50 protein-coding genes, 2 tRNA genes and 2 pseudogenes (2 of these 54 running past the window's edge) are annotated in these 57,671 nt (G+C 60.6%); 39 read left to right on the top strand and 15 right to left on the bottom strand.

Annotated elements, in window-relative coordinates; all coding sequences use genetic code 11:
* The 4 genes from HD598_RS05620 to HD598_RS05605 form a co-directional block, all read left to right on the top strand.
* On the top strand, positions 1–1,389 hold the 3' portion of the coding sequence (locus HD598_RS05620; RefSeq protein ID WP_183664403.1) for an ABC-F family ATP-binding cassette domain-containing protein. It extends 267 nt beyond the left edge of the window; 1,389 of the gene's 1,656 nt are visible here — the last part of the coding sequence; its start codon lies beyond the left edge, outside the window; the stop codon is at positions 1,387–1,389.
* Positions 1,386–2,654, top strand: coding sequence for an MFS transporter (locus HD598_RS05615; RefSeq protein WP_183664401.1), 1,269 nt, complete (start codon positions 1,386–1,388; stop codon positions 2,652–2,654). Before HD598_RS05620 ends, HD598_RS05615 begins: the two co-directional genes overlap by 4 nt.
* Before the next feature lie 500 nt (positions 2,655–3,154).
* Positions 3,155–4,489, top strand: a complete 1,335-nt coding sequence (locus tag HD598_RS05610) for an MFS transporter (RefSeq protein WP_183666637.1) — start codon at positions 3,155–3,157, stop codon at positions 4,487–4,489.
* A gap of 286 nt (positions 4,490–4,775) precedes the next feature.
* Entirely contained in the window at positions 4,776–5,660 is an 885-nt protein-coding gene (locus HD598_RS05605; RefSeq protein WP_183664399.1) for an AraC family transcriptional regulator, read from the top strand.
* Between the two features lie 90 nt (positions 5,661–5,750).
* On the opposite strand, the gene HD598_RS05600 is transcribed toward HD598_RS05605, so the two are convergent.
* From HD598_RS05600 to HD598_RS13300, 3 genes are all read right to left on the bottom strand, one after another.
* Positions 5,751–6,599 (bottom strand): hypothetical protein, encoded by an 849-nt coding sequence (locus HD598_RS05600; RefSeq protein WP_183664397.1) that lies wholly within the window; start codon positions 6,597–6,599, stop codon positions 5,751–5,753.
* Between the two features lie 103 nt (positions 6,600–6,702).
* Positions 6,703–7,512, bottom strand: coding sequence for a hypothetical protein (locus tag HD598_RS05595; protein WP_183664395.1), 810 nt, complete (start codon positions 7,510–7,512; stop codon positions 6,703–6,705).
* Position 7,513: 1 nt separating this feature from the next.
* On the bottom strand, positions 7,514–8,431 hold the full coding sequence (locus HD598_RS13300) for a hypothetical protein (RefSeq protein ID WP_206348526.1): 918 nt from the start codon (positions 8,429–8,431) through the stop codon (positions 7,514–7,516).
* Between the two features lie 403 nt (positions 8,432–8,834).
* On the opposite strand from HD598_RS13300, the gene HD598_RS05585 reads away from it, so the two are divergent.
* The 18 genes and pseudogenes from HD598_RS05585 (at position 8,835) to HD598_RS05500 (ending at position 25,523) form a co-directional block, all read left to right on the top strand.
* A complete protein-coding gene (locus HD598_RS05585) occupies positions 8,835–9,911 on the top strand; it encodes a DNA-methyltransferase (RefSeq protein ID WP_241095361.1) in 1,077 nt (358 codons plus the stop codon).
* A gap of 342 nt (positions 9,912–10,253) precedes the next feature.
* Positions 10,254–10,307 carry a chloramphenicol resistance leader peptide gene (locus tag HD598_RS13850; RefSeq protein WP_011113070.1) on the top strand — a complete coding sequence of 18 codons (54 nt, stop codon included), beginning with the start codon at positions 10,254–10,256 and terminating at the stop codon, positions 10,305–10,307.
* 21 nt (positions 10,308–10,328) lie between these two features.
* Positions 10,329–11,504, top strand: coding sequence for a chloramphenicol efflux MFS transporter Cmx (cmx, locus tag HD598_RS05575; RefSeq protein ID WP_183664392.1), 1,176 nt, complete (start codon positions 10,329–10,331; stop codon positions 11,502–11,504).
* Positions 11,504–12,495: pseudogene (locus HD598_RS05570) on the top strand (IS481 family transposase). The gene cmx and the pseudogene HD598_RS05570 overlap by 1 nt, the downstream one beginning before the upstream one ends.
* 125 nt (positions 12,496–12,620) lie before the next feature.
* Entirely contained in the window at positions 12,621–13,115 is a 495-nt protein-coding gene (locus tag HD598_RS05565) for a hypothetical protein (RefSeq protein WP_183664390.1), read from the top strand.
* 214 nt (positions 13,116–13,329) lie between these two features.
* On the top strand, positions 13,330–14,703 hold the full coding sequence (locus tag HD598_RS05560; protein WP_183664388.1) for a hypothetical protein: 1,374 nt from the start codon (positions 13,330–13,332) through the stop codon (positions 14,701–14,703).
* A 270-nt stretch (positions 14,704–14,973) separates the two neighbouring features.
* Positions 14,974–15,864, top strand: a complete 891-nt coding sequence (locus HD598_RS05555) for a bifunctional DNA primase/polymerase (protein WP_183664386.1) — start codon at positions 14,974–14,976, stop codon at positions 15,862–15,864.
* A 44-nt stretch (positions 15,865–15,908) separates the two neighbouring features.
* Positions 15,909–16,664 carry a DUF2637 domain-containing protein gene (locus HD598_RS05550; RefSeq protein WP_311538968.1) on the top strand — a complete coding sequence of 252 codons (756 nt, stop codon included), beginning with the start codon at positions 15,909–15,911 and terminating at the stop codon, positions 16,662–16,664.
* Positions 16,657–17,061, top strand: a complete 405-nt coding sequence (locus tag HD598_RS05545; protein WP_183664382.1) for a hypothetical protein — start codon at positions 16,657–16,659, stop codon at positions 17,059–17,061. The genes HD598_RS05550 and HD598_RS05545 overlap by 8 nt, the downstream gene beginning before the upstream one ends.
* A gap of 280 nt (positions 17,062–17,341) precedes the next feature.
* Positions 17,342–18,181: a hypothetical protein gene (locus HD598_RS05540; protein ID WP_183664380.1), complete on the top strand. Its 840-nt coding sequence runs from the start codon at positions 17,342–17,344 to the stop codon at positions 18,179–18,181.
* Positions 18,178–19,287, top strand: a complete 1,110-nt coding sequence (locus HD598_RS05535; protein ID WP_183664378.1) for a ParB N-terminal domain-containing protein — start codon at positions 18,178–18,180, stop codon at positions 19,285–19,287. The genes HD598_RS05540 and HD598_RS05535 overlap by 4 nt, the downstream gene beginning before the upstream one ends.
* Positions 19,274–19,753, top strand: a complete 480-nt coding sequence (locus HD598_RS05530; protein ID WP_183664376.1) for a hypothetical protein — start codon at positions 19,274–19,276, stop codon at positions 19,751–19,753. Before HD598_RS05535 ends, HD598_RS05530 begins: the two co-directional genes overlap by 14 nt.
* A 69-nt stretch (positions 19,754–19,822) precedes the next feature.
* Positions 19,823–20,506 carry a type I phosphoribosyltransferase gene (locus HD598_RS05525; protein WP_183664374.1) on the top strand — a complete coding sequence of 228 codons (684 nt, stop codon included), beginning with the start codon at positions 19,823–19,825 and terminating at the stop codon, positions 20,504–20,506.
* 12 nt (positions 20,507–20,518) lie between these two features.
* Positions 20,519–21,685, top strand: a complete 1,167-nt coding sequence (locus HD598_RS05520; protein WP_183664372.1) for a M23 family metallopeptidase — start codon at positions 20,519–20,521, stop codon at positions 21,683–21,685.
* A 67-nt stretch (positions 21,686–21,752) separates the two neighbouring features.
* Positions 21,753–22,058, top strand: coding sequence for a DUF6112 family protein (locus HD598_RS05515; RefSeq protein WP_183664370.1), 306 nt, complete (start codon positions 21,753–21,755; stop codon positions 22,056–22,058).
* 75 nt (positions 22,059–22,133) lie between these two features.
* Positions 22,134–22,457 carry a DUF6112 family protein gene (locus HD598_RS05510; RefSeq protein ID WP_183664368.1) on the top strand — a complete coding sequence of 108 codons (324 nt, stop codon included), beginning with the start codon at positions 22,134–22,136 and terminating at the stop codon, positions 22,455–22,457.
* Between the two features lie 33 nt (positions 22,458–22,490).
* Entirely contained in the window at positions 22,491–23,897 is a 1,407-nt protein-coding gene (locus HD598_RS05505; RefSeq protein ID WP_183664366.1) for a conjugal transfer protein TrbL, read from the top strand.
* 168 nt (positions 23,898–24,065) lie between these two features.
* Entirely contained in the window at positions 24,066–25,523 is a 1,458-nt protein-coding gene (locus HD598_RS05500) for a PrgI family protein (protein WP_183666631.1), read from the top strand.
* Positions 25,524–25,649: 126 nt separating this feature from the next.
* Here HD598_RS05500 and HD598_RS05495 read toward each other — a convergent pair whose 3' ends face one another.
* Positions 25,650–26,981, bottom strand: coding sequence for a hypothetical protein (locus HD598_RS05495; protein WP_183664364.1), 1,332 nt, complete (start codon positions 26,979–26,981; stop codon positions 25,650–25,652).
* A 212-nt stretch (positions 26,982–27,193) separates the two neighbouring features.
* On the opposite strand from HD598_RS05495, the gene HD598_RS05490 reads away from it, so the two are divergent.
* The 7 genes and pseudogenes from HD598_RS05490 to HD598_RS13730 form a co-directional block, all read left to right on the top strand.
* Positions 27,194–28,720, top strand: coding sequence for an ATP-binding protein (locus HD598_RS05490; RefSeq protein WP_183664362.1), 1,527 nt, complete (start codon positions 27,194–27,196; stop codon positions 28,718–28,720).
* A gap of 61 nt (positions 28,721–28,781) precedes the next feature.
* Positions 28,782–29,246 (top strand): hypothetical protein, encoded by a 465-nt coding sequence (locus tag HD598_RS05485; RefSeq protein ID WP_183664360.1) that lies wholly within the window; start codon positions 28,782–28,784, stop codon positions 29,244–29,246.
* Between the two features lie 154 nt (positions 29,247–29,400).
* Positions 29,401–29,865 (top strand): hypothetical protein, encoded by a 465-nt coding sequence (locus HD598_RS05480; protein ID WP_183664358.1) that lies wholly within the window; start codon positions 29,401–29,403, stop codon positions 29,863–29,865.
* A gap of 72 nt (positions 29,866–29,937) precedes the next feature.
* Complete coding sequence (locus HD598_RS05475) at positions 29,938–31,704, top strand: type IV secretory system conjugative DNA transfer family protein (RefSeq protein ID WP_183664356.1); 1,767 nt, start codon at positions 29,938–29,940, stop codon at positions 31,702–31,704.
* A gap of 73 nt (positions 31,705–31,777) precedes the next feature.
* The gene (locus tag HD598_RS05470; protein WP_183664354.1) at positions 31,778–32,269 is read left to right on the top strand and encodes a single-stranded DNA-binding protein; all 492 of its coding nucleotides are present in this window, start codon (positions 31,778–31,780) and stop codon (positions 32,267–32,269) included.
* Positions 32,270–32,379: 110 nt separating this feature from the next.
* Positions 32,380–33,030 (top strand): hypothetical protein, encoded by a 651-nt coding sequence (locus HD598_RS05465; RefSeq protein WP_206348530.1) that lies wholly within the window; start codon positions 32,380–32,382, stop codon positions 33,028–33,030.
* A gap of 415 nt (positions 33,031–33,445) precedes the next feature.
* A pseudogene (locus HD598_RS13730) lies at positions 33,446–34,525 on the top strand (recombinase family protein); the annotation flags it as partial.
* A 144-nt stretch (positions 34,526–34,669) separates the two neighbouring features.
* Here the strand turns inward: HD598_RS13730 and HD598_RS13725 are convergent.
* Positions 34,670–34,867 (bottom strand): hypothetical protein, encoded by a 198-nt coding sequence (locus HD598_RS13725; RefSeq protein ID WP_271394420.1) that lies wholly within the window; start codon positions 34,865–34,867, stop codon positions 34,670–34,672.
* Positions 34,868–35,146: 279 nt separating this feature from the next.
* Positions 35,147–35,220 (bottom strand) — tRNA-Arg (locus HD598_RS05455).
* 312 nt (positions 35,221–35,532) lie between these two features.
* Here HD598_RS05455 and HD598_RS05450 point away from each other — a divergent pair.
* The 5 genes from HD598_RS05450 (at position 35,533) to HD598_RS05430 (ending at position 42,849) form a co-directional block, all read left to right on the top strand.
* Positions 35,533–37,374, top strand: a complete 1,842-nt coding sequence (locus tag HD598_RS05450) for a phosphoenolpyruvate carboxykinase (GTP) (RefSeq protein ID WP_071894172.1) — start codon at positions 35,533–35,535, stop codon at positions 37,372–37,374.
* A gap of 147 nt (positions 37,375–37,521) precedes the next feature.
* On the top strand, positions 37,522–38,067 hold the full coding sequence (locus HD598_RS05445; RefSeq protein WP_183664352.1) for a PadR family transcriptional regulator: 546 nt from the start codon (positions 37,522–37,524) through the stop codon (positions 38,065–38,067).
* A gap of 659 nt (positions 38,068–38,726) precedes the next feature.
* Positions 38,727–39,803 (top strand): quaternary amine ABC transporter ATP-binding protein, encoded by a 1,077-nt coding sequence (locus HD598_RS05440; protein WP_183664350.1) that lies wholly within the window; start codon positions 38,727–38,729, stop codon positions 39,801–39,803.
* Positions 39,800–41,857: an ABC transporter permease gene (locus tag HD598_RS05435; protein WP_221244599.1), complete on the top strand. Its 2,058-nt coding sequence runs from the start codon at positions 39,800–39,802 to the stop codon at positions 41,855–41,857. The genes HD598_RS05440 and HD598_RS05435 overlap by 4 nt, the downstream gene beginning before the upstream one ends.
* Before the next feature lie 32 nt (positions 41,858–41,889).
* A complete protein-coding gene (locus HD598_RS05430) occupies positions 41,890–42,849 on the top strand; it encodes an ABC transporter substrate-binding protein (protein WP_183664348.1) in 960 nt (319 codons plus the stop codon).
* A gap of 745 nt (positions 42,850–43,594) precedes the next feature.
* Here HD598_RS05430 and HD598_RS05425 read toward each other — a convergent pair.
* From HD598_RS05425 to HD598_RS05410, 4 genes are all read right to left on the bottom strand, one after another.
* Complete coding sequence (locus HD598_RS05425; protein ID WP_183664347.1) at positions 43,595–44,779, bottom strand: globin domain-containing protein; 1,185 nt, start codon at positions 44,777–44,779, stop codon at positions 43,595–43,597.
* 161 nt (positions 44,780–44,940) lie between these two features.
* Positions 44,941–45,396: an RrF2 family transcriptional regulator gene (locus HD598_RS05420; RefSeq protein WP_183664345.1), complete on the bottom strand. Its 456-nt coding sequence runs from the start codon at positions 45,394–45,396 to the stop codon at positions 44,941–44,943.
* A gap of 80 nt (positions 45,397–45,476) precedes the next feature.
* Entirely contained in the window at positions 45,477–46,013 is a 537-nt protein-coding gene (locus tag HD598_RS05415) for a hypothetical protein (protein WP_183664343.1), read from the bottom strand.
* A gap of 54 nt (positions 46,014–46,067) precedes the next feature.
* Positions 46,068–47,486, bottom strand: a complete 1,419-nt coding sequence (locus HD598_RS05410; protein WP_311538966.1) for a phosphomannomutase/phosphoglucomutase — start codon at positions 47,484–47,486, stop codon at positions 46,068–46,070.
* 64 nt (positions 47,487–47,550) lie between these two features.
* Here HD598_RS05410 and HD598_RS05405 point away from each other — a divergent pair, with 64 nt between their 5' ends.
* Positions 47,551–48,078 carry a hypothetical protein gene (locus HD598_RS05405; RefSeq protein WP_183664339.1) on the top strand — a complete coding sequence of 176 codons (528 nt, stop codon included), beginning with the start codon at positions 47,551–47,553 and terminating at the stop codon, positions 48,076–48,078.
* 121 nt (positions 48,079–48,199) lie between these two features.
* Here HD598_RS05405 and HD598_RS05400 read toward each other — a convergent pair whose 3' ends face one another.
* Complete coding sequence (locus tag HD598_RS05400; protein ID WP_183664337.1) at positions 48,200–48,502, bottom strand: hypothetical protein; 303 nt, start codon at positions 48,500–48,502, stop codon at positions 48,200–48,202.
* 153 nt (positions 48,503–48,655) lie between these two features.
* On the opposite strand from HD598_RS05400, the gene HD598_RS05395 reads away from it, so the two are divergent.
* Positions 48,656–49,804 (top strand): DUF1611 domain-containing protein, encoded by a 1,149-nt coding sequence (locus HD598_RS05395; protein ID WP_183664335.1) that lies wholly within the window; start codon positions 48,656–48,658, stop codon positions 49,802–49,804.
* A gap of 10 nt (positions 49,805–49,814) precedes the next feature.
* Positions 49,815–51,506 carry an ABC transporter transmembrane domain-containing protein gene (locus HD598_RS05390; protein WP_183664333.1) on the top strand — a complete coding sequence of 564 codons (1,692 nt, stop codon included), beginning with the start codon at positions 49,815–49,817 and terminating at the stop codon, positions 51,504–51,506.
* On the opposite strand, the gene HD598_RS05385 is transcribed toward HD598_RS05390, so the two are convergent.
* Positions 51,503–51,916 (bottom strand): SRPBCC family protein, encoded by a 414-nt coding sequence (locus HD598_RS05385; protein ID WP_183664331.1) that lies wholly within the window; start codon positions 51,914–51,916, stop codon positions 51,503–51,505. The two genes, HD598_RS05390 and HD598_RS05385, sit on opposite strands and share 4 nt — an antisense overlap.
* Before the next feature lie 169 nt (positions 51,917–52,085).
* Here HD598_RS05385 and HD598_RS05380 point away from each other — a divergent pair, with 169 nt between their 5' ends.
* The gene (locus HD598_RS05380) at positions 52,086–52,610 is read left to right on the top strand and encodes a DUF1697 domain-containing protein (protein WP_183664329.1); all 525 of its coding nucleotides are present in this window, start codon (positions 52,086–52,088) and stop codon (positions 52,608–52,610) included.
* Positions 52,611–52,718: 108 nt separating this feature from the next.
* On the opposite strand, the gene HD598_RS05375 is transcribed toward HD598_RS05380, so the two are convergent.
* Both HD598_RS05375 and HD598_RS05370 read right to left on the bottom strand, forming a co-directional pair.
* Positions 52,719–52,807 (bottom strand) — tRNA-Ser (locus HD598_RS05375).
* 114 nt (positions 52,808–52,921) lie between these two features.
* Positions 52,922–55,096 carry a prolyl oligopeptidase family serine peptidase gene (locus HD598_RS05370; protein WP_183664327.1) on the bottom strand — a complete coding sequence of 725 codons (2,175 nt, stop codon included), beginning with the start codon at positions 55,094–55,096 and terminating at the stop codon, positions 52,922–52,924.
* Between the two features lie 25 nt (positions 55,097–55,121).
* On the opposite strand from HD598_RS05370, the gene HD598_RS05365 reads away from it, so the two are divergent.
* On the top strand, positions 55,122–57,107 hold the full coding sequence (locus HD598_RS05365) for an FAD/NAD(P)-binding protein (RefSeq protein WP_183664325.1): 1,986 nt from the start codon (positions 55,122–55,124) through the stop codon (positions 57,105–57,107).
* Positions 57,108–57,339: 232 nt separating this feature from the next.
* On the opposite strand, the gene HD598_RS05360 is transcribed toward HD598_RS05365, so the two are convergent.
* On the bottom strand, positions 57,340–57,671 hold the 3' portion of the coding sequence (locus HD598_RS05360) for an ExeM/NucH family extracellular endonuclease (RefSeq protein WP_311538964.1). Its footprint extends 2,209 nt past the window's final position; only the last 332 of its 2,541 coding nucleotides appear in the window; the start codon falls outside the window, past its right edge; the stop codon is at positions 57,340–57,342.

Genomic DNA, 57,671 nt, shown 5'->3' with positions numbered 1-57,671 from the left:
AGTCGGACGGTGGGGCAAGCCGTTGCGGAGGCGATGGCAGTGCCTCGCGCTGCCGTCTTGGCGCTTGATGCCGCCGCTAGTGCTCTTGCCGATGACAGAGAAGGAGCTGCAGAGGAATATGCGGCTGCGTTGGAGTTTGCCGGAGCGATCCAGGCTTGGGACGCCGAACGCCGCGTGCAGATCGCCCTCGAAGCGCTCGACGCAGAAACAGACATGACCAGACTGCTTGCTGACCTCTCTGTGGGGCAACGGTATCGGGTGAGGTTGGCGTGTCTCCTTGGCAGTGAGGACGACTTCCTGTTGCTCGACGAGCCCACCAACCATCTCGACCGAAGTGGACTGGAATTCTTGACCGCGCAGCTCCGAGCACGCAGTGGTGGCGTGATTATCGTCAGCCACGATCGAGCCTTGCTGTCTGACATCGCTGAGACCATCATCGATCTCGACCCAGCACCCGATAATCGTCCACGCATCTACGGCAGCGGGTATGCCGGCTATCAGGAGGGGCGTCTGAGCGAAAGAGAACGTTGGGAACAGGATTACGAGCGTCAGCAGGCGGAGCATACACGGCTGCAAGAAAGTCTCAGCGCCGCGCAAAACAGACTCATCTCTGGGTGGCGACCTGAGAAGGGAACCAACAAGCACGGCCGAGCCACGCGAGCAGGTGGACACGTTCAGAACGTGCATCGTCGACGGGAAGCGCTCGAAGCACACCCGGTGACAGTGCCTGAGCCACCGCAGCTGTTCCGATTCCCCGACCTTCCAACTCGAACCGGAGCTGCTCTCCTTAGCGTCGATAACGTTAGTGTGGCCGGTCGGTTGGCAACGTCGGTGTCGTTTACGCTGTCGCACCGTGGCCGACTCGTTGTCACTGGCCCGAACGGGGCAGGAAAATCGACGCTGCTTCGTGTGGTCAGCGGCGAGCTTGTGCAGGACACGGGAACCATTCAGAGGCCGGGCAGCACCCGCATAGGGTTTCTGCATCAAGAATCCGCACTACCTTTGGACCGGCGGGCGAGCGAAGTCTATGCCGCGCATATCGGTGCACTCGTCTCTGCAGGAGTGCTGTTGCAATCGGAAGTGGTCAGCCTCTCGCAGCTTGGCCTCTTGCGGCCCCGCGAAACCGGCAAGCGTGTGGGCGAACTGTCGATGGGTCAACAGCGCCGTCTCGACCTCGCGCTCGTGCTCTCGAAACGCCCTCATCTGCTGCTCCTGGACGAACCCACCAACCACCTCTCCTTCACTCTTGTCGACGAACTCACCATTGCGCTCGGGGCAACTCAAGCCGCTGTTGTGTTGTCAAGTCATGACCGGCAACTCCTACGCGATGTCGCCAGCTGGCCACAACTTCAGCTGACCGCCAGGGCCGAAGGCGACGTGCTGGCATGATCGCAAAGAATCCTATTCGTATACGCGCCCTTCGCCCGTTGGCTTCCCGGGACTATCGTCTGTTGTTCGGCGCAGTTGGAATTCAGGTCTTCGGCACCGGTATGTGGACGATCGTTATGGTTTTTCAAGTGCTTGCACTTGACGACAGTCCGCTTGCGCTCTCGGCAGTGGCAACAGGGATGAGTCTTGGTCTGTTTGCCTTCGCGATCTTGGGGGGCGTGGTCGCCGACAGGTTCTCCAAGCGGCACATCATTATCATCGTGCAGGGGTGCACCGCCGCTGTGATGACGGCGGCGGCAGTTTTGTCGTTCAGCGGGGCTATCGAGTTGTGGCATGTCGGCGCTGCATCTTTTGCGATGGGTGCTGGGAGCGCATTCTTCTATCCGGCCTACAGTGCATATTTGCCCCAGGTGCTTCCGCCAGAAGAACTACTTGCCGCGAATGGGCTCGAAGGTGCTCTTCGTCCGTCGATGGGGCAGGGTCTCGGGCCTGCACTGGGAGGAATGGTCGTCGGTCTGTTCTTCCCTGCCGTCGGGGCAGCCGTTGTCGCGGCATCGTATGTGGTCGCTTTCGTCATCACTTTGTTCCTGAGTCGACGTCAGGAAGTGACCAAGCCCGTGCTACCGGTGGAACGTCCCAGCGTCTGGGGAGACCTCCGGGCGGGAGTGAAGTATGTGATGGACACGCGCTGGCTCCTCTGGACGCTGATCTTCGGGTGCTCGCTCGCACTCATCATTCAAGGCCCCATCGAAGTACTCCTACCTTTCCTCACCCGTGCGCGGTTCGAGGACGCCGAAGCCACTTTCGGTTTCCTTCTAGCCGCATACGGCATCGGCGGGGCGATCGGCTCGTTGGTGGTCTCGTCTCTGAGACTCCCTCGTCGCTATCTAACATTCATGATCGTATGTTGGGGCGGTGGCACACTTCCGCTCGTGGTGATCGGCATTGCCGATAATTTGATTCTGATGCTGACAGCGTTGTTCATTGTGGGAGCGCTTACTGGAGCGGGCGTAGTCATCTGGGGAACGCTATTACAACGATTGGTGCCGCTCGACATGATCGGCCGAGTCGCCAGTCTCGACTTCTTCGTGTCAATCGCGTTCATGCCCATCTCGATCGCCATCGCAGGGCCACTTTCACTGCTAGTACCTATCCCGGTGATCTTCGTGATCGCGGGGACCATCCCACCATCCTTGGCTCTAATCGCGATGCTGGCTGGACGCATGCGTGAAAGCGAGAAGAAGTACCTCCTGGACGTTCCTTAGACGACATGATTTCAAAGTCGGCGCAGGCCGTCTTTTTCGAACCACCATCGACTCGAAACAAGACGGCCTGCACTGCCATCACATTGAACGCACGAATTTTATGAGGTTGTTCTTCGTGCACGCAGAATCGAATGTGCTGATGAGTGGGGCCGGTGGTGTGCAACACGTGGACGTTGTAGACTCCGCTACTTTCAGCTCCAACGCTTGCGCGGCTACGCAGCACCGAGATTTGCTGTGACAGAAGGTCAGACAGCCGGTATGGTGGCTGGTATGTCAAGTCCTTCAGGTGCGACTGCTGTCGCAGTAACGAAGACGCTCCGCTAGCGGCGGAGCGTTCCTTCTTTTAACGTTTCCGACGCTTCGTGATCTACCCGGAGCGGCGTTTTGTGCTGCCCGGGGTTCATTCTCGAACAACGGAGCCTTTAGTGTCTTTTCATACTTTTTCTTCGCGCCGAAGTGACTCATCGGTGCGCGCTTGGCTGACCTTGGTCTGCCTTGCGATGCTGCAGTTTTTTATCGCTATCGATGTGACTGTTGTTAATGTCGCATTGCCCTCGATCGGAGCGGAGTTCGGCGCTAGCGAGCGTCAGCTCACCTGGGTCGTGGTCGCGTACACAATCGCTGGTGGTGGCCTTCTGATGCTCGGCGGTCGTCTTGGTGACATGTTTGGGCGGCGGCGCATCCTCCTTGCTGGGACTGCAATTTTCGGTGCAGCCTCACTGCTCGCGGGAACAGCATGGTCATTTCCTATCCTTGTTGCGGCGAGACTTCTTCAAGGCGTTGGCGAAGCGCTCGCTCTGCCCGCGGCAATGGCCATTATTGTCATGCTGTTCCCCGAGGGGACTCCGCGTTCACGCGCGCTGGGCGTATGGGCTGCTGTCGCCAGCTGTGGCTTGGTGCTCGGGTTCGTACTTTCCGGAATCATCACAGAGTTCTTGGGATGGCGATCGATCTTCTTGGTAGCTATTCCATTTGTCGCCATTGTTCTCGTCGCTACAAGTTTCCTCGTTCCGCCCGGACGCTCACTTGAACGCGTTCCGCTCGACCTGCGCGGTGCGGTCTTGCTCACGGTTACACCCCTCCTTTTTGTTTTCGGCATCGTCGAAGCGGGGTCAAGCCGCTATCCGATGATCTGGATCCTCGCGATTCTGGCGTCGTTCATATGCGGCACACTTTTCGTCGTGTTCGAACGAAAAGCCGCGAACCCTATGGTTCCGATTAGCTTCTTCCGACACCGTGCGAGAACACTGGCAAACGCGTCAACTGCGCTGTTGAGCGCTGCATTGTCGACATCATTCTTGCTCTTCACGTTCTACCTTCAGGATCGTCTGGGCCTGAGCCCGCTCGCCACAGGGCTCATGCTCGTCCCATTGGCTGTGTCACTGGTAGTTGCGGTGACATACGTGCCGCGCTTGCTTGGCCGTTGGGGTGCTCGCGTGTGCATCCTTGCTGGCCTTGTATTCACAGCACTGGCCATGGCATCAATTGCCCTAGTCGTCCATTTGCACGCACCGGCACCCGCAATGATCCCTGCCATGATCCTGATCGCAGCAGGCATGGGCTTCGGTCTCGTCGGGCTTCAATATGTCTCTGTTACTGGTGTCACTGAACAGGATGCAGGCATCGCTTCCGGAGTGCAAAGAGCTGCTGACCAGCTAGGCGGTTCAACCGGGATAGCAATCTATCTCGGGATCGGGTTTGCGCCAGCATTTTCTGGGAATACTCCGTACTTTGTCGCCAGCATCTTGGCGATCATCGGACTCGTTGCCGCGGGCCTCCTAGCCTCCCGAATCCGGATAGCTGTATCAAGCGACGCAGAAGTGACCGCGTCATGACACAGATCATCCACGCAAAATGGAGAATCGTGCGGATACTTCCGAACTTCGACTGACCACCTAGCTATGTCGAACATGACGACTGAGAAGTTCTGCTTTGAACCACTCGTGGCTCAAAGCAGAACGCTTCATTGTGCCGTGCCGCGTCCGAGTATCGGGCACGCTGCTTCTCCATGCTCAGGCGCGATGTGCGGTGCTGCCTACTGGAAGGTCCATCAGCCGACCAATCAGCTGAAGGTCGTCTTCACCGAAGCGAGGGTCAATGACAATCGTTTCTGAGGGGATCATGCCCGATCCGGGCATGATCCCACTGGCGGTGCGTGAACAGACTGCGTATGTCGATTCGGGGCCAGTGGTGGTGGACTCCGTGAAGGTTGTGTTCACGATCTCGGGATGGGCGCGAGTGTCCTCACCCTTGGGAGAGGTGCTATTAGAATCGGGGAGCATTCTTACGATTCCGGCAGGTATCGAATGTCGAGGATTCCCTGACGGACATGCACGAACGGTGACGTTCTATTTCCATCCTGAGTATCTGGTCGATCAAATGCGATGGCTATCGGCTACGCATCCCCTTGTGCACAATCTGCACCGCGCGCTTAAATGCGAACCACAACTCCAGCAGTTGCAACTGGCCGCCTCAGCGATGCGTGACCTTGCCCCAACGCTTGGACGCTTGGCGCGCCTGGGTAATAGTGACGGCGGGGATTTCGCACTGCTGTCGATGGCAACGAGTGTGTTCCATGCGGTGGGGCATCTGAACGGTATCCCATCGGATTTCAGCGAGGTGTCGATGGCTACGGGGGTAACCCCGCGTCGGGAGGTGACGCTGGCTATCGCACTGATGCGTGCCGATCTGGGGCGTCCATGGCGGATTGACGTGTTGGCCCGCGAGGTCGCGTTGTCAGGCTCGCAACTGGCCCGACTATTTCGTGCCCAGGTTGGGATATCACCGGCGGCATATCTTCGTCAGCTGAGAACAGACCAAATGGCCGAGCTTCTTGCCACCACGAGACTCGGTGTGGGAGAGATCGCTTCAGCCGTCGGGTGGAGCGACCCTGCTGTTGCATCGCGAGCCTTCAAGCAAAGATACGGGGTGGCCCCTCGCGCCTATGCGCGCTTCAAGCACAACGAAAGTCACGAACTATATTCGATACCCGCGCGGCTCCCTTGAACTACGCGCAACCTTGAGCCTCAGTCAAGAAACGTCTGCGTCACCGTGGCAGACCCGCAACTCCCGACGCCCTCCGTGGTCGGCCAACAGTCAAGTGCGGTCGTGGGATACGCGCCGGAGATCGTACAGCCGAAATGCTTCGCTCAGCGTCATGGCTGCCGCTGCCAAGGCCGGGCCAACGTCGCTATCAAGATCGCCGCGGAGCCGCACGACCGAACCGCCCCCAGCATCGCGTACCGTCTCGTTACGGTCGACTCGCATAATGCCGAAGTGGTACTGCGCGTGAGCCGCCGCGCTGCCTGATCGCCAGACGGATTGCGTGGCACCGATGAGGAGATCATCGTCGACGCCGTGCATATGCTCAGCCACCCAGTCGATCGCCTTGGTCTGATTGAACCTGATCTTTGTGACATCTTCCGTCATGCTGAGTGACTTCGCCACCGACTGCAGGCTGGCCTGCCGCTCACGCAGCTGGTCCAAGAGGTCGGCGCGAGCTTCCTGGGGTTTACCGTCCGGGATCTTCATATCGCGAAAAGATGTCACCTGAACGCGAAGATCATCGGCACGGAGCTTGAGCGCACGCTCGCGACGCTCTTGCCGCGCTGACGGTGCGAGCATCCACACCGCGTTCACGGCCGCGACAAACGCAGTTCGCGCGACGGTCATATAGGCGGTCGGATACATCGTGCTCGTTGCCCGCATGGCGTCGATTGCGAAATCTAGGTGCTCGGAAGAGATGCACATCGAGTACCAGATGGGGTTCTCGACACTTAGCCCCTCCATGGAGTCGGCCGCGAGCGAGCTTCCATGCTCAGGCGACGTCGGGTTCTCGGCGCGTTTCCGCCAGGCGTCGACGGCCAACGAGATTCGATCTAGCCGACGTAGCCACTCGTTGTCCTCGGCAAGTTGAGGGTTTGTCCTGGACCGCCGCTTCGTCATGGTCGTAACCTATCCGTCTCGCGTTCCCAGGGCTTCGCGAACCGACATTTTAGCGCGCGGGTCATTGACGAATGGAGTGAATGTGCCATTGTAAGAGTCGTTTCTATCTGATGGATGCGGACTGTTCGATCCGCTCGGCTGCGTCACTGCACACTCGGTTAACTGTCTGAGCGAACTGGAGCATCGTTGCATGGAGCAAAGGTGTCGGTGTGCCAGGGATCGGTGTGGTCGCGAGGTGTCGCAACATCATGAAAGAGAAGTGGCTCAGGTCGCTCAGAAACTTCCAAGTAGCAAACTCCACGCTGTTATCGCCGTAGTGGACCTTTACCGGCGCGCTGGTAGTCAGCTTCCTCGTCGACTCGGAAACGTCGAGCCCCAACTCGCCCGCGAGGCGTTCGAAGTGTGTCCGTGTTGCTGTCCTCTCAGCAGTGATGTGCGCCGAAAGTGCCTCACCCATCTCCACAGGCACAGCGCCGACGGTAGGTGCAGCAGTAGCCAGAAGCAGGTGGTTCTCTGTGAAATAGAGCGAGTCGGTGAATAGCGCACGGAACGCTCGGGTGAGGCGTTCCTTGCGATCCTCGGGAGCCTGAAGCCAAGCGATCGTCGTCGCATCCTCGATGGCAGCGCGCATCAGCGGGTACAGCACCGTCGCGTCCAGGTGGAAACGCCCTGGTTCAGTCTTGAAGATATCCCGATGTAGTGCACGCAGCATCCGTGCAGCGTTCCTCGCTCGCTCCTGGACATACCTCGATACGGCGAGCGAGTCCTCGCCGACGGTTGCGCTGGCATTATCTCGGTGTAGTCGTGAACCGTCAGGGAACCCTGCATCCGCAAGCTTCTCGAAGCACTCGGCACGTTCCGTCCAACGGTCGCACGCCTGCCAGAGCTTTGCGACAGTCTCCTCTGGGTCCATTTCAACCTGCATTGTCCACTCCCGGGCTACGTCGCGTCTGATCCGTGGTGAGCCGAGGTCCCGGACCTGCGCCCCGTTTTCCGGGAATCGCGGGAGTGAGGAACCCTTCGCGGCGTGCAGAGGCGATCCAGTCTCTGACGGTCGCCTCTGGACGATCGAAGCGTGCTGCGAGACGTTTGAGGAGACCGACTCCAGCAGGTGCTTCTTCGAGATATGCGTGTGCAATCTCGGTGAGGGTGCTGTCCGGAAGTGGCGGGCGTCCTCGTTTGGTCTGCTTGGCGGCACGCGCGCCTGACTCGAGGGCGTTGACTTCTTCGGAAGTAAGTTCGTCGGGTCCACGATCCCGTCCCATGAGAACCTGGAGGCCATCGGTGCGCCATGCCTCGTGGGCCAGGGATTGCTGCGCCATTGCGACGATTCTTCCAAGTGGGATCCGTCGCAAGACATCGCTGGTGATGAGCTGCTCAGGTTCGCTGCGTTCTTTCTGCTGGTCGTTGCCATCCTCGCCGACGAAGTCGCCCCAGTCATCAAAGTATCCCCAAGAGGTTCGGAAGAGTTCTAGCTCAGCAATCTCCAGCCCCCGGCCGCGATTGATCAGAATGCCATAAACAGTGACGGGTAAGTCTCGACTGTTGTAGATGAAGTCAGAGACGTATCCTTTGCCGCGCGCACGTTCCTTGATGTAAAGCTCGAGGCGCTCGGTTTGCCAAGTCGATTCGTCATCGGGATCGAGTGCATCATTTCGATCCCAACCGGGGTCGAACATTGCGCCTTTGTAGAGGTCATTTAGCTGGCGCATGCGACTGCGGTCGTAAGACAGGTCTCGGACCTGCGGATGGTCGGAGCGGATGCGCAATTCGTCTTCGGGAACGTTGGGATCCACGTAGTCGTCGGATGTGAACTCAGGTTTCGGTGCCATGTCAATCAGCATATGACAGCAGGTTCGCATACAAGATGGTAAAATCTACCGACTTGTGCCGCAGGGATACTCGGCAGGTTTCCGGCCCAACATTTTAAGCTGTCAGCATTGGGAGGATGTGGCCGGACCACCTCCGCCAATTTCGCCAGGTAGCGAATGGTGGTGGCCGGGTCGGCGATTTCACGTTGATTGCCGATCGTGTGTGGGAGATCTGAGGCACTGGGAATCAGCGAAACTCGATCGGCTCGTCGGATGGCACGAAGCGGTGAAATCGGCGCTCTCGGCTCGAGGCGACACGTGGCTTGTGTCGCCTCGTCGTTCTGCGGTTGGCCCCGTACCTGCTGGGTGAGCCTGTCATGCCGACACAGCGGCGGACATGCCCCGAACAGCAGGGAGCTCCACCATGCCCGACCCCACGCCGCCACCGGCTATGCCCGCCGGGCACTTACCCGCACCCAGCTACGCCGACGACCAGGTCACGCTCTACGAGGGCGATACCGTCCAGCTCCTCCCGCTCCTCACGGCGGCGAGTATCGATGCCCTGGTCACCGACCCGCCCTACGGGCTCAGCTTCAACGGGCACTCCTGGGACGACGCCAGTGGGTTCCGCGACTCCCTCTCTCACCTCGATACCAGCGCAATGACTGGGCCAGAGATATTCGAGGCCTGGTGCACCGCTTGGGCGCACGGCGCATTGCACGCGCTGAAGCCGGGCGCACACATTGCAGTGTTCGGTGGTGCACGCACATGGCACAGGATGGTGCGCGGCATCGAGGACGCCGGGTTTGAGATCCGGGATCAGATTGCCTGGCTGCACACCACTGGGATGCCGAAGTCGATGGACCTTTCGCACGCACTCGACAAACACCACGGTGCGCACCGTCCCGACCGTACGGTGCAGACCACCGAGCATGATGGTGTGCTCGGTGCGACGCGCACGGTGCTCTCGAAGGGCACACCCGTGACGGAAGACGCACAGCTCTGGGAGGGGTGGGGCACGGCGTTGCGTCCGGCGTTCGAGCCGATCATCATCGCCCGCAAGCCACCCGAGCAGAACACAGTCCGGAACGTGCTCGCGCATGGTGTCGGCGGGATCAACATTGACGGAGCCCGGTTTGCCGATGACCGGTGGCCGACGAATGTCGCTTTCGATGCGTCCCAGGCGGACTCTTTAGATGTGTTGACGGGGACGTGGCAGGGCGAGTCGCTGTCACGGAAATTCCCCATCTTCCGTTTTGAACACAAGCCTTCACAGGCCGAACGTCCCCGCGCGTTCGGGGTGTCGCATTCGACAGTGAAACCGCTCGGACTCATGCGCTGGCTGATCACCCTGCTCACCCCGCCGGGCGGCACCGTGTTGGAACCGTTCGCCGGATCCGGGACCACCATCGAGGCCGCAGTCAGCGCTGGGTTTCGAGTGGTGGCGGTGGAGAAGGATCCGGCATACTTGCCGTTGATTCAATCTCGGTTGGGCCGCTGAACATCAATTCGGCCACATCGGTCCTCGCCAGATCACTGGAGGGCGGCAAACCCGATTCTTGCAGCTAGCTACGCGGAGACGGACGGATTGCTCACGAGACGACCGCGGTCATGGCGGACTCTCCGGCATTCTCGTCAGTCCGGTGATGTCCAGGGACGTTGTTCTGCCCCCGCGCGCAATGACCCCGTGCCTATTCAAGAAGTATCTGTCCAGACCGCTCGCCATTGAAGGCGTGTAGAGTTTGGGGTATGTCGAGTCCCGAATCAGACAGGTCAGGGGTTGTCGGTCACGCCGCCAGCCCCTTGAACCACTAGTTACAACGCCCACGATCTCTGTGGGCGTATGTCTGGCGTACCCGGGGCGCTGGCCGTGGTGACAAGAAGAACCATCTCTTGATCTCACACCTCGGAGTACTCGATGCCTTTTGCTTTATACATGCTTGCCCTGGCGGTCTTCGTCATGGGCACTTCAGAATTTATGCTCGCGGGGTTACTCCCTGCGATCGCGACCGAACTTGACGTCTCGGTCGGCACTGCAGGCCTGCTGACCTCTGCATTCGCGGTCGGTATGGTCATCGGCGCACCAGTGATGGCGGCGTTCGCTCGCCGTTGGCCACCGCGGCTCACATTGATCGTCTGCCTTATCGTTTTCGCGGGAAGCCACGTCATCGGAGCGATGACACCCGTGTTCTCTCTCCTGCTCATCACCAGGGTGCTCAGCGCTCTCGCAAACGCAGGATTCCTCGCCGTAGCACTGAGCACGGCCACAACCCTCGTACCAGCGAATCAGAAGGGGCGTGCACTGTCGATCCTGCTCTCCGGCACGACGATCGCAACCGTAGTGGGCGTCCCCGCCGGGGCACTGCTCGGCACAGCGCTGGGTTGGCGAACGACGTTCTGGGCGATCGCCATCCTCTGTATTCCCGCGGCCGTTGGAGTCATTCGTGGAGTCGCGAACAACGTTGGTCGGAGCGCGACTAGCGCGACCTCACCAAGGCTCCGTGTCGAGCTCAGCCAGTTGGCGACGCCGCGGCTCATCTTGGCCATGGCACTCGGGGCGCTGATCAACGGAGGGACCTTTGCAGCATTCACCTTCCTGGCACCCGTCGTGACCAAGACCGCGGGCTTGACTGATGGGTGGGTGTCCATCGTGCTGGTGATGTTCGGCATCGGATCGTTCCTTGGCGTCACGATCGCAGGACGCCTATCAGATCAACGACCTGGCCTCGTGCTCGCAGTCGGCGGACCGCTATTGCTGACAGGCTGGATCGTGTTGGCAGTGGTCGCGTCCCATCCCGTTGCGCTTATCGTCCTCGTCCTGATTCAGGGCTTTCTGTCGTTCGGTGTTGGCAGCACTCTGATCACGCGCGTGCTGTATGCAGCATCGGGTGCGCCAACGATGGGCGGTTCATACGCCACCGCGGCGCTGAACATCGGAGCTGCCGCGGGGCCGGTGCTTGGTGCGTTCGGGCTCGCGACCGGGCTGGGGTTGATCGCGCCGATTTGGGTCGCCTCGGTGCTGACAGCGATCGCTCTCGTCATCATGCTTCTCACAGGGCGCGCGCTCACGAAGACCGCGGTGGAGGCCAATTGATGAATCATCCAAATGCGCTTCTCACTCCTCGTACCCGTCTCCGGTTAGCCCGTCTGATTATCGAAGACGGCTATCCGGCCACGATCGCCGCAAAGATGTTCATGGTCTCCCGATCACGGCCCGGAAATGGGCCGGTCGCTACCAGGAAGAGGGTGAGTTTGGGATGCAGGATCGCTCCAGCAAGCCGCACCGGATCCCAGGCAGGACGCCCGAGCATGTCAAGAAGAAGATCATCAACCTGTGCTGGCGGCTTCGACTGGGGCCAGCCCAGATCGCTGCGCGACTTGGCCTCTCGACGTCCACTGTTCACGCGGTCCTCGTCCGTTGCCGCGTCGTAAACTGCCTCTCGCATATCGATAGTGTCACTGGCGAGCCCTTGAGGCGATATGAGCATCCTTATCCGGGATTGTAGATTCATGTCGATGTCACGAAGTTCGGCAACATCCCCGACGGCGGTGGACATCGTTACGTAGGTCGGCAGCAAGGCGCACGGGACAAGCTCGCGACTCCGGGATTGCCACGAGGAAAAGACCACAAGCCGCGCACCGGAACGGCGTTCGTTCACACAGTCATCGACGACCACTCCCGCGTCGCATATGCAAAAATCTGCTCGGACGAGCAGGCGAGCACAGCGGTGGGAGTTCTCGAACGCGCCGTGGACTGGTTCGCCGAACGAGGCGTGACCGTCGAGCGAGTCCTATCCGACAACGGGTCGGCCTACAGATCCCACGCATGGAGAGACTTCTGCGCTCGGCTCGGCATCCGACACAAGCGGACAAGCCCCTACCGGCCGCAGACGAACGGGAAGATCGAGAGATTCCACCGCACGCTCGGGGACGGATGGGCCTATGCCAGGTTTTACGGTTCAGAAGCCGAACGACGCCTGGCACTGCCCGGCTGGCTCCACTTCTACAACCACCACCGACACCACTCTGCGATTGCCGGCACACCCTTCGACCGACTCAAAAACGTCCCTGGACATCACAACTAGATCGCCAAGGAACGGATCATCAACAACTCGCCAGCGACAACGGCATGCACTGATTGGTTGCCTACCTGACAGGTATACCGCCCCGTAACAACGGGCGGCGCACCAGCATATGGAAAGGAACAATCATGGCCACCGGCCTCCCTGATGAAGAACCAAACACCCCAGCCTCCCTGGAAGCAAACGTGACGCCACGAAGTGTGCCCGCATATCTGTTCCTCGGGGTGATCCTCTGGTCTGATGACACCGAGGAAGATCCAACGGTGATCGCCGACCGAAACCCGGTGACGTTGGCACGGACCATGGCGGTGATGATCCACGAGATGATCGACGACTCACCCGCCTACGAGGGTGCGACGGAGTTCCTGGAATCGAATCCGCCACCGCAAGATTGGGTCCTACCCGAAGACGTCGACGACTGGTTGGAGGCGTTGCGGGAGGCAACCCCGTATCCGTCGTATTCGTTCCACCAGATCCCGACGACCGGTGGGGCCGATGGCACGAACCGTACCGTTGTGAACCGGTACCTGGACAGTGCGCTCCAGGCGCGTGAGCAGTCACTGAGTGTGGACGCTCCAGATGACCCCCGACGCCAGCATCCCGGCCCTGCGCACAGCCTATGACCCACCGGCACTACGTCGAGATACTCGGTCTCAGTGAGGCCCGCGAACATGACGATTTGACGCATGTTTCATACTCAGAGCCGCATCTTCACCCGATCCGCTGGACAACACCGGTGGGGCCGCCTATCCCGGAAGTACTGCCTGCGGTTGACCCGCGCCTGACGTGCGCATCGCGTGCAGATAGTCGGGCCACTAAATAAAGGAGAAACTTGCCATGTCTGATATCAACGTCACGCCACCGCTGGGATATGTTCCTGATCCGTTGACCCCGCACCGGGTGGTGATCGAGTTCGATGTCCTCGCGCGCAGTCAGGCCGAAGCTGACTACATCGTGAATGAGGTACTTGTTGAAGAACTTGCCGGTGAACCTGAGACGATTCGCACCGATGGGGATCGGGTGTTCGGGGAGGACTTCGGCGGTGACGTGTCGAGCATCACTTCGTGGATCCCCGTCACCGGCACTCCGGCAGCGACACCTCGCCAGGTTGTGATTCCGTCGCCGGGGTGGGAATCATTCGAGGAGAGCGGGATACCGGAGATCGTGGCCGAGATGTTCCCGCCCGAACCCCACACCAGCAATTTCAGCCTCCCCGACGGTGCACCCGACACCGAAGGCTTCGATGAAGCACACGAACAGTGGCGCGACGAATGCCTCTCACTCGCAATCCAAGCCTCACGACTCCCAGACACGCTCACGAAGCTGGAGCGAGCGGAGCGTGTTCGTGATGGGCTCATCGACCTCATCGAACGAGAACAGCTGCCCGTGGAGCCGGTGAAAGAGGATTACCTCGTCACCGTTGCGCCCGCGTACGAGGGCGAATTTGAGGATATGCGGTTTGCGTGGGATCACGGGCAGTGGCGCACCGCGTTCACCGACCTCGCTAGGCATCGAGAACATGCCCTCCAGGGGTTACTTGCTGAGGGCGGACCGCGGACGATGTTCCTGCCGGAAAAGTTCCATCGGGAGTGGCTTCCCGCGGACCTGATCGCGATCCAAACTCTCCGAACGGTCGTGGAACGGGAGACGGCCGGGCAAGGGGTACCGCTGCTGGACCGAACGCAACGGGAACAGTTGGAGGCGATGCTGTTCGCTGCGGACCCAGATGTGCGCATCTCCGACCCCGCAGACCCAGACCGAGGCGAGCTGTATGCCGGGCCTGCATCAGAAGCTCATGACTGGATTCCACCGGGCGTATATGACGCGGAGGGACTCGATGGCGCTGGTGAGTTTCGGGTCGTTGTCGGCAGGATGCCGATCGGTGAGGGGACTACAGCATCAGCGGCATTCCCTCCAGTCGAGCACGACAGCGCCACACTGAACGAGGTCGCACGCATCATCGAACAGCACACCGAACAGCACGATGCAGCGGCGGTACTGCGGCAGGTGAACGCGGCGGTTCTCCGCACCGGTCGCACCGGGGTGACCCCTGCAAATTTCAGTGACGCAACTTCCGAAGTACCGTTGACAAGACTCGAGCGTGGAGTCCTCTTAGGTGACCTCCTCGCTGACCGAGAACAGCACCTCGGCTCCGGCCCGGAGGACCCCGAATCGCCATCCACAGACCGTCATCCGGGGCGGCATTTGTAGCAAATTCATACTCGACCATCGCGGCAGCGTGGTGCGGTGGACTTGACGATTTGACGCATGTTCTATACAAATCCGCGCATCTTTACCCGAAATGCTGGCCAAACGATCGAAGGCTCGGGTAGGCGTTGAGATCTGAACGAATGCTTTGACGCGGAGTAGCTGACCGCTGGGTGACACCTTGCCGTGGGGGGCAGCAGTGGCGCTGCCGCACCTGGATTGGTGACACCACATTCATAAGAGTCTGGAACCGGTGTCACGAGGGAGGCGCACATGAATATCAACGACCCCATCGCCTGGCCGCTGCCCATGCGCCTCCCTGCCAACCTATCCGACGCTGCGGCTGCATACGCGACCGCCGGGGTGGCAGTGTTTCCCTGCGTGCCCGGCGGAAAACGACCCCTCACGAAGCGCGGGTTCCACGATGCCAGCACCGACCCGAGGCAAGTCGCACGCTGGTGGGATCGGGTTCCGACCGCGAATATTGGCATCCCCACCGGCAGCCTGGTTGATGTCCTAGACGTCGATGTGCACGCGGCGGGCACCGGGTTTCCAATCCTGCACAGCCTGCAAAAACGTGGGCTGGTCCATGGATGGGGGCAAGCGGTCCGCTCACCCTCGGGTGGCCTCCACCTCTACTACCCGGCAGACCCGGCGCAAGCATCTCCATCGTGGTCGCGAGGACACACACATGTCGATTTCCGGAGCACGGGCGGATACATCATCGCACCGCCCTCCACGGTCACCACCGACCGTGGCGACCGCGGTTACGAAGTGATCGCTCTCGGCAAGAAACCAAGCCCCGTGGACGCCGAGGCGATCCGAGACTTCCTCACTCCGCAGCCTATTCCGACGTCCCGATCCTCATCTGGCTCTTCGTTGGTGCAGGACAAATCGGTGGAACGGATTGCCGACTGGGTAGCGCTCCTGCCGGAGGGCAACCGAAACGCGGGCTTGTTCTGGGCGGCCTGCCGCCTCGCCGAGGCCGGCATGACCGAACTACGCACCACTACTGTGCTGGGGCCGGCGGCAACACGGGCGGGCCTTGCCTCACGGGAGATTGCGGCGACGATCCGGTCCGCGCACCACAGTGCCCAAGTCCCTTACGACCCTGGCGAAAGCACTGTATCCACGTTGATCGTGAAGGCTCCGGTCGGACGATGACCACACACGCCCTAACGCCTAGCACCCCCACTTGGAGTGACGGTGTGCCGGGCTCGGATACGGCAGGGCCGCCTGCGGGTTCTGGGGTGTCACGGTTTGTGATTGTCCTCGCCGTAACCGGGACAATTCTTCTCGCGCTCGGCGCGTTCTGGCTGTCATTCACCACACTTCAAGACCTTGCTGTGCTCTCCGGGATCCCCTCAGAGCAGGCATGGATCTGGCCGCTCATAGTCGACGGCGTGATCCTGGAAGCCACCGTCAGCGTCGTCGCCTTGCGAAACTCCACACCATCAGCGCGGCGATTCGCCTGGCTGCTCCTCGCTGCCGGGGCAGGAGTGTCGGTCGCAGCCAACATCACCCACGCTGTCGTCTCTGCTGATACCCGTGTCCCGGCACTCATAGCCGCGTTGGTCGCGTCGGTGCCACCGTTGGTGCTGCTGGCGATGACACATCTCACGGTCGAACTAACCCGCAACACCACCCCGGTCGTCGCTTCGATGGACACGAAGCAGCATGCCGTGATCGACGAAGCTAGACCCACAGGCCGCCAATCGGTGACGCCCACTGCGAAGCCTGTTCCTTCGGAGGCGGATCGTACTTCTACGCCTCATGTCCCACACTCCACACCAAACGGCACGGCTCCTGCTTCGCGAGAGGACGCACGGTTGCGGGCTTTGACGCTGAACGCCGACGGGGTGTCGAAGCGACAGATCGCCACCGAGCTCGGTGTGCATCCCACGACCGTGGGCCGCTGGCTGAACACACCTGACCGTCGACAGAACGGAGACACCCATGACTGACCCAATGAACCTCATTACCCCGGCCCCAGATCGACGCCACCCCGATGCCGATCCGACCCCGCAGACCACTGCGGCGACGGCGGCGGAGCGGCGGGCGAGCGAGTTCGCGACCCACGGGGACCCGACGCTCTCCCTCCACGACGTTGATCCGGCGTCGCAACGTCCGGGAGTGCAATGGGTGCGACCCACCGATCTTGCCGCCCGTACGGCGGGGGCCATCGTTGACCGCGGCGCGGACCTGAATACCCGCCTCCATGAGGCTGTCTTAGAAGGCGTCCGTGACGGACGTGCCCAGTTGCAGGAACGACTCGCCAAACGGCAAGACCAGTTGGACCCAGATATCACCCAGACGGCAACGCTCCGGCGTTCGCTCGGGAGAACGGGGGTGAGCCGATGAATGATCCTCGTCCCGGCACCACCCAGGTGCCGCACGACACCCCGACCCGCTAACCAAAACCTATGCCGTCCAGGCCGTTCACACACCCCGGCCGGCACCATCACAGACCCCCGACACCGGGCACGTCTGCTGCTTTCCCCATGCCACCGCGCCAAAAACTGGCCCGGCAGGCATACCCGCAGCGGATGCGATTTGTGGGCTGTGGTCCCTTTCGAGGTTTCGCGGGATGGGAATCGTACCTACACATCACCGACAGAAATTTTCTCTTGAGGGAGTCGCTATGAACCATCACCACTCATCCCAGAACCACCCATCGATCCCGGATTTCACCACCGGGGAAGGGCTCCGTGAGCTGCTCACGGAGTTGAACGAACACAACGCGTGGGCGACGAGCCCGGTCGCTGCAGAACTGATGCTCTACGCCACTCAGAAGTACACGCCGATTGCGAAAGCGTGGCGTCGAGAACCGGCCGATGCCGCATATGAGGCGTTCGTCGCAATGAGGCAGCGAACCACGCTGCGCGCTGATGACCCGTGGGCGGTGGTCACTCGGGCAGTCGCGCTCGGCATCGCCGCCGAAGTACACGCCGACCGCAACATGACCTCCCAGGACAAGGCGCGCAGACCCTCGAAACGCCCCCGCGAAGAGCCAATGCGCGCCGGCCACTACGAGGAGTTCTTCTACGATGTCCACCCGCACGCCCACTCCCTCTACGCCAGAGAACTCGGCGACGAGGATCATTCGGCAGATCGGGTCATCCGCGCCACCTGCGTGTTCCTCGTCCTCACCGACTGGCCCGCACGCCCGGTCGAGCAGGCGGTGGACTACATCGCCCACCGTGTTACGGGGCTGTCCTCGCGAGGATCTGCGGTTGAGATCGTGTCGAAAGAACGGCACATCGCGATCCGCCTCGGGTACACCCCTGAAGAATGGGCGGCGCTCGTCCGTCTGGTCATCGGCACCAAGACCGGGAAGCGGAAGACCGGTCAGTACGGGCTCTTCGCCCGTGTGCTCCTCGGGGATGACGTCGCCGATCTCCTCCGCGACGAAGACCTCGTCGAAACCTCCCGGCGCAGTGCTTGCCTGCCTGACGGGCGGGACGGAGGGCAGTCGTTGTGACTCGGGGACATCTGATTCTGGAACAATCGATCGACCAACTCAAAAGGGGCTCACAGTACCGGCGTGACCTCGATGATGATCTGGACGAGCTGTGTGCGTCGATCCAACGCACCGGGGTGTTGAACCCTCCCGCGGTCACCGAGGAGTACGTGATTATCACCGGGAACCGCAGGGTCGCGGCGATGGAGAAACTCGGGATGCGTGTCACCCCCGTCTGGGTAGTTCCCGGTGTTTCCGACAAGCTCTCCTACGTTCTCGCGATCCGTGACGAGCAGACGCTTCAGAAGACACTCAGGCCGCTTGAGCAGGCGGAGCTCTATGAAGAACTCAAAGCGCTCTATGCCGAAGACGCCGAACGACGAGAGGCCGCCACCCGGTTCGGGGCGGCAAGCCGCGAGCAGCGACTCACCGAGAACCCGGGCTCCAGAGAGGGTGTGGCCGGGGGTGCCGAGTCGGCACCCCCGTGGCGCTCACCCAATGAAGGGAAAGCCCGGGTGCAGGCTGCGCGAGCGGTGACCGGCAGGGACTCACGGACAATGCTGGAACAGATCAACCAGCTCAAACAGATCGCTGCCGACGACGCCGAAGACCCCTATGTGCGCCAACACGCGGCCGAAGCACTGTTGGAGATCAACGAGGACCGGAAGGTCAATGGCCGATACCAGGCAGTGAAGACCAGGCAGAACGTAGCCCGTCTCACCCGTATGGCTGAACATCCGGACACTCCCGAGCAGGCTCGCACCGCTGCCGCGGCGGAGCTCCGCACCCTGCAAGACGTCGCATCTCCTGCAGAAGCGGCGAAAGAATCGGGCCTCGCCCTGGCCCGGGTGACCGAGATCCACAAGGCCGCGACCGATCCTGCACTGGTCGGATGGAAGGACGTGGATCCGCTGCTACGGGAAAAGCACGCGATCCGTAAGCTCGTCGATCTGCTGCGCCGCGAGCACGGCTGGTGGGACCGCTACGACCCGGAGGACTTCGGTAAGCACGCCGATGACGCCCAGTGGGAACTCGTCGAGAGCTACATCATCGAAAGTCACCGTTTTCTCGACTTCGCGCGCGGTGCCCGTGAACTACGGGAGGAGGCTCGTGATGCCGACGTTTGAGGATCCGAAGGTCGACGCCGACGAGCTCGGAGAAGCCGCTCGAGGTCTTGCCTACGCAACCCGGAGCTTCGAGACTCCCGTCGACACTTACGAGGTGCTCGGTTCCTTGCACCATGCTTTGTCAGGGGTGCAGCAGTCGCTGCAGCAATTGGCGGCCTGGCACGAGGGACACGGCCAGTTCGCTGCCACGGACAACGGGGACCGGACGGCTGGGCAGGAACACGCAGTCAATGCATCGGGCTGGTTGACGATCGCGGCAGCCTCCACCGAACAGGTGATTCATCTCGTGATGAAAGCTCAAGCCGAGAACGGGTACATCGCGTGGCAGCCTGACCGCCACATCGTTGCCGCGCCGAACCAACTCGCTGCCCTCGCCGAAGCACTCACGGCGCGGGAAGCAACCCTCACTCCTGAGGAGAACAACCCCAGCGGTGTGACCGGAAACGAGCGCGGCCTCTCGCGCTGAACCGCTCTTCCGGGTGGGGCGCGCACCTACCGGGTGACCCCATTTCGCCTGGCAGGAAGGCCCGCGCCCATGTCATCGCCACACTCTGAGCAGCATCGCAGGAAGCGACTACTCATCATCCTGACCATCACCGGCTTCGTCGTCACGTGTCTCGCCGCCGTCGGGATCTACGGCCTCGTCACCGGCCCTCAACAGGCAAGCACCCCACCTGCGACAAGCCCCGCCGCGCCGTCGGAACCTACTGTCGCTGCAGACGACCAGTTGGGTGCCCGGCTTCCCTCGCTCCCGAAAACGAATGACCCGGAGGCGTACGCGCGGGCAGTTACGGTCGCCCTGTTCGAGTGGGACAAGTTCACCTTGCTCACCCCGGCCGATCACCGGGGTGTGCTGATTGCGGACGCCGATCCCACGGGCACCGAAGCCCCAGGGCTCATCTCGGATCTCGATGACTATTTCCCCTCAGCGTCGACGTGGCGAGACCTCGCGGAGTATCGCACCTCCCAGCAGATTCAGATTGAGCAGGTGTTCGTTCCGGACCTGTGGACGGAAGCAGTCGTAGCGTCTGGTGGGCAAATCGTCGAGGGCACCCACGCCTTAACCGTCGAGGGCATCCGGCATCGCGAAGGTGTCTGGTACGACGAGCCCGTGACTTCCGCGCATCCGGTCGCGTTCACTATTTTCATCTCATGTGAACCGGTGTTCGATCGCTGCCATCTCTTGCGACTGTCCGAACTCGACAACCCCCTCCGGTAAGCGAGCGCTCTGATGAAAAAGTTGCTCGTCTTCGCCCTCATTGGGATGCTCCTCACCCCAATGATTGGACTCCTTGGGGTCGGTGTGTTGGTCAACCCTGCAGTGCTCAATCAGGCGCACTGCATCGCCTCCGGCATCACCCTCGGTCCGATCCCAGACTCCCTGGAAGTGACGATGAAGGACGGGCACACGTTCACGCTGAACAAGCAGCAACTCACCCACGCGGGCACGATCATCACCACCGGATCGAACATTCCCGGGGTAGGGCGGGAAGGAGTTCTGATCGCGCTCATGGCTGCACTGACCGAGTCCACGTTGCGCCAGCTCGCCAACACCGGCACCTACCCCGAATCCGGGGACTTTCCGAATGACGGGAACGGATCCGATCATGACTCGCTCGGACTGTTCCAGATGCGCCCACAATCCGGGTGGGGAACCGTGGCCGAGCTCATGGATCCGAAGTACCAGGCTCGCGCCTTCTACGGCGGACCAGATGGCCCCAACTATCCGAGCCCTCGAGGGCTTCTGGATATTCCAGGGTGGCAGCAGATGGATAAAGGCGAGGCTGCCCAAGCGGTAGAAGTCTCCGCTTACCCGGACCGGTACCAAAACTATGAACCTGTTGCCCGGACCATCCTCGACGCCCTCACCCTCCGCGGAGGCAAAGGCAATGGTGTCCCTGGAGACATCGCGATTCCAGAAACGTCCCGGCTGGTGTTCCCACTACCGACCGGCAGCTACGTGCAGACCTCAACGTTTGGCCCGCGAATCGACCCGATCACAGGCGAAGCCCGCCTGCACTCCGGCACCGACTGGGCTGCCCCCGATGGGACTGCGATCTTCGCCCTCGCAGACGGGATCGTCACTTACGCAGGCATGGTCGAAGGGTTCTCCGGAGAGATCACCATCGAACACACGATCGGCGGTGAAAAAGTCGCGACGAGATACATCCACATGTGGGAGCACGGCATCCACGTCACTGCTGGGCAACGCATCATCGCGGGTCAACACATTGGCGACGTTGGCTCCTCCGGCCACTCCACCGGCCCTCATCTGCACTTCCAAGTCCACCCCGGCGGCGCGAACCATCCTGCGATAGACGCGGAACCATGGCTCGCCGCACGCGGCATCGAAGGCCTGGACGCTCCCGTCGGCGGCGGCCCGGGCTGCACCGCCTGACAGAGGCTCGATTAGCGTGCGCACCTGACCAGTACCCGACTCACTCGTGCCCCGTCAGGAGAACCCCATGCGCATCTCGCCCGTCTTACCTTTGATCCGTTTGGCGGAGAACGTCTACCCGAACATCGACAGTGTGGGCGGACGCGGCACCCTCATCGGCATAGTCGGTGCACTCCTGACCATCACGTTGATCATCGCCGTACTGATGATGGTGATCTCAGGAATCGTCTGGGCGGTGTCTTCTTCCAGTGGCAATTTCCAGGCTGCTGCGAAAGGCAAGGTCGGGGTGTTCGTCGCTCTTGGCGGAGCCGTCCTAGCTGGGGCGGGAGTTGCCTGGATGAACTTCCTGCTGAACCTCGGCGACACACTCTAAGCGCGTTTGCGTCCCGCACCTGTTCTGGTGACCACCGCCTGGTGGCTCACCAGTTCTCGTGAAGGAGCCCCTCCCATGTCTGCTGCCCTCGACACCCTCATCGCTATCACCGCGGTGTTACCTGCGGATATCAACATCACCCCGAACGACTCCGGGCTGCCCGGCATCGCTGCCCTCCGGACCGTGGTCGGGGCGGTAATGACAATCGGACTGATCCTCTCCGTCCTGGCACTGATCATCAGCGCCGTGGTTTGGGGCTTCGGCTCCAACAGCTCCAACCCGCACCTGGCCTCCCGCGGGAAGATCGGCGTACTCATCTCGTGCGCGGCGGCGATCATCACCGGCGCATCTGTGACGCTGATCAACTTCTTTTGGAACGTCGGACAGACCGTCTCCTAACCCACACCCCGAACATACGAAGGGAGGGGTGTTGTGGCTGGTATCTGTGACGTCCCCATCATCAGCAACGTCTGCGACACCGTCGGCGAAAGTGCCGCGACCCTGGTTGCGGCCCCGTTTGATTGGCTGGCCCAAGCCATCGGCCAGGCCGCGTCCTGGCTCTTCCAAGGTGTGTGGTCGTTGTTTGACTCCACCACTCTGGTCGACATCACCGGGGCCGGATACATCGGCGTCTACAACGTAATGTTCGGCATCGCGATCTTCTTGATGTTGATCTTCTTCTGCCTGCAACTGATCACCGGCCTGATCCGTCGAGACGCAGGCTCCCTTGGCCGAGCAGCCCTGGGGCTCGCGAAGTCAGTGCTCGGATCATTCCTGGTGATCACGCTCACCGCAACGCTGCTGGAGGTCGTCGACCAACTCTCCATCGGGATCATCCAAGCCACGGGAACGACCATCGAAGAAATGGGCGGGAAGATCGGAATCCTCGTCGCCGGCCTCACCGCGATCAACCTCACCGCACCCGGAGCGGGGGCGATCATCACCATCTTCCTTTCGTTCCTGGCAATCTGCGCGGCAGCGATCGTCTGGTTCTCCCTACTCATCCGCAAAGCCCTCATCCTGGTTGCGGTCGTGATGGCACCGATCGCATTATCCGGGGCGAGTTGGGATGCGACGAAGGGCTGGTTCGGAAAATGGGCATCCTTCGTGCTCGCCCTGATCTTCTCGAAACTCGTGATCGTCGTGGTCTTCCTAGTGGCAACCAACCAGGTCAACGCCCCGATCGACATGGACTTGTCATCCATCGCGGATCCCATCGCGGGGATCGTGCTGATGTTCATCGCCGCGTTCGCGCCATACATGGTGTACAAATTCATTTCCTTCGTCGGCTTCGACATGTACCACGTGATGTCCGCGGAGCAGGAGTCGAAGCAGGCGATGAACCGGCCGGTTCCGATGCCCGGGAAACCAGACGGTGCTGGACCGCAGAAAGTCCTCGACGGAGGAGGCGACAGCAAAGGCTCGGGCGGTGGTGCCCCGCCGCCGAGCTCAGCCCCTAAGCACTCTGCTGCTGGCTCAGCTGGAGGCGGTACTGCAGGCGCTGGTGCAGGAGGTGGCGCTGCGGCTGGAGGCGGTGGTGTAGCGGCCGGAGGTACAGCTGGTGCCGCCGCCGCTGGTCCGATCGGGATCGCCGCGGTCGCAGGCGCAACAATCGCCAAGGGTGCGGCAGAGGCCGGCCCGAAACTCGGCGGCGCAATCGGACGTACAGCCGACGGACACGCTGACGCAGCGGGAGAAGGGCAAACGCCTCCGCCGCCCCCTGACCGGTCCGTACCACCGGCGGCACCTCCCGTTACACCCTCATCCGCTCCGCCTTCCCAGGCGGCTGCTCGCACCTCATCTGCACCCCCGCCACCGCGGGCGGAGCCGAAGAGTTAGACCCCCAGACGTTCCCGAGAGGAGGTGACACCGCAACCCCTTGGCGGTGCGTGAGCGCAGGCATCCGAGTCAGCCAGCGACCTGACTTAGATCCCGCTCACGCACCGCCGTTCTTTCTTGCTGTTCGTACCTGACCGGCGATACCCATTCCCGCCTCGAGGAGTAATCATGGCCACCGCATCCAGCACCGAGTTCGATCTGTCCCCGGTGAAGTTCTCCCGACTCACCCGCCGGGGCATCATCCTCGGACTCTCACTACCGCAAGTCATCGCCGTCAGCATCGCCGTCCTCGTGTTCGTCGCCTCCCTCTACATCGGAGGCCCCGCCGCACTTTATACGGCACCGATCTGGGGCATCGCCCTCGGGCTAGCCGTGGTTCCATTCGGCGGCCGAAAGATGGTCGAGTGGGTGCCGATCACTCTGCACTGGATATGGCGGACCCGAGCCCACCAGACCAGTTACCGGCGCAAGATCGTGAAGCCCCGCCCCGCAGGAACCCTCGCGCTCCCGGGCGACGCGGCAGCACTGCGGCAGTATCAGGACAAGGAATCTGGTGCAATCATGGTGCACGATCCGCATGCTCAAACATTGACGGCGCTGCTGGAGGTGACCCACCCCTCGTTCATCCTGCTAGACCCGGGAGAGCAAGAGCGCCGTGTCCACGCGTGGGGCCGGGTCCTCTCGACCACCTGCCGTTCTACCCGCATCGCTCGTCTGCAAGTGCTGGAGCGCACGGTCCCCGATTCCGGGTCCGGACTATCGCAGTGGTGGGCGGAGCACGGCAACGATGACGGGTCCTGGGTCGCCCAAACCTACCGGGAGCTGATCGAGAGGGCAGGCCCTGCCGGGGAACGCCACATCTCCACGATCTCGCTCAGCCTGGACATGCGGGCCGCCTCCCGCGCAATTCGCACCGCGGGCGGCAGCCTCAAAGGCGCAGCCGAAGTCCTCAAACAAGAGATGCACACGCTCACGACGGCGCTACGCACCGCGGATCTGAAACCCTCCGAGTGGTACACACCCGGCCAACTCGCCGTGATGCTCCGCAGTGCCTACGACCCGGGAGTCGCCGCCACCCTGGAACGTTCTGGAACGATCGGACACGACCTTGCTACTGCTGGTCCTGTTGCGGTGGAGGAAACGTGGGAGGGGCTGCGCTCGGATAGCGCCCATCATGCGGTGCTGTGGATATCGGAATGGCCGAGGTCTCTTGTCTATCCAGGGTTTCTTGCCCCAGTGCTGCTGTCCTCGGGAATCCGACGTTCGTTCACGCTGCTGTGTGACCCGATCCGCTCTGATCAGGCAGCACGGGATATTCGCAAGAAGAAGACCGAGTACATCTCGGATGCGACGCAACGCCAGCGGGTCGGGCAGATCGAAGACGCCCAACAATCCGCCGAGTACCAGGACGTGCTACAGCAGGAGGCCGACCTCACCTCCGGGCACGGGGTCATCCGCTACACCGGCCTCATCGCCGTCTCCGCCACCAGCAACGACGAACTCGAAGCTGCCGTGTCTGCGATCGAACAGGCCGCCATCCAAGCGTCTTGCGAGACCCGACGCTTGGTCGGCCAACAGGCACAAGCGTTCGTTGCTGCCGCATTGCCTTTATGCCGAGGCATTTGACGGTTGAACGTCATCATCTCGGCCTATAAAGCTCTGGAGCCAGTTGTTGGCGGATCAAGTGGCTGTATTTTCTCTACGTCTAGTTTCAGGTAAGCGGCGAGTTTGGACGAAAATGAGCCGGATGATCTAACGAGTGGTCACTACTGCGGTTCTGCTCGTCACTAGATGCCCGACTGGCGTCCAAGATTCGAAGCCTGAGTCTGTTTGAAAGTGATGCCTAGCACCTGGAAGTAGATCCGGATTCAAGGGGTGTGTGGCAGCCGGGTTGTGGTAAACCTCCATCCCGTCGATCCATGCTTCCTCATACCCCTCATTGACTTCGTTCGAAAAAGTTTCTTCTAATCTGCCGTCACTCGACACGCGAATTCCGCTATGGATAAGAGTCACTCCCGGTCGGCCGAAAGCAACCTTGACTCCCATTCTGTTGAATTTTGCGAGAGTACCGCTGGCGTTAAAAAGCACGGCGCTGATGTTGGGCGCGTCTGGAAGGCTAAAGAACCCTGACGCAATCTTCTTGCCCTTCCAGAGGTGATGCGTGACCGGACGGCTAACGATCTCTACTCCTTGATCATTCTGAACTTCAAGAAACTCGACACCGTATAGATACCGCAGCAGCGACTGCCCGCTGTATGTCATCGAGAACTCGTCATGAAAGTCTTGAATTGCAATCACTAGCGGCGCGTCAGCGACTTCCAGGCTTTCCCAGTAACGCTTTTCCAATTTCGCACTGAGCGGACCAGCGAACCGAATTGGGAGATAGTTCTGGACGTAATCAGCAATTTCCTCGACAGACTCGGGTTTCTGGGAAGTGGCAGGTTTCCCGTTGATGATTGAGGGGTTGATTGTCGTGGCCTCGATGAAGAAGGTACCTCCGAGGCCACGAGCGAGAAAATCTGGTGCAGGGCTCGGCTGTGATACCGCGTATCGTGATTCAACGAGCATTGCGAACAAATATAATTCCCAGATGCGCGCGTCGAATCCGGTCGTTTGGAATTGCTCTATGTAGTTGCCGTCCTGATTCTCATACCAACACATCATCACATTGATCAGTTCACGAGCTGCAGCAAACCCCTCACCAAATGCGAGATGCTGGAATCGCTCATGGAATCGTTGTTCCTTGACAACGGGCGCAAAGAAGTCGACTGGATCAGCTTCATCGCCTTGAACACGCTCTTCTTCTATGTCTGCTTCGACTTGCCTCATCAGACGGCGAAGCTCCGCGAGTGCATCTGCCGATGATGTGTAATAGGCGGTTTGTTTCACCCAGCGAAAGCGGCTAGCGAGGTCCCTGGCGAACAGGATGCCGGAGAACTCTTCATCTGTATCTAGCATCAGGAGAGCAAAAACTGACCTCGACTTGCTCTCAAACCAAGCAACCTCTTGGCCGAAGAGTACGGAAGTAGGTTGGCGGCAGAATCCTGCAAAGGCGTCAAATTTCTCTTGGGATATCTCTCTCATTGGCCTAAAACTGCCCCACTCGTTCCAAAAGCAGAAGTTCCGCGGTGAAATGACCAGCCTCTTCTTGCTGCTGTAGGTACTCATTCTCTCAAAACCCGACCAGCCGTACTAGGACGTTCGTGGCGACGATATTTCAGCCACAGTGCGGGGCTGAGCTTGAGGCAGTCCGCACCTGACGGATGTCACTGCTCGTCTTGAGGAAAGGCATCCACATGGGACCGCGACCGAATCCAAAGAAGCTCTACTCCACCGTCCTCGTCGAGGACGGGAAAGGTAAACGTCGCTCGCGCAAGGCCCGAGAGCGTGCTGCCGTGCAGGTGATCGCCCGCGACCGGTTCGCCCAGCTGGAGGCGGAGAGAGCGAAAGTTGCCGCCGAACGAGCAGCTGCTCGCAGCACCGACTATCTCCCCAGAGGCGGGGAACCGGGACCTGCCGCGTTGCGCTCGTATCGACAGTTTCGGGTGCCACCGCACCAGGACACCTCCGCAACCCTGCAGGGAGCCTATCCGTTCTTGGCTGAGGGCGGACTTGGCTCGCAGGGTGTGTTCGTGGGGCAGGATATGTACTCCGGCGGCAGCTTCGTCTACGACCCCTGGGTGCTCTACCAGCGCGGCATCATCACCGCCCCAAATCTCGTCCTGGCGGGTATCGTCGGCTCCGGGAAATCGTCGCTCGCGAAATCGCTCTACACCCGGTCGATCCCGTTCGGTCGCCGCGTCTATGTCCCTGGTGATCCGAAGGGTGAGCACACCGCGGTCGCCGAAGCTGTCGGTGGGAAAGCGATCATTCTCGGCCACGGACTCCGTAACCGCCTGAACCCGCTTGATGAGGGATACCGGCCTGGTGGGCTCTCCGACCCCGAATGGGCTTCCACCGTTGCTTCACGCCGCCGCGACCTGATCGGGGCCCTCGCCGAGACGGTGCTGGAGCGTGCCTTGTCACCGCTGGAGCACACCGTCATTGACGTTGCCTTGCAAGCCGTCGTCGCGTCAGCGTCGGTGCCGATCCTCCCGATGATCGTCGACCGGATTCTCACCCCTGATCCGGGCGATGACGAGCGCCTGGCTGAGGACGGACGTCTCGTCGGCCATGCGCTGCGCCGCCTCGTGTCTGGTGACCTCGCGGGGCTGTTCGATGGACCTTCGACTGTCACGTTTGACCCGACGCTGCCGATGATCACCCTCGACTTGTCTCGTGTCGTGGAGAACTCGACTCTGATCAGCGTGCTGATGACGTGCTCGAGTGCATGGATGGAGTCTGCGCTCCTGGACCCTAACGGGGGTCAACGGTGGGTGGTCTACGACGAAGCGTGGAGGCTGATGTCCCACCCGGCGCTGCTGAAGCGAATGGATGCGCATTGGCGGCTTGCCCGCCACTACGGCATCGCGAACCTCCTGATTTTCCATAAGCTCACCGACCTTGACAACGTTGGTGACCAGGGATCCGCCATGCGCGCCCTCGCCAACAGCCTCCTTGCCAACGCAGAGTCCCGGATCATCTATCGACAAGAATCTGATCAGATCGGAACCACCGGCAAGACGCTCGGTCTCACCGGTACAGAACAGAAACTGCTCCCCAGCCTCGGCACCGGGCAGGGGCTGTGGCGGATTAAAGAGTCCAGCTATGTGGTTCAGCATCAACTCCATCCGGAAGAGCTCCGGGTCTTCGACACGACGCAACGGATGAGCCAGAATCCGCCTAACCCCACAGCTCCCGGTAGCACTGCGGGCCTGTCATGAGCATGCAGGGCGCACCCATCTCGTCACCGCGAACGGTGTCGCCTGTAGGGGCGGCGGCGCGATGAGCGGCTTGTCCGAGGAGGAACTCGCCCAACACTCGACCGCGTTGGTGGACGGGTTGGAAGAGATCGCGCAGAGATACCCAGAGCACGTCATTCTCGCGTGGGAGGACCCCGTCACCTTCGGGAGCGGCCATTTCTTCCTGTATCCAGAAGCAGGCTCGATGACCCGGTTCGCGGTCGAGGAGCAATACACGGGCACCGATTGGTCCGACGACGATCGGGTGGCAACCTCGTGGACATGGGATTCACAGGCACGAGTTCGGCAAGCTGATGGCAGCTATCCCTGGAGGTCTCTCGCGCATGGCGAAGTCAAGGCCGGCGACTATCAGCAGCTACTGGACCTCGCCAAGGAATGGGCGAAGACTTCTCACGATCATGCAGAACGGGAACAGGCCCTCACCGCTGATCCCATCACGACGACGGCCGTCGACCGGGCGGGCGGGCCGCGCACCTTGTTGTCATGAACCCAAGAAATCACCCTCCAATGTCTTCGCTCGTTTTCGTTCGTGCGGACGTGATCGTATGAGTCTGCGCCGTGCCCGCCGAACCCCACAGAACCCACCCGTCCCACCCGTCCCACCGTCAGACCAGCGCGCAGAGATGGTCGTGGTGCCACCGGTGCTTCCGCAGATCCTCCTCGAGGCCATCAATGCCGACACACTCATCGCCACCGTCAACGGAGATAAGCTCTCGGCCACCCCGATCCGGCGAAGCGATATCACGCAGACCCTCACCGAGCTCATCGCCCGGCTCGGATCACCGACACGGGTGGAGGTGCGGGAGCTGGATGGCAGCGTCCACGCCGATATCCTCACCGCGCCCGCACCGCAGCCTCGGTCACCGTTTGCCCCGCCCGCCGACGTACCCGCAGCGGTGGTGCTACCGAGCTTGTTGGAGTTCGCCGCCGATGGATTCGTACCCGGCGAGGATGTTGCCCTCGCCCTGATTCTCCGCCATTCCTCCGCAGGACCGACGGGCACCGCCCGGGCGCTTTTGGATCGTGGAGAGAAACCAGTCGTGACAGGTGAGGTGATTCTGTTCGGCCGGATCTCCGGCACCACATCGGTGCAGCGCATCGACTGACCCGGCACAGCGCCCCGCACCTGTTCTCCTGACCCCGCACGCCCTGTCTCGGGGTCAGGAAGGTGGCCCGTCATGTCTGGCCCTGTGCAGGCGAAACCCGCCAACGATCTCTTCATCAACCTCGCCCTCGGCACCCTCATTGCCGCTGCCGGCTTCACCGGACTCATAAGAATCGCAGGCAGCGTGGCAGCGTTCCTCAGTGGCCTGCCGGAACCCACCGAAGGGTTCACCTCCGGCGTCAGCGTTCTCGCCACCCCCACCGATCCAGGGAAAGCACTCGGTGCTGACGGCCTCAACCCGATCCTCTACTGGGTCATCGTCGCCCTGTTCCTCGGGATCCTCGGAACGGCGGGCTTCTTCGTCTGGCGGGCAATCCACCAGGCCCACTCAAAAACCGACCCGCACTGGTTGGCCGGCACCGCAACAGCAGCCGAGGTCGCCCGGGTTGCCTCGGCAAAGGCCCTGGTAAAGAAGGCTGCAACGCTGCGGCCGTCACTGACCGGAAAGCCGGTCCCTGCCGATGTTGGATATCTCCTCGGCACCGGCAAAGGCGGGCAGGTGTGGGCGACCGTTGAAGACAGCATCCTGTTGATCGGTCCGCCCCGTTCCGGGAAAGGTTTGCATGTGGTCATCAACGCAATTCTCGACGCGCCCGGTGCTGTCATCACAACCTCCACCCGCCCTGACAATCTCACCGCGACGTTGAAAGCGCGGGCACGGAAGGGAAAGGTTGCCGTCTTCGACCCGCAGCAGCTGGCCCCGGGACTGCCCGCGGGGATGCGCTGGTCACCGGTGAGGGGCTGCCAGGACCCGTTGACGGCGATGATCCGCGCGAAAGGCCTTGCCACGGCCACCGGGTTCGGTGGTGTCCAAGATGCCGGATTCTGGGAAGGAAAGACCACTGCCGCAATCCAAGGACTCCTGCACGCGGCAGCACTGGATGGGCGCGGCGCGAGAACGCTCTACAAGTGGGCACTAAACCCGACTCTCGCCGCCGATGCTGTCCGGATCCTCTCCTCACACCCGGGAGCAGCGGAAGGATGGGCAGACTCATTGGATGCGATGGTGCAAGCCGACCCACGCACCAGGGACTCCATCTGGCAAGGCGTCTCCCTCGCGTTCTCCGCCCTGGCCGATCCTCGCGTCCTTGACGCGGTGAGCCCAGCCCCGGGCGAAGAGTTCGACCCGGAATCATTCCTGTTGGGTAACGGAACTTTGTACCTACTGGCGACGGGGGCCGGTGCTGGGGCGGCATCTGCGCTGGTGGCGGCGTTCATCGAAGACCTCGTCGAGACCGCGAGGAAGATCGCCGCACACTCACCGGGAGCCCGCATGGACCCACCTCTCCTGCTCGCGCTCGACGAGATCGGGAACCTCGCACCGTTACCCAGTCTGCCGACGCTGATGGCGGAAGGCGGCGGCACCGGCATCACCCCGCTGCCGGTGCTGCAGTCGCTGGCCCAAGCGCGGGAAAAGTGGGGCGAGAACCAGGCCAACGCGATCTGGGACGCCTCCATCGTGAAGATCATCCTCGGAGGCGCATCCAACAGCAGAGACCTGCAAGACCTCGCCACCCTCATCGGTGACCGCGACGAAACCACCGACTCCATTACCACCGACGCGTACGGAGCGCACTCGAGCCAGCGATCGATCCGACGCGTGCCGATCCTGCCACCCGATGTGCTGCGCACGCTCCCGTTCGGAACCGGGGTGGTGATGCTCCGCACCGCACGCCCCATCATCACGAACTTGCGGCCTTGGCCGAACCGCGCCGACTCGAAGCAACTCCGCACCGACCGGGCCGAGATCGAGCAGACACTTCAGGGCCGTGCCAGATAGTCCGGATCGGGATCGTACCTGTCGGGTAGTCCCAGCGATTCCGCGGGGGCGATGATCGATAGGAGTGAAGCTGATGACTATTCGCACGAAGGAATCCCTCTCGGGTTTCATCGCATCCGACCCGGAACTGACGTTCACCAGCAAAGGGGATGCGCGTTTGTATATGCGTGTCGGGCAACCGCAGGCCCGCTTCGAAGAAGACGGTACTTTCACAAACCTGGATCCGGCATTCACTGACCTCGTGATGTTCCGTAAATCCGCTGAACTCGCGCATGCGCAGTTCCGTAAAGGCGACAACTTCATCGCCGAGGGTGAAACCCGCACATACACCGGCAACGAAGGGGCCGACCGAGAACAGTTTGTCGCGTCCCGAATCGGACATGACAACAACATCACCCGCTACACGGTTGACCGCACCGGCCCGGAACGCGACGCTGCAAAGCGGGAGGCCCCGGTACAGGAACAAGTGCAACAGGCACTCGCGGAGCGAGAAGCGCAGCTGGACCCTGAACCTGCCACAGCTGCCCGCGACAACACCCCTCCTCGCGAGGCCGTGGCCCGATGACCCGGGTGCGGCGACCAGTACCCCGTACACCTCCATCTGGTCGCCGCACTCGACTTCTTACTTGGCGCACTGTCCCGGTGCGTACGACTTCTTCGCCGATGGAGTTTCTCATGAACCCCGATAACACCTCGCCTCATTTACCCCAGCCAAAGCCTGACTTCGATGGGGTGGACCTGTCTGACTTGCCTCCGGAGATCGAAGCGAAGACCCGGCAGCTCGCGAAACAGGCCTACGTGAACGACCTCGCCGCGACGCTTGCCGCTGTGCCTCGTCCGATTAACTGGCTCACCCTGCCACCTGATGATGTCGAACACGAACTCCTCGCCCTGAATGCCTGGGTTGACTGGCTCCGTCACACCTACGGCCTGCCCGCCCAGGTCGTGCCGCCGATGTGGCACCGTCACCCCGAACTCTTGTGGGAACTCTCGGCACTCAGGCAACACTGGTTGTTCTGTTTCGACCCGCAAGCCAAAGGGAACCAGGCCCTTGCCTGGCATCACGACTTCGCTGTCGCCCGGGAACGCCTCCGCGACTGGGTCACGATATCCGGTACTCGGCTTGACCGCGACCGACCCACCAGGGTCACGCCATGGCCCGGCGGGGAAGCTGAAGATTGGGTCGAACCCGACACGGCTGAACGACCAGTGGCCGATCGTACGGACGATTTCGCTTCCTTCGTCGCCGAGCAGGTTGCGGGTCGGCTGGCAGAGCTGGACGCGGTCATTCGGAAAGTAGTAGAGGATGAGAGGCGCGGGCAATGAGCCGTACGAAGCGGTATGAGCGCCGAACTGGATACGTGCCGTACGCGGAGCGACGCTTTTTCGTCGACGCAGTTCACAGGCCTGAGCCCGACCTTGGGGTCCTCACGGAACTGTTTATCCGTCTTACGCTCGAACGTGTCGCTGAAGCCCGCGAGCAGCGTGAGGGCGCAAAGCCGCCGTCATCTTTCAAATCTCCTCAGCACCTGTAACTCACTGGCACCGCAAGGTACCATCGAACAACTACACGCCCTTCCAACCTGAACGGTCGGGGCGCGCACTAACCACACGCGAACCGCTCCTCACCGAACCGGAACGCAGACGCCAGGCTCATCGCCGGCAGCCACCACACTCGACGCACGCACCTGCTGGCAGGGCATTTCCATTTCTGTTTCTGTCGAGTGAAAGGTGGCCCGCCATGCGCGCTCGCACCCTCCAGGCTCCAGCCCAGAGTCAACAATCTCCTCTCGGAACAGCGACAAGACCGCTCGGAGTTGCCCTCTCCGGCGAAGCCTTCGCCGTCTCCTATCTGCGCGTCTCTACCAAAGAGCAGGCTGAGAAAGGAGGCCAGGACGAAGGTTTCTCAATCCCTGCGCAACGGGACGCGAATCTGCACAAAGCCTCCCAGCTTGGGGCGGTCGTCATTGAAGAGTTCGTTGATGCGGGTGAGTCCGCGAAGAAGGCTGACCGGCCTGCCTTGCAGCGCATGATCCAGTACGTGAAAACCCACCGGGTCGCGTACTGCATAGTGCACAAAGTCGACCGCCTCGCACGAAACCGTGCCGATGACGTCGCCATCCACTTCGCCCTCCAAGAAGCCGGAGTGATGCTGGTCTCAGCGACGGAGAACATCGACGAAACCCCTTCGGGGATGCTGCTCCACGGCATCATGTCCACGATCGCGGAGTTCTACTCGCGAAACCTCGCCACCGAAGTCGTCAAAGGGATGACCCAGAAAGCCATGACCGGTGGCACCCCGTCGAAGGCTCCACTCGGATACCTAAACACGCTCGAACGCGACGAACTCGGCCGTGAGGTCCGCTCCGTCGCACTCGACCCGGAACGTGCTCCGCTCGTGAAGTGGGCCTTCGAAGCATACGCAGCCGGAAACTACTCACTGGCGAAACTGACCGCTGAGCTCTTGGGCAGAGGGCTCATCTCCGTGCCAAGCCCGCGACGACCTTCGAGGTCGATCCCGCTATCTTCAGTGCATCGGATGCTGCAGAATCCCTACTACAAAGGGGACGTCGTCTACCGCGGGGTCCGTTACGACGGTGCCCACGAACGGATCGTCGAGCCTGAAGTCTGGTACCAAGTGCAGTCCGTGCTCGCCTCGCACAACGCGTCCGGTGATCGCACGCAGAAGCACGACCACTACCTCAAAGGCAGCGTGTTCTGCCAGCAGTGCGGGGCGCGACTGATGGTAAACAAGACCAAAGCTCGCAACGGTGATATCTACCCGTACTTCGTCTGCCTCGGTCGTCATCGAAAGCGCACCGACTGCACGCAAGCAGCGATCCTGACGACCGACGTCGAAGCGCTCATCGTTGATTACTACCAGCGTGTGCAGATCACGCCGGCTACTCGGGATGCGCTGCGCGGCATGCTCCACCACGAACTTGACCGCCTCACTAAGTCCTCGTCAACCGAGGTCGCCGACCTCACTCGCAGGCGTGCAAAGAACATCACAGAGCAAGACCGGCTCCTCGAAGCGCACCTGAAAGATGCCTTGAGCTTGGAGCAGTTCGCGAAGTTCCAAGATCGACTCCGTGCTGAGGTCGCCGCGATCGATGACCGTCTTGCAGAGCACCACAACGACTACGCCGAAGCACGGCACCACATCGATGACTGTCTTGACCTTGCGGCCGACATTGGGCGGATTTACGCCGGGTGTGACGACCAGAATCGACGCCTAGCGAACCAGGCGTTCTTTACTCGCATCCGCATTGGCGAGCACAAAGAGATAAAAGGTGAACTGGCGAAGCCATTCAACGTAATCCTCGACCCGGAAGTGCAGCGCGGAGCGGCTGCGTGGAGCGAGCAGGGCGACGGAGCGGAGACCGACGGCCGAACTGCGACACGCACTAACGTGTCGCAGTTTCGAACGTCGAACATTGGGTGCGCCCAAAGGGATTCGAACCCCTGGCCTTCTGTTCCGTAGACAGACGCTCTATCCAGCTGAGCTATGGGCGCATATTCACCGTTTTGACCGGCGAACTCGAATAACTATACACAGGTTTCTGACACTCCACAAATCGGCGGTCTCCCTATGTTCGAGTATTAACTTCCTTGAAATTCCGCGGAAGTTACAGGGTGACGAAACATAGTTAGACCGGTCTACGTGACCTTACTCACATCAGATAAGATGGTTTTCTGCGAATTGGTGCGGATTGCAGGTCCATTCCGTCCGCTTTTACGCCGTAGATCAGCTAAACCTGGCGGAATCGAAGCATTTGCAGCAATAGCATCGATAGCACACGTATTCACCCAATGAAGGGAACGGATATGAGCGAGAGCTCCGATCAACAAGTCCTTGACGCTCAAGGGGCGGCACACACAACCCACGCCAAGCTGGCTGCATGGGTTGACGAGGTTGCCCAGCTGACAAAGCCAGACTCGGTCTATTGGGTCGATGGCAGCCAAGGGGAATGGGATCGGCTCACGCAAGAACTCGTTGACGCTGGAACGTTGACGCGACTTAACCCTGAGTTGTTCCCGAACTCGTTTGCAGCGTTCTCTGACCCTGCAGACGTTGCGCGCGTTGAAGAGCAGACGTTCATTTGCTCTGAGAAGGAACGCGACGCTGGCTTCACCAATAACTGGATGGAGCCTTCCAAGATGAAGGCCAAGCTCACGAGCCTCTTCGATGGCTCGATGCGCGGCCGTACCATGTACGTGATCCCATTCGTGATGGGCCACGTCGATGCTGAGGATCCTAAGTTCGGCGTCGAAATCACTGACTCCGCCTACGTTGTTGCTTCGATGCGCATCATGGCGCGTATCGGCACGGACGTGTTGCGCAAGATGGAAGAGCTGGATGCCTTCTTCGTGCCGGCACTCCACTCCGTTGGTGCACCTCTTGAAGAGGGCCAGGAAGACGTTGCGTGGCCGTGCAACACGGAGAAGTGGATTGTTCACTTCCCTGAAGAGCGCTCCATCTGGTCTTACGGCTCCGGCTACGGCGGAAATGCCCTGCTGGGTAAGAAGTGCTACGCGCTTCGCATTGCTTCTGTGATGGCTCGCGATGAGGGCTGGCTCGCTGAGCACATGCTCATTCTTCGCCTCACCTCTCCTGAAGGAAAGGCCTACCACGTTGCTGGCGCCTTCCCCTCGGCGACGGGCAAGACCAACCTCGCGCTCTTGCAGCCAACCATTCCTGGTTGGAAGGCAGAGACCCTAGGTGATGACATCACCTGGATCCGTTTGGGCCACGAGGGCGAAATGCGCGTCGTGAACCCTGAAGCTGGTCTCTTCGGTGTGGCTCCGGGCACGGGCTGGTCCACCAACCCGAACGCTATGAAGGCTATTTCTAAGGGCAACTCGATCTTCACGAACGTTGCTCTCACGGATGACGGCGGCGTGTGGTGGGAAGGTATGACGGACGAAGTTCCTGAGCACCTCACGGACTGGCGCGGCAATGACTGGACTCCGGAGTCCAAGGAGCCTGCTGCTCACCCGAACTCCCGTTTCTGCACGCCGATCGATCAGATCGACATGCTGGCTAAGGAGTACTACGAGCCAAACGGCGTTGAGCTCAACGCCATCCTCTTCGGTGGCCGCCGCAAGACCACCATTCCGCTCGTGACCCAGTCTCGCGACTGGTCCAACGGTGTCTTCATGGGCGCCACGTTGTCTTCTGAGACCACGGCTGCTGCTGCGGGTCAGGTCGGCGTTGTGCGCCGCGACCCAATGGCAATGCTTCCGTTCATCGGTTACGACGCCGGCGACTACCTCAACCACTGGGATCGCATCTCGCAGAAGGCTAACCCTGAGCGCCTTCCGAAGATCTTCTTGGTGAACTGGTTCCGCCGCACTGCCGATGGCGGCTTCGCATGGCCTGGCTTCGGCGAGAACTCTCGCGTATTGAAGTGGGCTATCGAGCGCATTGAGGGCAAGGCTGAGGCTATTGAGACGCCGATCGGTTTCGTTCCGGCTCCAGGCGCGCTTGACCTCAATGGTCTTGACCTCTCCGAGGACGCACTGCAGGACGCAACCCGTTTCGACGCTTCTGAGTGGGTTGACGAGCTTGCGAGCATCGAGGAGTGGTTCGCGAAGTTCGGCGATTCTTTGCCGGCCTCGCTTCAGTCTGAGCTTGCGGGCTTGAAGGAGCGCTTGGGCGCTAAGTAGTTCGCTTTTTAGTTAGTACGACGACGATGCTCGGCTCCCTGGGGCCGGGCATCGTTGCGTTGGGGTTGGGTAAGGGGATTTCTGCTCTCGGTCCCGGTTTTCGTGTCTTGGGTGCAAATACACCTAGGGGTAGGCAACAATATGGGGGTGGCGCTTCCTCATGTTCTCTTAGGTCTTCTTCAGCTCTCTCCCATGACGGGGTATGACTTGAAGAAGCACCTCGACACGTCTATCTCCCACCTGTGGAGCGCTGATAAAGCTCAGGTGTATCGCACGCTCGCAAGTCTGGTTGATGATGGTTTGGCCAACGTGAAGGTAGTCCGAGGACATAACTTTCCAGATCGGCAAGAGCATCACATTACGGACAAGGGTCGTGAGGTGTTGCGCGAGTGGCTGTTGGGACCGAATGAAAAACAAGCTGTCCGTGAGCCTTTCCTCATCCGCGTCTTTAACGCGGGCCTCTTGGAGCCGGAAGAACTTGAAGTGCTGTTCACCGCGCGCCTTCGCTCGCTAGAGGGCGAAATTGCTGAGTTTAACGCCGAACGCGAGGCACTCGGCGACGCCGCAGCACGAGCAGGAGATCGCCGCTCATTCCTGATGGCGGCCACGCTGGAGGCCTCCATCGTCAAGCTTGAAGCCGAGCTCAAATGGATCAAATCCACTATCAAGCAACTCAAGAACCTTCCCGTCTAGTTCTCAGAACCCACCCATTTTTGTTGCTGAGAACAATGGGCGGTTTTGCCATCCACTTGGGCCGAGGAACAGCTTCACTTGAGCTATATCGGCTGGATATTTGTTATATTTAAGTTAAATGTTACGCGCTCAGGACTCCAGATGGGCCCCTCCGAGCGGATCAATCAGCCTTTGACTAGGCGAAATGAATTGTTTCAACGGTTCGTTTGTGACGCGACTTTTTTCGGAAGCCTCTTGACTGGATTCTGCGTCTCTGTACTATCACCATATGAATGGCGTCACAAAGAGTGCGGGTCGGCTTACTGATTCGCTCGCTTCGAGTCATCCATTCCTAGTGCAGTATGCCTTGCGCGCGGAAGTGGTTGAGTTGCGCCGAGACGTTCCTTGGCATGCGCGGTTCATGGACTCGGTTTCCCTGAAGTAGGGGCAGGGCCGAATTCCTTTTCGTCTCGCGAGAATGGACTTGGCATTCCTTGCCCTTCCTCAGTATCCAACTTATATATAAAGATTTCTGCAGTAAAAATAGTCATTTGAACTAGTTCTCATTACTTTTCTTCTAGTCTTTGGCGGCAAAAGAGCCGTCGAAGACGAAGTTGTTGTACCCAAATCACCTCATCGGGCTAAGTCACTTTTACAAGCCATTTACTTTCGGAGGAATCATGAGCGAAACGGCGGCTCCACCACACGCGGTGGACATAGCGGTTACGGGCAAACCGGCGCTGAGAGTTGAGGGCTTGTGGAAAATCTTTGGCCCGAAAGCTGACAAAATTCTTGGCACCGAGAACCAGAGCCTGAGCCGGCAAGCCTTGCTAGGAAAAACTGGATGCCTAGCTGCCGTTCGCGATATCTCCTTTGACGTTGCCCGTGGCGAGGTCTTCGTCATTATGGGCTTGTCTGGATCCGGAAAGTCGACGCTTGTCCGTCTCTTGACGCGACTGATTGAACCCACCGCGGGCACCGTCCTGATCGACGGTGAAGACATCACGAAGGCCGGAAAAGAGAAGCTGCAAAGCCTCCGCCGAACTCACATGTCGATGGTCTTTCAGCAGTTCGGTCTCCTCCCACACCGAACGGTGACGGATAACGTCGCGTACGGCCTGGAAATCCGCGGCGAAAACAAGGCCAAGGGCCTGGCCCGAGCCCAAGAGATGATCGACCTAGTGGGCCTTTCCGGCTATGAGGCGTCCTTCCCCGACCAGCTGTCCGGCGGTATGCAACAGCGTGTAGGCCTCGCTCGAGCACTCGCTGTAGACCCCCAAGTGCTCTTGTTCGACGAACCTTTCTCCGCGTTGGACCCGCTGATTCGCCGGGACATGCAGGACGAGGTAGTGCGTCTGCACGAGGAAATGGGGAAGACCATGATCTTCATTACCCACGACTTGCAAGAAGCGCTCAAGCTGGGTGACCGAATTCTTATTATGCGCGATGGCGAAATCGTGCAGATCGGAACTCCGGCCGAAGTAGTCGCCAATCCCGCGGACGAGTACGTCCGCGACTTCGTTTCCGAAATACCCAAGTCCCATGTGTTGACCCTGGATTATGTGGTTCGACCACCTCGCGAGAATGAATCGCTCGACGGACCCATCATGCAATCGAACCGCATTGTGAGGGACGCAGCCCGTCAAGTTCTCAGCTCGGAGCATCCAGTGCGGGTGTTCAGAGGTGACCAGTTCTTAGGGCTAGTGGATGACGACGATATTCTCCGCGTCGTCGTAGCTGAAGAGGACGCGAAGTGAGTGTCATAGCCACCGGGCCGGCAGGTTCGAAGACGGTACAAGGCAAAGAGCCGATCACCTCTGAGACCAAAAATGGCGGCGCAGCAACGATTCCGGCTGCCAAGCGGCACAGGAAGTCCCTTCTTCTCGCCGCTGTTGTGGTCCTCTGGGTGCTGGTATGGATTGCTTTCCGAGGCGTCCAAACCCTTGAGCTTGGCGGTGCCGAAAGAACAGATTTCCATGTGTGGCTCAACGGTCTTCGTGACGCCTTTGATGCCTCGCGCGACAGCTCATTCTTCTTCCAATACGTGGTTACTCCCATCACTCAGGGCCTGAATGCGGTCGTTGAATTTCTGCAAAACCTCTTCAGCCAAGCTTCTGGCGGAAGGCCGGTGCCTCAAGTTGGCTGGCTCGGCGTCGTAGCCCTGTTGTCATGGCTAGCGTTTGCGCTGGCCGGCGTTCGTTCCATGCTTCTCGTTGCCGTCTTCACCCTGCTCTGTGGCTTCTTCGGCTACTGGGAAGAGAGCATCGATACGCTCATCATCACCTTCATCTCGGTGCTTCTCTGCGTGATTATCGGTATTCCAACGGGACTTCTCATGGCGCGCACCAAGCGGTTTTCCGCCATCATGTCGCCCATCTTGGACGTCATGCAAACGCTGCCGTCGTTCGCCTACTTGGCACCACTGGCGCTCGTTTTCGGAATCGGCCCGGCGGCCGCCGTCGTAACAACCCTCATCTATGCGTTGCCGCCGCTGGTTCGAATCACTGAACACGGAATCCGTGGTGTTTCGCCGAGCACGCTCGAAGCCGTCACCTCGATGGGTGCCACCCCCTGGCAGACGCTCAGCAAGGTCCAAGTGCCGCTGGCCAAACGAACCATCGTGGTGGGAATCAACCAGTGCACCATGGCCGCGTTGTCCATGGCGACGATCGCCGCATTGATCAACGGCCCGGGCCTTGGTGCCCCTGTGCTTCAAGCGCTGCAGGCCCTCGATGTTGGTTCGGCCTTCGTCTCTGGCCTGGCGATTGTTCTGATGGCCATCATGCTTGACCGGACCACTACGGCTGCATCGGAGCGATCCAGCATCGCGGCTCGAGTTCGCCGTGGCAGTAAGGAATCGCAAAAGCGAGGCGCGCAGCGTCGTCGTATGATCGTCCTGATTGGCGCAGTGGTAGCGCTCGTCGCCGTGTACCTTTCACATAATTACCTGACGCTCGCAAAGTTCCCTAGCTCTCCGAACTTCGGCAAACCTCTTGCCGCAATCATTCAATCGTTCAATGACTGGACCGTTGAAACCTTCTCCGGGGTGACGGAAGCATTCAAGAACATCACTACCGCGACGCTGGTCAACCCCCTGGAATCGCTCTTGGCACAGTCCCCTTGGTGGGTGATGGCCCTCGTGATCATTGCCATCGCAGCAATTGCTGGCGGATGGCGTGCGGCTGCTATCACCGTGGTGTGCGAGCTGGTGATCCTTGGAACGGGTCTATGGAACGAAACCATGAAGACTCTCGCGACCACACTCGTTGCCACCTTGCTGGTGGTTATCGTCGCCACCATACTCGGCGTCTGGATGGGGCGAAGCAAGCTAGCCGACTCCATCGTTCGTCCCATCTTGGACGCCTTCCAAACCATCCCATCATTCGTGTACTTGGTTCCAGCCCTGGCGCTTTTTGGACCGACTCGCTTCACCGCCATCGCTGCTGCGGTGGTGTACGGCGTCCCGATCGCCACGAAGCTCATCGCTGACGGAATCCGGGGTGTTTCGACCACCACGATCGAAGCAGCCCAATCTATGGGAACCACTGCCGGGCAAATGATCATGAAAGTTCAGTTGCCGATGTCTAGAAAGGCGGTCGTACTCGCAGTCAATCAGGGCTTGCTGTACGTGCTTGCAATGGTTGTTGTCGGAGGACTCGTTGGCGGAGGTGGTCTGGGCTACCTGGTGGTCTCCGGCTTCTCTCAAGGACAGCTCTTCGGTAAGGGCCTAGCGGCCGGCATCGCCATCACAGCACTTGGTGTCCTTCTCGATCGAATTACCAAATACGCAGCTTTCCGTACGGCTAGCTGACCGCTTTTTGTCTCAGGAGAATCATGAAAAAAATGACTAGCGCAAAATACGCTGCGATGGCCCTTGTCATCCCAGCACTAGCTCTGACCGCTTGCGGTGGCGGGGACATCTCGTCCACTTCGTCAACGGCAGCCGACGGCTCTGCAGACTGTGGAACCGTCAACATTGCCATCAACCAGTGGGTTGGTTATGAGGCAAATGCTCACGTGATCGGAACCGTTGCTAAGGAAAAGCTTGGCTGCGACGTCGAGTACAAGACGCTCAAGGAAGAAGTTGCCTGGCAAGGCTTCGCCAGCGGAGAAGTAGATGCCGTGGTTGAGAACTGGGGCCACCCAGATCTCGTCGAGAAGTACATCACCACTGAGAAAACCGCCCAAGACGCCGGTTTGACTGGCAACAAGGGTGTCATTGGTTGGTACGTTGCACCGTGGATGGCAGAGAAGTACCCGGACATCGTGGACTACAAGAACCTCAACAAGTACGCCGACCTCTTCAAGACCTCAGAATCTGGATCCCAGGGTCAGTTGCTCGACGGCGATCCATCGTTCGTCACCAACGACGAAGCTTTGGTCAAGAATCTGGATCTGAACTACAAGGTGGTTTACGCGGGTTCTGAGACGGCTTTGATTCAGGCGTTCCGTCAGTCCGAAAAGAACAAGACGCCGATCCTTGGCTACTTCTATGAGCCTCAGTGGTTCTTGGCGGAGTTGCCTCTCGTAAAGGTTGACCTGCCAGAGTATACGGAGGGCTGCGATGCTGACCCGGCTACGGTCGCGTGCGATTACCCCGAGTATGAACTCAACAAGATTGTCTCGACGAAGTTCGCAGAGTCCGGCAGCCCTGCCTATGACTTGATCAAGAACTTCCAGTGGACCAACGAGGATCAGAACACCGTGGCTCAATACATCACCGAGGACAAAATGACCCCTGATGAGGCAGCTGAGAAGTGGGTTAGCGAAAACCCAGACAAGGTCGAAGCCTGGTTGAGCTAGAACTTTGCTGAGCTGGCACTTTCTTGAGCTAGAACTTTGCGGGACTGGCACCTTCTTAAGCTAGAACGCTGGGAAAGCTAAAAACCCTGCGGATCGAGAAGCTCCCTTCAGACCCACCTGAAGTAAAACAACAGTGAGGCGAGGTGGATTGCGTCCAGAGAAAAGGCGGCAATTCACCTCGCCTCACTTCTTTCTTGAGGGGTTCCTGGGCAGCCGACCAGAGGTCTGGGTCCGAAGACTTCGTACTGATGTTGGTTGCCGGAACGCCCGCCTCAATAGCCGCCCAACTGTCTTCCCTGCGATCTGCGTGGAGTACCAGGACTTTGCGTTTCGAGTTGCGCTCGGCAAAAGCAGGCTGGAGCTACAAGAGCGGACAGTATCGACAAGAGCGGACAGTGTCGACAAGAGCAGGCAGTGTCGTCAAGAGCAGGCAAGATCGACAAGAGCCGGCAAGATCGACAAGGGCAGACAGGATCGAGGCGCTTGGCGTGCATCCGAGGCAGGCGGTGGACGTGACTATTGGAGCCGTCTCGTTCGCCGTCAAACTTGACCTCTCCGTTCGGGTTGGAGAGTTCCACAGGGTCTCAGGTCTCAGGCCTCGGGCCTCAACCCGGAATCGATTTGCCAAGTTAACGCCGTTGAGGAGCCAAGCACGGCGTTAACTTGGCAACTCACGGAGGAGGGCAAACGAAAACTGTTGGCAACCATGCCCTATAGCGAAGTTGCCAACAGTTCCCATAAGTCTTTAGGCGGCGAGCCAGAGGTCTGGGCCGAAGACTTCGTACTGAATGTTGGTTGCCGGAACGCCCGCCTCAATAGCCGCTGAGCGTATTGCGCGCATGAATGGAAGCGGTCCGCATAGGAGAATGTTGGCGTTTTCGGGGAGCTTCACGTCGCCAAGATTCATGAACCCTTCGGCAACATCCAGCGTCTCAGCAGCACCTTCGGCGTCCTCGAGCCACAACTGGAAGCGTGCATTCGGGAGCTTCTCGATGGACTCGAGCATTTGCTGCTTGAGGGCCCAGCTGTCTTCATTGCGGTCTGCGTGGAGCACCAGGATTTCGCGGTCAGAGCCGCGTGCGGCGAGGGCGGCCAAGATCGATGCGCTTGGCGTGCAGCCGATGCCTGCGGTCGCGATGACCAATGGTGCGGTCTCGTTCTCGTCTAAGACGATCTCGCCGTACGGGTTGGAGAGCTCCACGACGTCGCCGACGTTGAGATTGCGGTGCAAGAACGGGCTGACTTCGCCTCCCTCATCCAGTTTGGTGGTGAACACGCGCTCTGTGGAGGAGTAGATGCTATCTGAGAGCGTGTACTGGCGCGCCTGGCGAAGTCCGTCTTCAAGGCGAACGCGTACGGACACGTATTGGCCCGGCTTGGCGACGGTGACTGGGGTGTCATCGGCAGGGGTAAGGCGAAATTCGATAGCGCCGTCACTGACTGCGGACTTGGAAGTGATCTTCCAGTCGGCCCACATCTTGTCATTGGCTTGCTCGGCGTACAGTCCCTTTTCGATCTTGATGAGAGCGTCTGCCATGAGCCAGTAAACCTCGGTCCACGCTTCGGCGACCTCTGGAGTTACGGCATCGCCAAGGACCTCAACGATGGCAGCAAAGAGGTTTTCGTAAACGATGGGGTACTGCTCTTCAACGATGCCGAGCGAGGTGTGTTTGTGGGCAATGCGTGAAAGCACCTTTTCCGGAAGGGTGCCCGGGTTGTTCACGAGCATGGTCGCAAAGGCGGCAATCGAACCGGCGAGCGCTTGCTGCTGGGTGCCGTTCTTCTGGTTGGCGCGAGAGAAAACGCCATCGAGCAACTCTGGTCGATTCGCGAACATCCGTGCGTAGAAACGCTTGGTGATTTCGGGCAGGTTCTCGCCAACCACAGGCAAGGTGGCTTCGATGATGGGACGGGACTGATCGGAAAGCATGATGACTCCTTCAAAGTATCTTGCATTTGTTATGCAAGATTTAGAATCATTTCTACTCCCCGTAGAAGTTGAGTGCAAATTGAGCGTCAACGACTGACGCAATGCTTCAAAAAGAGGAGGCGATAACGCGAGTTGGTGACTAACGAAACGCCTGAAATTCTCTAGAGTCCTTCATCTTCACGACGTCGGATGGCTGGGAAGGGGAGTGCACCAAGGGTTTGTGTGGCGGATAATTCGGCGACACTCAAACCGTCCAGCTCGCTATAAAAGGCCTCGCGCGCACGGTTGAGCGCGCCGCGCAAGCGGCATCCGGCGATGAGCGGGCACACGTGATCGCCGGAGACGCAGTCCACAATGTCCGGCTGATGATCAAGGCTGCGAAGCAGTTCGCCTACCGTGAGCTGAAGCCCTGCAGCGGTGATGCGAGCGCCGCCCACACGTCCTCGGGCGACCTCCAAAGCCCCGCGTTGGCGTAGCTCAAGGACGGCCTTGCTCACGTGGTTGTAGGGAATCCCGATGGCTTCTGCGATCTCCCGGCTGGTCAGTTGCGACTCCGGCTGGGCGCCCAACAGCATGAGGGTGCGCAGGCACACGTCTCCAAAAGCGTTGAGTTTCACGCTTCTATTCTCTCGCGGGCAGGCAAATGCGGCATCGCGCAAGAAAAGTCGCAAGCAAAGGCGCCGGTCAGACTAGGCGTTTAGTCGGTCCAGACGAGGCGTTCGGCGCTGTCCACTTGAGGCTCGTCAAAGACCCACTCGGCGTCCTCTTCTGCGGGCGCGGTGTAGGCGGACACGGCACCCACGGCGCCGCCGTCGCGGTGTTCTGCGTTGACGTGGATGGCGTCGCGGTCTTCCTCTAGCAACGTGACATCAGAGATCAGCGCCACCGCGAGGTAGAGGTCTTCCTGTTCGCGCATGAGCGCCACCAGATCATCCATCATCGCGTCGGCATCCAGATCCGCATCCGGGTTTTCCGGATCCTCGGTGGGCTGGACGGCCAGCAAGCGAAGCTCGCCAACGGTAGCTGCGTCGTCGTCCTGTCCTGAATTTTCCGCGGCGGAAATGCCCGGCTTCTCCAGCGCAATTCCGAAGGGCAAGAATGCGCCCGCGGACTCGAGTTGCTCGCGGGCCACGCCGAGGGCGGTTCCCATGACTTTGTCCAGGTCAGCGATGGCTTCGTCGTTCAGTTCCGCCAAGCGGTTCTCTGGGGAGGATGGCTGCTCGGAATGATTCACGGGTGTTCCTTTATGAGATTTTTTCAGTACGACGACGCAGGGTTGCGTTAGGCGTTAGCCTTCGTTGCGGACGACGGCGAGGACCTGATCGCGTACGCGTTCCATGGTCTCGCGGTCCTTCGCCTCACCATTGAACCGCAGGAACGGCTCAGTGTTCGACGGGCGCAGGTTGAACCAGAAGGAACCGTCTACTGCGGAAACGGTGGTTCCGTCCATGGATTCCACCGTGACGTCCTGACCCAAGCACGCATCTAGCACGCGGGAGACGGCGGATTCCTTGTCCTGGACTTCGGAGTTGATTTCACCGGAGGCTACGTACGGCTCGTATTCGTCAGCGAGCTGGGAGAGCGGCTGATCCTGAGCGCCGAGCGCGGCCAGAACGTGCATCGCAGCAAGCATGCCGGTGTCCGCGTTGAAGAAGTCGCGGAAGTAGTAGTGCGCGGAGTGTTCGCCGCCGAAGACGGCTCCCTCGGCAGCCATGACTGCCTTGATGAAGGAGTGGCCCACGCGGGTCACTACTGCGCGGCCGCCGTCCTTTTCCACGAGTTCAGGCACCGCGCGGGAGGTGATGAGGTTGTGAATGATGACAGGGGTCTCTTCGCCGAGCGCCTTCGCGCGGGCGATCTCGCGGCGTGCCACGAGGGCGGTGATAGCAGAAGGCGAGACGGGGTCGCCGTTTTCGTCGATCACGAAGCAGCGGTCGGCGTCGCCGTCGAAGGCTAGACCAATATCTGCGCCGTTTTCCTTGACCGCAGCCTGCAGATCGCGGAGGTTTTCTGGCTCCAGCGGGTTGGCTGGGTGGTTCGGGAAGGTGCCATCGAGCTCGAAATACATCGGGACGATCTCGAGCGGAAGAGCAGGAAGGATCGTGTCACCCAAGACGGCGGGGGTTGTCATGCCGCCCATGCCGTTTGCTGCGTCCACAACCACCTTGAGCGGGCGAATGCCGGAAAGGTCCACGAGGTCGCGCAAGTAGGCCGAGTAATCTGCGAGCACGTCGATGTGCTCAATAGTTCCGTGCGGGCCCTCGCTGATGCTTGGGATTTCTTCGCTGGAATCGAGGTAGCTCTGCGCCGCGTCGCGGATCTCATACAGTCCCGTGTCAGAAGAAACGGGGATGGCGCCAGCCTTGGCCATCTTCATGCCGTTGTACGCGGCAGGGTTGTGGCTCGCGGTGAAGACCACGCCCGCTGCTTCCAAGGTGCCGCACGCGAAGTACAGCTCATCCGTGGAGATCAGACCCAACATCTTGACGTGAGCGCCACGCGTGACGGCGCCGTCAGCGAAGGCTTCCGCAAACTCAGGGGAGGAAGGACGCATGTCGCCGCCTACCAGGACAGTCTGGCCGGAGAGCCCAAGGACATCAACGAACGCTGCACCCACGGCCCGAACGGTCTCAGCGGTGATGGATTCGCCCACGATTCCACGGACGTCGTAAGCCTTAAAGGACAGGGAAAGATCAATGGAAGTCACAAGTTTCATCCTAGTGGCGCGCCACCGATTTCCCCGATTATTCCGGGCTTTCTACACTTAAAGAGTGGAAACTCTCTTGTGGGTCCTAGTGCCCCTGCTCATTTTGACCCTGCTGTACTTCTGGTTGCAGTCTGTTCGCAAGAAGAATGCGACGCAGATGGCGGCAGCAATGACGCCCGAACGCGCTCGAGAAGCCGCATCAGGGCTCAACGCACAGCAGCATCAAGAGGTGTACCGAATGCTGGCTCGCGGCGAGCTCATCCAAGCCGCGCAGGCTTACCACAACGCCACGAAGTCCGGCTACAAAGAGGCTCTCTACGCGGTGCAGGCAATGGCCAAGTTCCCGCAGGAGTTCCGGCCACAGACTGGCGTCGCTGCAGAGTCGAGCCCAGCCGAATCCGCACCTCGAGCCTCCGCTGCAGAAACTACGGAAACGCCAGATAACCTCGAGGATTTGGGAATCATCATCCCCTCTGATTTGTCCGGACTTGAAAACCTGCCGTCCAATCCGAATGATCCAGAACGCCGCTCCAACGGTGAAACGGGCACGGATTCTGAGACCCCAAACTCGGACGACGACTCCAAGCGCTAGAGATCGCGCAACAACAAAGTACAAACAGTAAAAGCGCGCTCCTTCGCTACGGCGTTGGTGCGCGCTTTTACTGTTTACGGCAGCTGAACGTCTTAGGTCAGCTACACGTCCGTTGTCCTGATTAGGCCCTTTTCTTCGGCAACAACAAAGATGCGGCTGCGGTGGCGCCCGTGACCGTCCAGACTGCCGGCCAGGCGCCGATCTTCTTCGCGAGCGGGTGTGAACCGCCGAACGCACCGAGGTACAACACCGTCAATCCAATGGCAGCGGGAACTCCGGCGTCCTTCTTCCAGAACGCGAACGCGCCGGCGCCAGCTGCTGCCAGAACAGCGCCGCCGAGCGGACGGTTTTTCGTGGCGCGAGCCGTGGCGAAACCGCCCAAGAGTCCTGCAGTGGTGAGTGCGGCAGCTGGAAGCGAGGCCATGATTTCCTTACGTTGAGGGGCTTTTCGAGTCTTCTCATTTTCGCATCATCAAACTCTCATCTTCGGCTCATCTGGGGTTTTTACCGTTGATTTGTCAGCAAAACATCAGGAGAGCCGCTCCGAACAGGGGTAGCCAAGCACTTGGGAGAAACGATGACTTCAACGCTTATGGACCTCAGCTCGAACGCCTTTGACGGTGAATACCGCGAGCCCATCGCTCCAGCCCGTCTGGCTCGCATTCCCAAGGCGTACACCACGCGCTTCGTGGCCGAAAGCATCAACCAAGATGCCACCGGTTACCACCTTCTTTCCGGTGACAGCATCAAGCCGCAAGCAGGCGACGTCGTCATTGCCCGCGTGACCGAAATCGGTAAGCACGCCCGCCTTGAAAGCCCCGTGTCCCGCCGCCAGTTGCTGTTCCCCGGCCAGGAAATCATGGTGGCCTACGGTAACCGCTACGCTCCGGACCAGTTCTTGGCGTACGTGCCTGAATCCCTTGAACCTTGCTCGTTGATCGCCGGCGGCGGCATCGCAGGAGCGGTCAAGGAGATGCACGCGAGCATCGACGCTGCCACCGCCATCGAGCCGATCGGTCTTTTGGCGGACGAACAGGGCGTCGTGAACCTGTCCCGCTTCGCACCGTTGTCGGTGGATGCGCCATCAGTTGCGGTAGTCAACGCCGTCGGATCCGCCCGCCCTCGCGTCATCGCGGTCCTCGGTACGTCCATGAACTCCGGCAAGTCCACCACGCTGGGCTGCCTCGTCAACGGACTCACGAACGCCGGCTTGAACGTTGCCGCAGGCAAGGCCACGGGCACCGGCGCCGGAAATGACCCAAACCTCTTCCACGACGGCGGCGCCACCCGCGTCGTTGACTTCACCGACTTCGGGTACCCCACCACGTTCCTCCTGGACTACGAGACCGTCCGCGGACTTCTCTCCTCCATGATCCAAGAGCTTTCCGCAGCTGTGGACGGAACAGCACCAGACGTCGTCGTCATTGAAATCGCCGACGGTGTCTATCAGGGTGAAACCTCGCGCTTGCTCGCCGATCCCATTTACGCCTCGCTCGTGGACGCCACGATCTTCGCCGCCGCTGATGCGCTCGGAGCTGTCGCCGGCCTCGACGTGCTGCAGCGCGCCAAGGTCAACGTTGCCGCAGTATCCGGTCTCGTCACAGCATCCCCACTTGCCAGCGCGGAAGCGCAGTCCGTCCTGCCGGTCCAGCTCATCAACACCTACGACCTCTGCAACGCAGAAGTAGCGCAGGGCATCATCGACGATCTCGCGGTTCGCGCCTAACGAGGTAGACATGAGTGAAAATCCACAGTTGCCCCGACTCTTAGCAGGGGAGCGGCGGCGAACCTTCGCAGCCCTGCTAGCCGTAGCCTTCGCGGGTGCTGCGTGCGCCATCATCGCGGCGCTCACGGTAGGTCAGCTGGTCTCCGGGCACACCGGTTCAGGCCGGCTGGCGGGCAACGTGGGCGCGCTCGCGGGATTCATTTCGGTTCTCGCGGGCAGCGTGTTGGGCGTGGGCATCACCAAGTATCTCGAGCGCGTGCTCGCCGAGCGCTTGGGTCAGTCCTACGTCCACGAGATCCGTGTGCTGTTGCTCCGGGCCGCGCTCGGTGGAGGACGCACTCCGTCCCTTGGCATCACGATTGCGCGGTCCACCAACGATCTGAGCAGCATCCGCAACTGGGTGTCCCAGGGCTTAGTTCCGCTCATCGCCGCGGTGCCGCTGGTGCTCGCGACGATAGCGTTGTTGTGGGCGCTCTCGTGGCCGCTCGGTGTGACGGTGCTGGTGTTGATGCTGATCCTGTGCGCGATTCTGGCGTATTTGGCGAAGCCCGCCCTTGAACGGGCTCGCGAGTTGCGACGCCTGCGCGGCAATCTCGCCGCACGCATTAGCGACACCATCCGCGCGTCGGAAGGCATTCGCGCCGCTGGCGGCACGGACCGCGAAATCCGCAACCTTGACCGTAGCGGTGCGCGCGTGATGGGTGCCGCGATCGATAGGGCGCGTGTGGCCGGTTCTTTGCGTGGTTTCTCCATGACGACGCCGCTGCTCGGCTCCGCAGTCATCGCCGGCTTGGGTGCCACGGGGGCAATCGACGTAGCTACCATCTCCACGGCGCTCATGCTCTTGGGCTTCGTCAGCGCACCGGTGAGCGAGCTCGGTCGCGTGGTGGAATACCGGCAAAACTTCAACGCCGCCCGCCGCATCATCGGCCCGGCGATCGCTCCGGTTCTTGCTGAAGCTTCCGAACCCAAGGTGGAGCTTCTGGACAATCTTGAGGCGGCCACGGCCCTCGCAGCCTGGGATGTTGACGACTCCGAAGGCGGCCGCGTGGTCATTCGTGGACTGCGCGTGGAGGGAACCCGAGTTCCTCCGCTCTACGCCGAAGAAGGCGAACGCATCTTGGTCAACGCCAGCACGCAGGGTCGCATCGACGAACTGTTCAGCACGCTCTCCGCCCCTCTTTCACCCCAGCTAAGCGGTTCCGATCAGCCAGTTTGGTCGCTCGCTGTTGATGGCAAGGAACTGAACGGTGCCAGCGGAAAGGAGCGGCGTCGTCGTACTGGATATGCCGCAAGCGGCGTCCCGCTCGAACGCGGCACCATCGCCCGCGCCGTCCGATACCGCCGGCCGGACATGTCCGCGCGGCGCACCACCGAGGCGCTCGCAAGCGTAGGACTCTTAGAACGCGTGCGCGCTCTGCCCGACGGGGAGAACACGCAGCTGCGCCGCGGCGGATTGCCGCTGGATCGCAGCGAAGTCGCGCTCCTGCACGTCGCCCGCGCGTCCCTCGGCAACCCGGCCATGCTGTTGCTCAAGAACATCGACTCGGACCTGACTGAAGCTGGCCGCGACGTGTTGCGCGAGATTCTGCGGGACTACCCGGGCGTGGTGATTTTCGCGAGTACGCGGCCTGGGGATGTTTTGGAGTCGTGGCGTTCGTGGAACGTGGACGCTCCGGCTCAGGTGGCGGTGACCGTCTAGCCCTGTTCCAGTAGCTGTTTGAGGCGGGCGAGGTCTTCGCGGACCATGTCAGCGTCACGCTCGAGATCAGCATCCGAGGTGCCCGGCAGACGGTGCAGCGTGAAAATCACTTCGCTGCCGGTGCCGTTTGCCAGAACGCGCAGGGGATTGTGGACTGTGGTGCCGTCCGGGAGGATCACGTCGTGATCCAGGATGCCGTGTTCTGGGACATCGTTCTTCTTGGGGCCGGTGAAGCGGACCTCCACGACGCCCATGGGCGAATCCGTGATCCACTTGACGCCTTCTTGACGGATGCCGGCGCTAAGCCCCGCCGCCCATTGCGGAAGATTGGCAGGATTGCCCGCGAACTGGGTAACTTTCGCGGGCTCAGCGTCGATGCCGATGCAAATGTGGTGAGCTGGATAAAGCATGAGGCTAGTCCAGCACATCCTGCCGCTGATTCGCGCGAGGTGTAGGACTATGCCGCCTTTGCATTCTCAGGGCCGATGCAGGGAGCGTTTTCGCAGGTAATGTCTCCAACAACACTGACAACGCATGGGTGCAACTCGAGTGCCGATGCTCAATGGAAAGTGATTGCCCATGAAATTCGTGGCCCTATTTCGAAACCTCAACCTCGGACACAAAGGTAGCCCGTCAAGCGCCGAACTTCTTGCAGCCTTCGGCGGTCCGGGCTCAGCCAGCAATTTCCAAACCAACGGAACTGTGGTCTTCGAATCGGCTGACCTGGAGTCCACAAAAGAGCTCGCCAAATCTCAACTCGCCGAGCTCGGCTACCACCACAGTTATGTTGTCCTCACCCTCGCGGACCTAGCTGAAATCTCTGCACAATCGCCGGAAGTTGATCCGGTCGAAAACGTCTACCGCGTCATGGTGTCGTTCTTTGACGCCACCAAAACCCCAGTGCTTACAACACCTGTGCGCAGTCGTGACAACTTAGTGGAAGTCCGCAGTATCTCAACGAATCATGCGTGGAGTCTGTGTTGGAAACACAAGAGTAGCGTCGGAGACGTCACTGGATTTTTAGAACGACAGCTCCAAGTGCCTGTTACCTCACGGACCAGTGGAACAGTGGAGCGGCTCGTCAAGAAGTTCCGTGAGAGCTAGAGCGACGAGGGCGTCAAGGCGTCAGAAATAGCCTGGAAAACAGCTGTGGGCCCGAGATCGAAATCCCGGACCCACTAGGGCTTTTTGACGAAATCGTCAAAAATTTCGCGGAGACGGGGGGATTTGAACCCCCGGTCCAAGTTTCCCCGGACCCTTCATTAGCAGTGAAGTCCATTCGGCCGCTCTGGCACGTCTCCAGCACGCTTACGCGCCAGTCAAGCCTACCGGATAGCTACCCCAAGACTCAAAGTGAGATCTCTCAAGACGGAAAGTATCCGGAAAGTCGGCCCAATTTCAGGCGTCGGTGAGCTCTAACGCCCCACGTACCGCCACAAGATCGACTGGCTCCGTGCCGAGTTCTGCGATGCTTGACGGTTGTCGCTGGCGCCGGAGTGCCCGCCGTCGAGGTCCTCGTGGAACCAGATGTCCGCGAAGCCCATGTCCCGCATTTTCGCTGCCATCTTGCGTGCCTGCACGGGGCCCACGCGGTCGTCGCTGGTTGCGGTCCAGAAGTACGACGCCGGAGCTCGCCTCCCAGCTGAACCTTCCGTTGCGCTGTACTCGTTGGAGCCGAGGTTGGTATCGAGGAGGTGGTAGGCGGAGAAGGTCTTGATGAACTCCCATTCTTCGGGAAGATCGGGGTCACCGTACTCGGCCACCCACGAGTGGCCAGCCGAAAGCTTGGTGTAGCGGCGCATGTCCAGAAGTGGAACGCCGCACGAGATCGCGCCGAAGAGTTCGGGGTAGGTGGTGATCATGTTGCCCATGAGCAGACCGCCGTTGCTGCCACCGGACGCGGCAAGGCGTTCACGACGCGTCACTCCGCGCGAGATCAGATCTTGGGCGACGGCCGCGAAGTCCTCGTACGCGCGGTGACGCTTTTCCTTGAGCGCGGCCGAGTGCCAGCGCGGTCCGTATTCGCCGCCTCCGCGGATGTTCGCCACCACGTAGCTGGCTTTCCGGCCGGCCGGAGTTTCTCGTTGCAACCACGTAGCGCCGATCGACCCCAGATAGCTAGGGGATAGCGAGATCATGAATCCGCCGTAGCCGTTCATCAAGACGGGGTTGTCCCCGTCCAGCGGCATGTTCTTCGGCGAGATCTGGAAGTACGGAACGCGGATGCCGTCGGCGGAGACTGCAAAGTGTTGCGTGGCTTCGAATTCGGATGCATCAAAGAACGACGGCGCCTGCTTGATGAGCGCTGGTGGCTCGCTTTCAGCGGACCCCATTCCGTCAAGGCTTCCACGCAACAAAGTGGTGGGCGTCAAATGCCCGGTGGTGGTCAGCCAGAAGTCGTTGCCGTGCTCAGGATCTTCATCGTCAACGGCACCCACCGAAGTGCTGCTGAGCGGCGCACCCAGATCGAGCTCCCGTGTTTCCCAACCAGCAGCAGGATCTACCAACAAGATGCGTGAGGAGACGTCCCGCAGGATATTCAGGAGGAGGAAATCTTTCGTAAAGCTCCACCCCTCAAGCGAGGCCGCGTCGTCGGGCTCAAAAATCACCGTGAGCTCTCGCGAACCCGAGCGCCACGCCTCCCAATCCGCAACCACCAAAGAACCCGCAAGAATCGTGCGGCCCTCGAGCTCCCAATCCAGTCGCGGCGACACCAGCAACCATGAACGGTGCACATCCACGCTCGCGTCCTCGGGAACGTCGATGAGCTCCCACGATCCGTCGGGCTGCAGAATGTGGGTGCGCGACGTGAAGAAGTCCACGGCGTCCGTCGCGAACACGCGCTCAAATCCGCGCGTGGTGTCCTTGCCGACGGCCGCGAGGACGTGATCAACGGGAACGGAAAAGACCTCGGGTGCGTCCGCCAAAGAGCCGCCGCGTACGAGCCGTCGCACGGAGCGCGCGTAGCCGGACTTCGTCAATGAGTCAGGGCCGAAGTCGCTTGCGACGAACAGTGCATCCGGACCGTCCCACGTCACACTGGTTTTTGCCACCGGCAGCTCGAAGCCTTCGGGAGCCGGAACGAAAGACAACGTGGTCAAGGAAAACTCCCGAACGGTCACGGCATCGCCACCATCGGGGGAGAGCTTGACGAGCGCACGCTCGTAAGGAGCGTCAGCTAACTCCGGCTTCAAGAGCGTGGCGCCGGAAAACACCCACGCTTGATTCTCCGCCGCGGCCAACGCGTCAACGTCCAGCAAGATTTCCCACTCGGTGGTCTCCGCAACGTACGAATCCCACGTGGTGCGCCGCCACAGGCCACGCGGATGCTGGGCATCGCGCCAGAAGTTGTAGTAGTAGGAGCCGCGCTTCGTGACGCCCGGAATCTTGTCATCGGAGTCCAAGACAGACAAGATGGTGGCCGCGGTGGCCTCAAACTCTGCGTCCTGGAACGCGGCTTCCGTCTGAGCGTTCTGCTCTTTCACCCACGTCATGGCGCGCTCGGAGTGAATCTCTTCGAGCCACAAGTAGGAGTCGTGAGGCTCGTTGGCGAGGGTGGGTTGAGTAGGCTGGAGTGCAGAATCAGTCATAGTGACAGTCTAAGGATGAGACAGAATGCGCAAACCATTCCGAATTGCGGTGGTCGGGGCGGGACCGCGCGGAACGAGTTTCTTGGACCGCCTCGCGAATGCCCTCGAAGCGGACACCGTTTCCGACGCCGGAACGGACACCACCGAGATCGCCCCGCTCGAGATCGTGATTTTCGAGCCCTTTGAGCCAGGCCCAGGACACGTGTGGCGGACGGACCAGTCCCGCAACTTCCTCATGAACACTCCGGCCGTGTATCCCACGGCGTCTCCGGATTACAGCTTCGATCAGTGGCGCCAAGAGCACGCCGCCGAGCGTCCGGACATTGCCGCTCTGGGCCGCGGTTCCTACCCGCCGCGAGCGCTCTACGGCGAGTACTTGAGCGAAGTGGCGCAGCGTGCGTGCGAGAAGCTGCGTGCCCACCCGCGGGTACAGTCCCTCACGCATCGTCGGGCGGAAGTCACTTCCATGCGCGCCTCCGGCGAGTTGTACGTGCTCGAATATCGCGACGCCAGCAGTGCGGAACCGCAGCCGAACAACGCGACGCTAGCTGACGCCGTCGTACTTTCTGTGGGGCACGTGCCCGCGAAACTGAACCCGCGCCAGCAAGTCGCGGGCGAGCAAGCCGCGCAGTTGGGCCTCATGTACATCCCGCCGAATGTGCCGCCTGACGTGGACTGGAACGCAATTCCTGCGGGCGAGACGGTGCTGGTGCGCGGCCTCGGCCTGAATTTCTTTGACGCCGTCACGGAGCTGACCACCGGTCGCGGGGGCCGTTTCGTTGCGCCGGATGCTGCCGTGGAGGACGACGACGCAGCTCGCCCCGAGCGCGGACCTTTGCGGTATGTGCCGAGCGGGTTGGAGCCGCGCGTGTGGGCGGCGTCCCGCCGTGGTGCGCCGTATCGTGCGAAGGCAGCCGTGGACGCTTTTGTGCCGCCAAGTATTTCGCTGCGGTTCGTCACCGAGGAGTCCATTCGGGCAATCGCAGACGCCGGCGTTCCAGGTGAGCCCGCGGGCAAGTTGTCCTTCGGTGCGCACGTGTGGCCGCTGGTCCACCGCGATGTGTTGCGAACGTACTACCGCGTGTTGGCTGAGCAACGGCCGGAGCTCTTTGGCGGTTCCGAGGGTGCCGCATCATTTGTGGTTCGACTCGAGGAGCTCTTGGGAGCTCAGCGCGTGCACGGGCAAAAGGTATGGCTGACGTCCGTGCGTCGTCACGTGGAGCAGTGCGCTCCCGGTGCTGGTTGGTTGGATGTTCCCCGATTGGGTCACCCGTTTGGTGAGTGGGGATTTGAATCCGACGACGAGTACCAAGCAGCGGTGATCGCCTACTTGGACGAGGACGCGGAGTCCGCAGAGCGTGGCGAAGCCGATCCGCTGAAAATGGCGATCGGTGCCATGCACGCCGCTCGCATGCTCGTGAAGAAGCTTGTGGCCGAGGGCGTTTTTGATGACGTCACGTACCAAGATGACATTCTGCGTTCGTTCGAGCCGCTCGTGGAAGGTTTGGCTTCCGGGCCGCCCGTGCAGCGCATCCGCGAACTGGCCGCGCTTGCTCGAGCTGGAGTGGTCCATTTCATCGGGCCAGAACCCACGTTTACCTTGGACGAAGAACGGGGCATTTTCAGTGCCGAGTCGCCGTGGGTGGATGTTGCACCTGTGGAATCCAAGGTCATGTTGGAGGCCATGATGCCTGCCAACCGTGTAGCCAAGACGGACTCCACGCTGCTTCGCCAGTTACAGGATGACGATCTGGCTCAACCGCGGCCCATGCTCACCGAAGACGGCGAGTTCGCGCCCGGTGCTGGCTTCCACGTGACCGAGCGTCCGCACCGATTGATCGGACGCTACGGAGACGTTCACGAGGGCGTCTTTGTTCTGGGACTTCAGCTGGCATCTGTGCAGTGGGGTACCGCTATTGCGGCCGAGGCCGGAGGCGATCCTGACGGCAACGCTCGAACGCTCGGGGACGCGAGCGCGGCGGCTGAGGCCATCCTGGAACAGGCCCAATAGCTCGAGAGTCCCATGCGCATGATCGACTCGTAGCTGGAGTTGCGTCAGCGTCGCTTCCGCGCCCTCGCCCACCCTATGTGCGGCCAGTTCTCTACAGCTCCGCGGCGTTTTTCTGTCGAGAAGTGTTCTCGCATAGGAGCGGATCTCGCGCTGATCACGCAAAAGGCGGCCGCCAGCTCCACCTGAGTGGAACCGGCGGCCGCCGTCGTAATTTCAAGGAAATCTACGGAGCCTACGGACGTACTGGCTTCGGCGAATTCTTCGTTACTTCAAAGCCCACGATCACTGGATCGTGATCCGACGCCCGGTATGGGGTTGGAGCGTAGAAGTTCGTGGCGTTGTAGTTGTAACGGCTGTACTCGAGAGCAATTGGCTCGTCAGCGTTGATGTTCCAGATATCAACGCCAGTCACGAGCTGGTTTGCTGCTGGAGAAGCCAGGATGTGATCCAAGGATCCAACGAGACCGTCAAAGAGGTAGGTGTAGTCACCAGTCTTGGCGTTCTGGTTGATGTAGCCGGCCTCGTAGAGGACCTGCATTGCATCCTCTTGCGTGTAGGAGTTGA

Source organism: Neomicrococcus aestuarii (assembly GCF_014201135.1).
GTDB classification, from domain to species: Bacteria; Actinomycetota; Actinomycetes; order Actinomycetales; family Micrococcaceae; genus Neomicrococcus; species Neomicrococcus aestuarii.
The sequence above is the reverse complement of the archived record's forward strand: the minus strand, read 5'-3'. Positions and strand labels throughout refer to the sequence as shown.

Coding starts and splice junctions, on each gene's coding strand:
- HD598_RS05400 (WP_183664337.1), bottom strand. CDS start 48,502: ATGGCCTCGCTTCCAGCTGCCGCACTCACCACTGCAGGACTCTTGGGC.
- HD598_RS05515 (WP_183664370.1), top strand. CDS start 21,753: ATGCGCATCTCGCCCGTCTTACCTTTGATCCGTTTGGCGGAGAACGTC.
- HD598_RS05525 (WP_183664374.1), top strand. CDS start 19,823: ATGTCATCGCCACACTCTGAGCAGCATCGCAGGAAGCGACTACTCATC.
- HD598_RS05390 (WP_183664333.1), top strand. CDS start 49,815: ATGAGTGAAAATCCACAGTTGCCCCGACTCTTAGCAGGGGAGCGGCGG.
- HD598_RS05440 (WP_183664350.1), top strand. CDS start 38,727: ATGAGCGAAACGGCGGCTCCACCACACGCGGTGGACATAGCGGTTACG.
- HD598_RS05475 (WP_183664356.1), top strand. CDS start 29,938: ATGTCTGGCCCTGTGCAGGCGAAACCCGCCAACGATCTCTTCATCAAC.
- HD598_RS05385 (WP_183664331.1), bottom strand. CDS start 51,916: ATGCTTTATCCAGCTCACCACATTTGCATCGGCATCGACGCTGAGCCC.
- HD598_RS05585 (WP_241095361.1), top strand. CDS start 8,835: ATGCCCGACCCCACGCCGCCACCGGCTATGCCCGCCGGGCACTTACCC.
- HD598_RS05545 (WP_183664382.1), top strand. CDS start 16,657: ATGACTGACCCAATGAACCTCATTACCCCGGCCCCAGATCGACGCCAC.
- HD598_RS05510 (WP_183664368.1), top strand. CDS start 22,134: ATGTCTGCTGCCCTCGACACCCTCATCGCTATCACCGCGGTGTTACCT.
- cmx (WP_183664392.1), top strand. CDS start 10,329: ATGCCTTTTGCTTTATACATGCTTGCCCTGGCGGTCTTCGTCATGGGC.
- HD598_RS05615 (WP_183664401.1), top strand. CDS start 1,386: ATGATCGCAAAGAATCCTATTCGTATACGCGCCCTTCGCCCGTTGGCT.
- HD598_RS05595 (WP_183664395.1), bottom strand. CDS start 7,512: ATGGACCCAGAGGAGACTGTCGCAAAGCTCTGGCAGGCGTGCGACCGT.
- HD598_RS05465 (WP_206348530.1), top strand. CDS start 32,380: ATGAACCCCGATAACACCTCGCCTCATTTACCCCAGCCAAAGCCTGAC.
- HD598_RS05370 (WP_183664327.1), bottom strand. CDS start 55,096: ATGACTGATTCTGCACTCCAGCCTACTCAACCCACCCTCGCCAACGAG.
- HD598_RS05605 (WP_183664399.1), top strand. CDS start 4,776: ATGCCCGATCCGGGCATGATCCCACTGGCGGTGCGTGAACAGACTGCG.
- HD598_RS05485 (WP_183664360.1), top strand. CDS start 28,782: ATGAGCGGCTTGTCCGAGGAGGAACTCGCCCAACACTCGACCGCGTTG.
- HD598_RS05520 (WP_183664372.1), top strand. CDS start 20,519: ATGAAAAAGTTGCTCGTCTTCGCCCTCATTGGGATGCTCCTCACCCCA.
- HD598_RS05540 (WP_183664380.1), top strand. CDS start 17,342: ATGAACCATCACCACTCATCCCAGAACCACCCATCGATCCCGGATTTC.
- HD598_RS05470 (WP_183664354.1), top strand. CDS start 31,778: ATGACTATTCGCACGAAGGAATCCCTCTCGGGTTTCATCGCATCCGAC.
- HD598_RS05610 (WP_183666637.1), top strand. CDS start 3,155: ATGCTGCAGTTTTTTATCGCTATCGATGTGACTGTTGTTAATGTCGCA.
- HD598_RS13300 (WP_206348526.1), bottom strand. CDS start 8,431: ATGGCACCGAAACCTGAGTTCACATCCGACGACTACGTGGATCCCAAC.
- HD598_RS05500 (WP_183666631.1), top strand. CDS start 24,066: ATGGCCACCGCATCCAGCACCGAGTTCGATCTGTCCCCGGTGAAGTTC.
- HD598_RS05450 (WP_071894172.1), top strand. CDS start 35,533: ATGAGCGAGAGCTCCGATCAACAAGTCCTTGACGCTCAAGGGGCGGCA.
- HD598_RS05495 (WP_183664364.1), bottom strand. CDS start 26,981: ATGAGAGAGATATCCCAAGAGAAATTTGACGCCTTTGCAGGATTCTGC.
- HD598_RS05600 (WP_183664397.1), bottom strand. CDS start 6,599: ATGACGAAGCGGCGGTCCAGGACAAACCCTCAACTTGCCGAGGACAAC.
- HD598_RS05380 (WP_183664329.1), top strand. CDS start 52,086: ATGAAATTCGTGGCCCTATTTCGAAACCTCAACCTCGGACACAAAGGT.
- HD598_RS05365 (WP_183664325.1), top strand. CDS start 55,122: ATGCGCAAACCATTCCGAATTGCGGTGGTCGGGGCGGGACCGCGCGGA.
- HD598_RS05395 (WP_183664335.1), top strand. CDS start 48,656: ATGACTTCAACGCTTATGGACCTCAGCTCGAACGCCTTTGACGGTGAA.
- HD598_RS05560 (WP_183664388.1), top strand. CDS start 13,330: ATGTCTGATATCAACGTCACGCCACCGCTGGGATATGTTCCTGATCCG.
- HD598_RS05530 (WP_183664376.1), top strand. CDS start 19,274: ATGCCGACGTTTGAGGATCCGAAGGTCGACGCCGACGAGCTCGGAGAA.
- HD598_RS05430 (WP_183664348.1), top strand. CDS start 41,890: ATGACTAGCGCAAAATACGCTGCGATGGCCCTTGTCATCCCAGCACTA.
- HD598_RS05490 (WP_183664362.1), top strand. CDS start 27,194: ATGGGACCGCGACCGAATCCAAAGAAGCTCTACTCCACCGTCCTCGTC.
- HD598_RS05425 (WP_183664347.1), bottom strand. CDS start 44,779: ATGCTTTCCGATCAGTCCCGTCCCATCATCGAAGCCACCTTGCCTGTG.
- HD598_RS05555 (WP_183664386.1), top strand. CDS start 14,974: ATGAATATCAACGACCCCATCGCCTGGCCGCTGCCCATGCGCCTCCCT.
- HD598_RS05565 (WP_183664390.1), top strand. CDS start 12,621: ATGGCCACCGGCCTCCCTGATGAAGAACCAAACACCCCAGCCTCCCTG.